This is a genomic window from Aquamicrobium lusatiense (genome assembly GCF_014201615.1).
In the GTDB taxonomy this organism is placed as follows: Bacteria; Pseudomonadota; Alphaproteobacteria; order Rhizobiales; family Rhizobiaceae; genus Mesorhizobium; species Mesorhizobium lusatiense.
Map to the genome: position 1 here is coordinate 288,358 of NZ_JACHEU010000003.1, position 50,861 is coordinate 339,218.

General features: G+C 64.9%; 38 protein-coding genes and 2 pseudogenes (1 of these 40 running past the window's edge). 26 read left to right on the forward strand and 14 right to left on the reverse strand.

All coding sequences use genetic code 11. From position 1 onward, the window contains the following. From HNR59_RS16930 to ahpC, 3 genes are all read right to left on the reverse strand, one after another. Window positions 1–916 carry the 5' portion of a LysR substrate-binding domain-containing protein gene (locus HNR59_RS16930; RefSeq protein ID WP_183832209.1) on the reverse strand. The gene continues 2 nt to the left of window position 1, outside the view, so the window shows 916 of its 918 coding nt (coding positions 1–916); the start codon lies at window positions 914–916; its stop codon straddles the left edge of the window (only 1 of its three bases is visible, at window position 1). A gap of 28 nt (window positions 917–944) precedes the next feature. Next, entirely contained in the window at window positions 945–2,513 is a 1,569-nt protein-coding gene (gene ahpF / locus HNR59_RS16935) for an alkyl hydroperoxide reductase subunit F (RefSeq protein ID WP_183832210.1), read from the reverse strand. Window positions 2,514–2,633: 120 nt separating this feature from the next. Further along, on the reverse strand, window positions 2,634–3,197 hold the full coding sequence (gene ahpC, locus HNR59_RS16940) for an alkyl hydroperoxide reductase subunit C (RefSeq protein WP_239801606.1): 564 nt from the start codon (window positions 3,195–3,197) through the stop codon (window positions 2,634–2,636). A gap of 473 nt (window positions 3,198–3,670) precedes the next feature. Between ahpC and fghA the strand changes: the two genes are divergently transcribed. After that, window positions 3,671–4,504: an S-formylglutathione hydrolase gene (gene fghA / locus HNR59_RS16945; RefSeq protein ID WP_183832259.1), complete on the forward strand. Its 834-nt coding sequence runs from the start codon at window positions 3,671–3,673 to the stop codon at window positions 4,502–4,504. 168 nt (window positions 4,505–4,672) lie between these two features. Here the strand turns inward: fghA and HNR59_RS16950 are convergent, their stop codons facing one another. After that, window positions 4,673–5,047 carry an ArsR/SmtB family transcription factor gene (locus tag HNR59_RS16950; protein ID WP_183832211.1) on the reverse strand — a complete coding sequence of 125 codons (375 nt, stop codon included), beginning with the start codon at window positions 5,045–5,047 and terminating at the stop codon, window positions 4,673–4,675. An 87-nt stretch (window positions 5,048–5,134) separates the two neighbouring features. Then, window positions 5,135–5,719 carry a rhodanese-like domain-containing protein gene (locus tag HNR59_RS16955; protein ID WP_343060851.1) on the reverse strand — a complete coding sequence of 195 codons (585 nt, stop codon included), beginning with the start codon at window positions 5,717–5,719 and terminating at the stop codon, window positions 5,135–5,137. A gap of 266 nt (window positions 5,720–5,985) precedes the next feature. Here HNR59_RS16955 and HNR59_RS16960 point away from each other — a divergent pair, with 266 nt between their 5' ends. After that, complete coding sequence (locus HNR59_RS16960; RefSeq protein ID WP_183832213.1) at window positions 5,986–7,362, forward strand: esterase-like activity of phytase family protein; 1,377 nt, start codon at window positions 5,986–5,988, stop codon at window positions 7,360–7,362. 54 nt (window positions 7,363–7,416) lie between these two features. On the opposite strand, the gene pdxR is transcribed toward HNR59_RS16960, so the two are convergent. Further along, on the reverse strand, window positions 7,417–8,910 hold the full coding sequence (gene pdxR / locus HNR59_RS16965; protein WP_183832214.1) for a MocR-like pyridoxine biosynthesis transcription factor PdxR: 1,494 nt from the start codon (window positions 8,908–8,910) through the stop codon (window positions 7,417–7,419). 237 nt (window positions 8,911–9,147) lie between these two features. Between pdxR and HNR59_RS16970 the strand changes: the two genes are divergently transcribed. The 5 genes from HNR59_RS16970 to pta all read left to right on the forward strand — a co-directional run bounded on the left by HNR59_RS16970 (window position 9,148) and on the right by pta (window position 14,955). Then, window positions 9,148–9,537 carry a nuclear transport factor 2 family protein gene (locus tag HNR59_RS16970; RefSeq protein WP_183832215.1) on the forward strand — a complete coding sequence of 130 codons (390 nt, stop codon included), beginning with the start codon at window positions 9,148–9,150 and terminating at the stop codon, window positions 9,535–9,537. 35 nt (window positions 9,538–9,572) lie between these two features. Then, window positions 9,573–10,973 (forward strand): NAD(P)/FAD-dependent oxidoreductase, encoded by a 1,401-nt coding sequence (locus tag HNR59_RS16975; RefSeq protein WP_183832216.1) that lies wholly within the window; start codon window positions 9,573–9,575, stop codon window positions 10,971–10,973. Between the two features lie 60 nt (window positions 10,974–11,033). After that, window positions 11,034–12,809, forward strand: coding sequence for a sulfoacetaldehyde acetyltransferase (gene xsc / locus HNR59_RS16980; protein ID WP_183832217.1), 1,776 nt, complete (start codon window positions 11,034–11,036; stop codon window positions 12,807–12,809). 80 nt (window positions 12,810–12,889) lie between these two features. Further along, the gene (locus tag HNR59_RS16985) at window positions 12,890–13,945 is read left to right on the forward strand and encodes a YeiH family protein (RefSeq protein ID WP_183832218.1); all 1,056 of its coding nucleotides are present in this window, start codon (window positions 12,890–12,892) and stop codon (window positions 13,943–13,945) included. After that, window positions 13,945–14,955, forward strand: coding sequence for a phosphate acetyltransferase (pta, locus tag HNR59_RS16990; RefSeq protein WP_183832219.1), 1,011 nt, complete (start codon window positions 13,945–13,947; stop codon window positions 14,953–14,955). Before HNR59_RS16985 ends, pta begins: the two co-directional genes overlap by 1 nt. 163 nt (window positions 14,956–15,118) lie before the next feature. Here pta and HNR59_RS16995 read toward each other — a convergent pair whose 3' ends face one another. After that, the gene (locus tag HNR59_RS16995; protein WP_183832220.1) at window positions 15,119–16,111 is read right to left on the reverse strand and encodes a glucokinase; all 993 of its coding nucleotides are present in this window, start codon (window positions 16,109–16,111) and stop codon (window positions 15,119–15,121) included. 256 nt (window positions 16,112–16,367) lie between these two features. On the opposite strand from HNR59_RS16995, the gene HNR59_RS17000 reads away from it, so the two are divergent. Beyond that, window positions 16,368–17,480, forward strand: coding sequence for a GntR family transcriptional regulator (locus HNR59_RS17000; protein ID WP_183832221.1), 1,113 nt, complete (start codon window positions 16,368–16,370; stop codon window positions 17,478–17,480). Between the two features lie 265 nt (window positions 17,481–17,745). On the opposite strand, the gene HNR59_RS17005 is transcribed toward HNR59_RS17000, so the two are convergent. Beyond that, the gene (locus HNR59_RS17005; RefSeq protein ID WP_183832222.1) at window positions 17,746–18,642 is read right to left on the reverse strand and encodes a LysR family transcriptional regulator; all 897 of its coding nucleotides are present in this window, start codon (window positions 18,640–18,642) and stop codon (window positions 17,746–17,748) included. Between the two features lie 124 nt (window positions 18,643–18,766). On the opposite strand from HNR59_RS17005, the gene HNR59_RS17010 reads away from it, so the two are divergent. The 14 genes and pseudogenes from HNR59_RS17010 (at window position 18,767) to repC (ending at window position 36,990) form a co-directional block, all read left to right on the forward strand. After that, on the forward strand, window positions 18,767–19,123 hold the full coding sequence (locus tag HNR59_RS17010; RefSeq protein WP_183832223.1) for an antibiotic biosynthesis monooxygenase: 357 nt from the start codon (window positions 18,767–18,769) through the stop codon (window positions 19,121–19,123). Between the two features lie 5 nt (window positions 19,124–19,128). After that, window positions 19,129–20,340 carry an MFS transporter gene (locus tag HNR59_RS17015; protein WP_246374781.1) on the forward strand — a complete coding sequence of 404 codons (1,212 nt, stop codon included), beginning with the start codon at window positions 19,129–19,131 and terminating at the stop codon, window positions 20,338–20,340. A 358-nt stretch (window positions 20,341–20,698) separates the two neighbouring features. Next, window positions 20,699–22,249 carry a CehA/McbA family metallohydrolase domain-containing protein gene (locus tag HNR59_RS17020; RefSeq protein WP_210307394.1) on the forward strand — a complete coding sequence of 517 codons (1,551 nt, stop codon included), beginning with the start codon at window positions 20,699–20,701 and terminating at the stop codon, window positions 22,247–22,249. Between the two features lie 109 nt (window positions 22,250–22,358). Further along, window positions 22,359–23,714, forward strand: coding sequence for an extracellular solute-binding protein (locus tag HNR59_RS17025; RefSeq protein WP_183832224.1), 1,356 nt, complete (start codon window positions 22,359–22,361; stop codon window positions 23,712–23,714). Between the two features lie 114 nt (window positions 23,715–23,828). After that, window positions 23,829–24,785, forward strand: a complete 957-nt coding sequence (locus HNR59_RS20815) for an ABC transporter permease subunit (protein ID WP_210307396.1) — start codon at window positions 23,829–23,831, stop codon at window positions 24,783–24,785. Then, window positions 24,782–25,609: a carbohydrate ABC transporter permease gene (locus HNR59_RS17035; protein ID WP_183832225.1), complete on the forward strand. Its 828-nt coding sequence runs from the start codon at window positions 24,782–24,784 to the stop codon at window positions 25,607–25,609. Before HNR59_RS20815 ends, HNR59_RS17035 begins: the two co-directional genes overlap by 4 nt. 10 nt (window positions 25,610–25,619) lie before the next feature. Continuing rightward, window positions 25,620–27,149, forward strand: a complete 1,530-nt coding sequence (locus tag HNR59_RS17040) for a sulfatase (RefSeq protein ID WP_183832226.1) — start codon at window positions 25,620–25,622, stop codon at window positions 27,147–27,149. Further along, complete coding sequence (locus HNR59_RS17045; protein ID WP_183832227.1) at window positions 27,146–28,114, forward strand: DUF4432 family protein; 969 nt, start codon at window positions 27,146–27,148, stop codon at window positions 28,112–28,114. The genes HNR59_RS17040 and HNR59_RS17045 overlap by 4 nt, the downstream gene beginning before the upstream one ends. A 15-nt stretch (window positions 28,115–28,129) precedes the next feature. Then, a pseudogene (locus HNR59_RS17050) lies at window positions 28,130–29,179 on the forward strand (ABC transporter ATP-binding protein); the annotation flags it as partial. A gap of 318 nt (window positions 29,180–29,497) precedes the next feature. Beyond that, a complete protein-coding gene (locus tag HNR59_RS17055) occupies window positions 29,498–31,048 on the forward strand; it encodes a sulfatase family protein (RefSeq protein ID WP_183832229.1) in 1,551 nt (516 codons plus the stop codon). 6 nt (window positions 31,049–31,054) lie between these two features. Continuing rightward, a complete protein-coding gene (locus tag HNR59_RS17060; protein ID WP_183832230.1) occupies window positions 31,055–32,026 on the forward strand; it encodes a formylglycine-generating enzyme family protein in 972 nt (323 codons plus the stop codon). A gap of 884 nt (window positions 32,027–32,910) precedes the next feature. Beyond that, window positions 32,911–34,152, forward strand: a complete 1,242-nt coding sequence (gene repA, locus HNR59_RS17065; protein ID WP_183832231.1) for a plasmid partitioning protein RepA — start codon at window positions 32,911–32,913, stop codon at window positions 34,150–34,152. 127 nt (window positions 34,153–34,279) lie between these two features. Beyond that, window positions 34,280–35,368, forward strand: a complete 1,089-nt coding sequence (gene repB, locus HNR59_RS17070) for a plasmid partitioning protein RepB (protein WP_183832232.1) — start codon at window positions 34,280–34,282, stop codon at window positions 35,366–35,368. 317 nt (window positions 35,369–35,685) lie between these two features. Beyond that, a complete protein-coding gene (repC, locus tag HNR59_RS17075; protein WP_183832233.1) occupies window positions 35,686–36,990 on the forward strand; it encodes a plasmid replication protein RepC in 1,305 nt (434 codons plus the stop codon). A 312-nt stretch (window positions 36,991–37,302) separates the two neighbouring features. Here repC and HNR59_RS17080 read toward each other — a convergent pair whose 3' ends face one another. Genes HNR59_RS17080 through hglS form a run of 4 tightly spaced genes read right to left on the reverse strand, consistent with a single transcriptional unit; the run spans window position 37,303 to window position 42,922 of the window. Further along, window positions 37,303–38,538, reverse strand: a complete 1,236-nt coding sequence (locus HNR59_RS17080) for a pyridoxal phosphate-dependent aminotransferase (RefSeq protein WP_183832234.1) — start codon at window positions 38,536–38,538, stop codon at window positions 37,303–37,305. A gap of 6 nt (window positions 38,539–38,544) precedes the next feature. Next, window positions 38,545–40,065 carry an L-piperidine-6-carboxylate dehydrogenase gene (gene amaB / locus HNR59_RS17085; RefSeq protein WP_183832235.1) on the reverse strand — a complete coding sequence of 507 codons (1,521 nt, stop codon included), beginning with the start codon at window positions 40,063–40,065 and terminating at the stop codon, window positions 38,545–38,547. A gap of 26 nt (window positions 40,066–40,091) precedes the next feature. Next, the gene (locus HNR59_RS17090) at window positions 40,092–41,510 is read right to left on the reverse strand and encodes an FAD-binding oxidoreductase (protein ID WP_183832236.1); all 1,419 of its coding nucleotides are present in this window, start codon (window positions 41,508–41,510) and stop codon (window positions 40,092–40,094) included. Window positions 41,511–41,518: 8 nt separating this feature from the next. Beyond that, complete coding sequence (gene hglS, locus HNR59_RS17095) at window positions 41,519–42,922, reverse strand: 2-oxoadipate dioxygenase/decarboxylase HglS (protein ID WP_183832237.1); 1,404 nt, start codon at window positions 42,920–42,922, stop codon at window positions 41,519–41,521. Between the two features lie 109 nt (window positions 42,923–43,031). Here hglS and HNR59_RS17100 point away from each other — a divergent pair, with 109 nt between their 5' ends. Next, window positions 43,032–43,934: a LysR family transcriptional regulator gene (locus tag HNR59_RS17100; protein ID WP_183832238.1), complete on the forward strand. Its 903-nt coding sequence runs from the start codon at window positions 43,032–43,034 to the stop codon at window positions 43,932–43,934. A 581-nt stretch (window positions 43,935–44,515) separates the two neighbouring features. On the opposite strand, the gene HNR59_RS17105 is transcribed toward HNR59_RS17100, so the two are convergent. Then, window positions 44,516–45,649 (reverse strand): site-specific integrase, encoded by a 1,134-nt coding sequence (locus HNR59_RS17105; RefSeq protein ID WP_425488671.1) that lies wholly within the window; start codon window positions 45,647–45,649, stop codon window positions 44,516–44,518. Window positions 45,650–46,782: 1,133 nt separating this feature from the next. Here HNR59_RS17105 and otsB point away from each other — a divergent pair. The 3 genes from otsB to otsA are packed head-to-tail and all read left to right on the forward strand — an operon-like array spanning window position 46,783 to window position 50,707. Continuing rightward, window positions 46,783–47,535 (forward strand): trehalose-phosphatase, encoded by a 753-nt coding sequence (otsB, locus tag HNR59_RS17110; protein ID WP_246374783.1) that lies wholly within the window; start codon window positions 46,783–46,785, stop codon window positions 47,533–47,535. After that, entirely contained in the window at window positions 47,532–49,343 is a 1,812-nt protein-coding gene (locus tag HNR59_RS17115) for a glycoside hydrolase family 15 protein (RefSeq protein WP_183832239.1), read from the forward strand. The genes otsB and HNR59_RS17115 overlap by 4 nt, the downstream gene beginning before the upstream one ends. Then, window positions 49,340–50,707: an alpha,alpha-trehalose-phosphate synthase (UDP-forming) gene (otsA, locus tag HNR59_RS17120; protein ID WP_183832240.1), complete on the forward strand. Its 1,368-nt coding sequence runs from the start codon at window positions 49,340–49,342 to the stop codon at window positions 50,705–50,707. The genes HNR59_RS17115 and otsA overlap by 4 nt, the downstream gene beginning before the upstream one ends. A 61-nt stretch (window positions 50,708–50,768) precedes the next feature. Here the strand turns inward: otsA and HNR59_RS20820 are convergent. Then, window positions 50,769–50,861, reverse strand: a pseudogene (locus HNR59_RS20820) (RES family NAD+ phosphorylase); the annotation flags it as partial.

Genomic DNA, 50,861 nt, shown 5'->3' on the forward strand with positions numbered 1-50,861 from the left:
ATGCGGCTTCTGCGCCGCCCTGACCGATCAGCTGGCCGGCGACCGTGGTGATGGTGGCCGCCAGCTGTTCCATCAGGTCGGTGGCGCCGCTGGTCTTGCGCCAGAACAGGCCGATGTCGCGCCGGAAGTCGCCCGATTCCAGAGGCAGCAGCGCCATGTCCTTCGACGTGGCATGGCCGGTGCAGGCAAGCTGCGGCAGCAGCGTCACGCCCATGCCGGCGATCACCATCTGGCGCAGGGTTTCGAGGCTGGTGCCGCGGAAATCGTCATATTCGCGCGCGCCGTAGCGGCGGCACAGGCTCAGCGCCTGGTCGCGCAGGCAATGGCCCTCTTCCAGCAGCATCAGGTTCTGGCTGGCAAGTGCATCGACGGGCGCGGGGCTGCGCCCTGCAAGGGCATGGGAGGCCGGAACGGCCAGCCTGAACGGTTCGCTGAACAGCTTGCGCCCGGTCACATGCGCATCCTCGACCGGCATCGCCAGCAGCACCGCGTCGATCTGGCCGTCGATCAGGCGGCGCAGCAGAATGCTGCTCTTTTCCTCGGTCAGCAGGATTTCGGTGGCGGGAAAGGCGCGCATGAAGCGCGGCACCACATGCGGCAGAAGATAAGGCCCGAGTGTGGGAAATACGCCCAGATGCAGGCGCCGCGTGGCGCCCGCGGAATGGCGCGCCGCCTCGTCGCGCAACTGCGCCACCTCGTCGAGCACGGTGCGGGCGCGGCGCACGGCGGCTTCGCCGGCCTGCGTGAGGATCAGCCGGCGTGGCGCGCGCTCGAACAGCGCCACGCCCAGTTCCTGCTCCAGCTTGCGGATTTGCGCCGACAGCGTCGGCTGGCTGACGCCGCAGGCTGCGGCGGCGCGGTGGAAGTTGCGCTGGTCGGCCAGCGCAACGAGATATTCCAGCTCGCGCAGGTTCATCGCATGTCGGACCCCGAGTCGTAAGCCCTCAGGCAGCCTGTTCTTCGGCCGGCAGGCGGATCAGGTAGTCGAAGGCGGCGAGCGATGCCCGCGCCCCCTCGCCCATGGCGATGACGATCTGCTTGTAGGGCGCGGTCGTGCAGTCGCCGGCAGCGAACACGCCGGGGATCGAGGTCTGGCCGTGCCTGTCGACGACGATCTCGCCGCGCGCGTCGAGCGCGAGCGTGCCCTTCAGCCATTCGGTGTTGGGCACGAGGCCGATCTGCACGAACACGCCTTCCAGCGCGATGTCGCGGATTTCGCCACTGGTGCGGTCCTCGTAGGCAATGGCGGTGACGCGCTTGCCGTCGCCCTTCACTTCCGTCGTGCGGGCGGAGGTGATGATGGTGACGTTGGGCAGGCTTTTGAGCTTGCGCTGCAACACCTCGTCGGCGCGCAGCATCTTGTCGAACTCGACCAGCGTGACATGGCCGACCAGACCGGCAAGGTCGATCGCGGCCTCGACGCCGGAGTTGCCGCCGCCGATCACCGCCACGCGCTTGCCCTTGAACAGCGGACCGTCGCAATGCGGGCAGAAAGCCACGCCCTTGTTGACGTAATCCTGCTCGCCCGGAACCCCCATGCGCCGCCAGCGCGCGCCGGTGGACAGCACCACCGAAGCGCCGGTCAGCGAAGCGCCCGAGGCCAGCGTGACCCTGAAGCCGTCCGCCACCTGCTCCAGCTTGGTCGCCTGCTGGCCGTTGATGATCTCGGCATCATATTCGCGCACATGGGTTTCCAGCGCGCGGGCAAGCTTCGGCCCTTCGGTGTGGGGCACGGAAATGAGGTTCTCGATCGACATGGTGTCCAGCACCTGCCCGCCGAAGCGCTCGGCCACCACGCCGGTGCGGATGCCCTTGCGCGCGGCATAGACGGCTGCCGCCGCACCCGCCGGGCCGCCGCCGACGATCAGGACCTCGAAGGGTTCCTGCGCGTTGATGGTCTCGACGGCGCGGTCGGCCGCCCCGGTGTCGATCTTCGCCAGGATCTCCTCGGCGCCCATGCGGCCCGCGCCGAAGGTCTCGCCATTGAGGAACACGGTCGGAACCGACATCACCTGCCGCTCGGACACTTCCGACTGGAACAGCGCGCCATCGATGGCGACATGCTCGATGCCCGGATTGAGAACGGCCATGAGGTTGAGCGCCTGCACCACGTCGGGGCAGTTCTGGCACGACAGCGAGAAATAGGTCTCGAAGCGGAAATTGCCCTTCAGCGCGCGGATCTGGTCGATCAGCGCCTGCTCGACCTTGGGCGGATAGCCGCCGACCTGCAACAGCGCCAGCACCAGCGAGGTGAATTCATGGCCGAGCGGAATGCCGGCGAAGGTGAGGTGAATGTCTTCGCCCGGCGTGGTGAGTGCGAAGGAGGGCACGCGCTGGCCGGCCACGTCGCCGCGCCGCACGGTGATCCTGTCCGACTGCTCGCGGATCTGTTCCAGAAGCTGCAGCAGGTCGCGCGACTTCGCATCCTCACCCGCATAGGCGACGATTTCGACCGGGCGCACCAGACGTTCGAGATAGCCCTTGAGCTGGGTTTTCAGGTTTGCGTCGAGCATGGCTGCACTCCTTGGAACTTGGGAGGAATTTGGGGCCGGGGTAGCGGGCCGGCCTTCCCTGTATGATCGCCGGGCCGCTTCATGAGACGGGCAGCCCGGCTTTTCATCATCGCGAAGCGGTCAGATCTTGCCGACGAGGTCGAGCGAAGGAGCGAGAGTCGCCTCGCCTTCCTGCCACTTGGCGGGGCAGACCTCGCCCGGATGGGCGCGCACATACTGGGCGGCCTTGATCTTGCGCACGAGGTCGGACGCATCGCGGCCAATGCCCTCGGCGGTGATTTCCATGGCCTGGATCACGCCATCGGGATCGACGATGAAGGTGGCGCGGTCGGCGAGGCCCTGGCCTTCACGCATCACGCCGAAATTGTTGGTCACGACGCCGCTCGGGTCGCCGATCATGGTGTAGTTGATCTTGCCGATGGTGTCGGAAGAATCGTGCCATGCCTTGTGCGTGAAGTGGGTGTCGGTCGACACCGAGTAGACCTCGACGCCCATCTTCTGCAGCTCGTCATAGTGGTCGGCCACGTCGCCAAGCTCGGTCGGGCACACGAAGGTGAAATCGGCGGGGTAGAAGAAGAAGACCGCCCACTTGCCCAGCACATCCTCTTCGCTGACGGAAATGAACTTACCCTGACGGTAGGCCTGCGCCATGAAGGGTTTGATCTTCGAATTGATGATAGCCACTGTGCACTCCTTTGGAACGGTTCGGAACCGGTATAGATGTTGCACCGCAGCACGTAAAATCGATTGATCCCGCAAGATTGATAGATTTCGTCTATCGGAAAGGGGAAAGCCGCCGCAATCCATTGAAAAGCCATGGAATCGGTCGGATTTTGCACGAATTTCAGAGGCTTGCGATTTTGCATAGCTGCCATGCCGCGACATTCTGGCTCGTGTTTTCAACAGAATGGCAGGCCCCGGCGTGGGTTTGCAGGTCGGACATGACACGAGCCCGCAAGAATCGGAATTCTCGCAGTTGCGAGATTGTCTGCCGGAAAATTTCTTTCCTTCTTCGCTGCCCCCGGCGGCTTGACCTTTGCGGGCCGGTAGGGTCAGTTGCCGCGCAAGCCCATCACCCCAAAGCCTGATGGCGCGACAGGCGAACGCACGGGTTCGCGCCGCGCCATGGCCGTCAACGCGGAGGAGTTCCGGCCATGATGAAGACTGTTTCCACCTCGAAGTCGCACGGCGGCGTTCAGGGGGTCTATTCGCACGCTTCCGAGGTGTGCGCCTGCGACATGACCTTTGCCGTGTTCGTGCCGCCGCAGGCCGCAAAGGGGCCGGTTCCGGTCCTGTGGTATCTGTCGGGGCTGACCTGCACCCATGCCAATGTGATGGACAAGGGCGAGTACCGCCGGCTTGCCGCGGAGCTTGGGCTGATCGTGGTGTGCCCCGACACCAGCCCGCGCGGCGAGAGCGTTCCGGACGAAAAGGACAACTGGCAGTTCGGCTCGGGCGCCGGCTTCTATCTGGACGCCACCGAAGCGCCCTACGCGAAGAACTACCGCATGTATTCCTATATCACGGAAGAGCTGCCGGCGCTGATCGCCGCCAATTTCCCCGCAGACATGGAAAGGCAGGGCATTTTCGGCCATTCGATGGGCGGGCATGGCGCGATCACCATCGCGCTGAAAAATCCCGGCCGCTATCGCAGTTGCACCGCTTTCGCCCCGATCGCGCAGCCCTCGACGGCGGGCTGGTCACGGCCGGCGCTGGAGAAGTATCTTGGCGCCGACGAGGCCGCATGGCGCACTTACGACGCCACGCTGCTGATCGCCGACGGCCGCCGGTTCCCCGAATTGCTGGTCGATCAGGGCACGGCCGACTCCTTCCTTGAGGAAGGCCTGCGCCCGCAGCTTCTGGAAAAGGCCTGCCGGGATGCCGGAATGGAGCTGACGCTGCGCATGCAGGACGGCTACGACCATTCCTACAATTTCATCTCCACCTTCATGGACGATCATCTGCGCTGGCACGCCGACCGGCTTCGCTGAGTTTCAGCCCCGGAGACAGGACCCGGAGACAGGCAAGTCGCCCGCAACCGGAAGCAGTGGCGGGCAACATGTGCGACGCAACAGCTGAAGCGGTTGCGCCGGCGCTCAGGGGAGCGCGATCCGTTGCGTTCATCTGTATGGATGCGTCACGGATCAGGCCCGCGCAGTTCAGGCCCGCAGGGCAGCAGTGCTCCACATGGAGAGCGGGGCGGTGAACGTTTTGGCTTTCGGCTGCTGCCGCTGGGGCTCGCACAGCGAACTGTAGAGCGATTCCAGAACCCCGCGCGCCGGGCTGCTTTCGACGCGATACCAGATCATCTGGCCATCGCGGCGGCCGCTGATCAGCCCGCAGCGGCGCAGCGTGGCAAGGTTCTGCGAGACGGTCGAATCGCGCACGCCGAGCAACTCCACCAGCTGGCCGACGGATTTTTCGCCCTCCATCAGCATGCACAGGATCATCAGGCGATGCCGGTTGGCGAGCACCTTCAGCAACTCGCTGGCATAGTCTGCCGCCGCCTGCATGGAATCGAGATCAATCTTCATGGTCCGGTCCTGCGCGAAAGCGTTCCGTCGAGGTAACATGCAACCATCCTTATATCTGAATGAATATAAGGATGGAAGCGACAAGGCCTATTGCAGGCCGTACATCTTTTCGCGGTCGAGCTTGTAGGACCATGGCAGGCCGGCATTCTTCCAGCCGTTCACGCTGCGGGTGCCGGCAGTGGGGCCTTCCTTGGCCATGTCGCCCTCGAAGCCTTCGACGATGCTGTAGACATTGGTGAAGCCGGCCTCGGCCAAAAGGTTGGCGGAAGCTGCGCTGCGGTCGCCGGAGCGGCACATGACGATGACCTTCGCGTTCTGGTCGAGCCCCTTCTTTTCCAGGCGCTCACGGACGGCGGGCACGAAATCAGGGTTCAGTTCCAGCTTGAAGCTGGACTTTTCCGCGTCCCAGACCGGGAAATCGGGCATCAGCATGTAAGGAACATTGGCGTCGGCATCGGTCGGCATGCCGATGAAATTCATCTCTGCGGGCGTGCGCACATCGATGAACAGCACCTTTGCCGGGTCCTGCCCGATCATCTCATGGGCTTCGGAAGGGGTGAGGTAGAGACCAAGCTTCGTGTGCTTGGACTTCGGAAGATCGGCCTCCGTCACGGCAAGCGCCTGCGTGGAGAAAAAGGCGAATATGGACAGAGCGAAGGCAAGCAGGCGCACGGAGGGTCTCCCTTGATAGATAGAATTATCTATATTCATACATATATAACGCTTCTTGCCAAGGAAGATTTGCGCGCAGGCCGCGAAAGCCGGGGAATGTGCCGGGCCCGATGAGGCTGCGCCCCGGATCGCCCCCCGGATCGCCCCCGGGTCGCCCACGCATTGCGAACGGGATCGTCATCGGATCGTCGCGATTGTGAAACGTGACCGTCACAGCCGCGCGCTAGGCGCAAGGGGCATCTTCCTGCAATTCGAGGACCCCTTCCATGCTCAAGAAGACCCTTCTGGCCACGGCCGCGCTTCTGGCTTTTCACCTGCCGGCCTCCGCCGCCGAAACCTTCCCCGCCAAACTTGCCGGCCATGCCTATCTGCCGGCGTTCACGCTCATTCCCCCGCCTGCCGATGCGCCCGAGGACGCGTGGATCTCGGGCAAGTTCACGGGCAGGACGCGCAACCATGACGTGATGTCGGTGCCGGGCGATGTCGGCCCCGCCTATGGCAGCCACCCGACCGGCATTTCGCTGCCCTTCATCGGCCAGCCCGTGCAGGGCCTGTCCGGTTTCGCCATGAACCGCGCCGAAGACGGCAGCATCTACACGCTGACCGACAACGGCTTCGGCACCAAGGCCAACAGCCCCGATGCGCTCCTGTTCTTCCACCGCGTGAAACCCGATTTCGAGACCGGCAAGGTGGAGCGCATCGAATCGGTGTTCCTGCGCGATCCCGACCGCAAGGTGCCGTTCCGCATCGCCTATGAAGGCACGGACAGCCGCTATCTCACCGGCGCGGATTTCGATCCGGAAAGCATTCAGGTCCTCGACGGCGAGGTCTGGATCGGCGACGAGTTCGGCCCCTATATCATCCATGCCACGGCCGACGGCCGGGTGCTGAACGTTCACCAGACCATGCTGGACGGCAAGGCGCTGACCGGTCCCGACACGCCCGGCACCGTGGTTCCTGCCCAGCCCGGCAAGGATTTTCAGGTGCAGCGCTCCGGCGGCTATGAGGGCATGGCGCTCCAGCCGAAGACCAATCTCTTGTGGGCCATGCTGGAAAAGCCGATCCTCGGTGAAGACGGCAAGCCGGAAGGCGATTTCCTGCGCGTTCTGACCTTCGATACGGGCAAGGGCGACACGGGCAAGAGCGGCTGGACCGGCGACAGCTACAAGTTCCGCCTCGCCGAGGGCGCTACGGCGATCGGTGATTTCAACTTCATCGACGACAGCCGCGCGTTGGTCATCGAGCGCGACAATGGCGAGGGCGATCCGAGCCTTGCCTGCGCCGAGGGTGCCGGGGACAAGTCCGCCTGCTATCCGGTTCCGGCAAAGGTGAAGAACATCGTGCTGGTCGACACCGCCCGCACCGATGCCGACGGCTTCATCCACCGCATCGGCCACATCGACCTGATGGACATTCAGGACCCGGACGGCAAGGCCATTCTGGAAACCGATGCCGCGCGCGACCTGAAGGGCAAGTTCACCTTCCCCTTCTTCACCATCGAGGATGTGATGCTCTACGACGACACCCACATTCTGGTCGCCAACGACAACAACCTGCCCTTCTCGGCAGGCCGCCGCATCGGTCAGGCCGCCAACAACGAGTTCATCCTGCTCGACGTTGCGGATTTCCTCGCGGCGAAATAGCTGAAACCGGGCGGCGGGGCTTTGTCCCGTCGCCCGCCTTCTTCCCGGCTTTGCCTATGCCGCAGCCTGATCCTGCATGATCGCCGCGATGCGGGCGGCGGTGCGGGCCACGCCTTCCTCGATGCGGCCGGCGGGGATCGAGGAATAGCCCATGCGGAAGAAGCGGCACGGGCCGTCCATGTCGGGGAAGAAGGGCGAGCCGGTTTCGATCAGCACGCCGTCCTGCCGCAACTCGTTCATCAGCCGGTCGGCGTCCAGCCCCTGCGGTCCCTCGACCCAGAAGGAGGTGCCGCCGAAATCGGAAGCGCCGGCGATCTTCAGCCGGTGCCGCTCCAGCGCCGCCGCCATCACCTCATGGCGCTTGCGGTATTCGAGCCGCATCCGGCGGATCACCGCATCATAATGGCCGAGCGCCAGGAAGTAGGACACCGTGCGCTGAAGATGACCGGGCGGATGGCGCAGCATCAGTGCGCGCAAAGCCCGCGCCTCGCGGATCACCGGCGCGGGCGCGGCCAGATAGCCGAGCCTCAGCCCCGGAAACAGCGACTTCGAGAAGGAGCCGACATAGAGCACGCGCCCGTTGCGGTCGAGCGACTTGAGCGCCGGCGACGGCGGTTTCAAAAAGCTCATCTCGAATTCGTAATCGTCTTCCACGATGATGAAGTCGCGCTTTTCCGCTTCGGCCAGAAGGTCGAGCCGGCGCTCCATCGGCATGGTGGCGGCGGTCGGCGAATGGTGGCTCGGCGTGACGAACACCACGTCCGGCTTTGCCGGCAAAAGATCCAGCCGCAGCCCGCCCTCGTCGACGTCGACAGCGGTGACGTCGGCGCCGCTCAGATGCAGCGCCGCACTCAGATCGGGATGGCAGGGATTTTCGCACACCGCCACCGATCCCGGCTTGAGCATGAGCTGGATGGTCAGCCACAGCGCATTCTGGGCGCCCACCGTCACCAGTATCTCGTCGGGGCTGGCCTTGATGCCGCGGTTCGGCAGCGAGCGGCTGCATATGTAGTTGACGAGCTGCACATCGTCGGCGGCGGCGAAATCGCCGGCCATCAGCTCGAAATCCTCGCGCGCCAGCGCGCGCCGCGCGCAATCGCGCCATGCCGAGAGGTCGAACAGCGTCGGGTCCATCTGGCCATAGAGGAAGGGGAAGGGAAAGCGGTGCCAGTCCAGCGGCTTGCGGATGGGCTTGGCGATCGAGAAGCTGGCCTTGATCTTGGCCGGCCAGTTCACGGAGCTTTCGGCGGCCGCGCTCTCGCCGGAACCGGGGCCTGCCTGCGGCGAGGTGTCGGCAACGAAATAGGCGCTGCGGCCCCTCGCCTCCAGATAGCCCTGCGAGGCCAGCTCCTGATAGGCCAGCGTCACCGTGATGCGCGATATGTTGAGGTAGTCGGCCAGCTTGCGCGTCGAGGGCAGGCGCGCGCCCGGCACCAGCCGGCCTGACAGCACGGCCGAAACCAGCGTCTCGCGGATCTGGTTCTGCAACCCGGACCGCGACTTGCGGTCGATGAAGAAAATCGTCTCGGATACGATCTGCTGGCTCAATGCTTGTCTCCCCCAATTGGACTCATTGAAGTTCCCATTTGGATATAAGGCAAGGGCCATTCCTCCCGTAGCATCACCTCATTCGCAAAAGTGAACACGGGAAGCGGCTGCGATCATTTCCGTCCCGGACGGATGGTTCCGGCAGCTTCCGCCAACAGCAATGACGGGCGTTCCGCGCCCGCACGATGACGCATGGGCTCAGGCAGGAAAAGCACTGCCCGGCCGGGAGGAACCGACATGACCACCCCGCAACTCACCGCAGCCGATCTCGCGGCGCTGTTCGATGCCTTCAACCGGCACGACATCGACGGGATCATGGCCTGGTTCGCGCCCGACTGCGTGTTCGACACCATCGGCGGCGCCGAGGCCTGGGGCACGCGCATCGAGGGCGCGCCGGCCATCGCGGCGGCGTTTTCGGGCGTATGGGCGGCGATGAAGGATGCGCGCTGGGACCATCACAGCCACTTCGTCCATGGCGACCGCGCCGTTTCGGAATGGACCTTCACCGGCACCAATGAAGACGGCAGCCGCGTCGAGGCCGAAGGCTGCGACCTGTTCACGCTGCGCGACGGCAGGATCGTGAGGAAGCAGGCCTTCCGCAAGCAGCGGCCGCTCATCGCCGCGTGAACGCAAGGGTCCGTACGGGCGCAGGATTTTCAGCCATGCAGCATCAGGCAATCGAAGGCGGGCAAGCCCGCAGGCCCTATGATCCCACCTACGATCCGGTGGTGGCGCCCGATCCCGGCCACGGCCGAGACTATGCGCCGACCTACTGGATCGGCACGGCGGGCGCGCCGCCGGCCGATGACGGGCCGGTGCGGGCCGACATGGACGTCGATGTCGTGGTGGTGGGCTCGGGCTATACGGGGCTTTCCTGCGCCATTCATCTGGCCCGCGAGCACGGCATAAAGGCAGCCGTTCTGGAAGCGAACGGGGTGGCGTGGGGCTGCTCCACCCGCAATGGCGGACAGGCGCAGATTTCGGCCGGCCGCCTCAAGCGCTCGCAGTGGATCGAGCGCTGGGGCGTGGATGTCGCGAAGAAGCTGCATCGGGAGATCGCCGAGGGCTTCGACCTGTTCCGCGCCCTGATTGCCGAGCCGGAGATCGACTGCCTGCCGCAGGATGGCGGCCATCTCTACATCGCCCATCGCGACAAGATGATGCCGGGGCTGGAGAAGGAATCGAGCCTGCTCAACGAGGTGTTCGGCTATCCCACCCGCATTCTCGGCCGCGACGAGGTCCACCGCGATTTCGTGCGCGACGCGGAAGCGCGGGGCGCGATGTACGAGCCGGACGGCATGGGCGTTCATGCCGGCAAGCTCGCCTTCGGCTACCTGAAGCTGGCGCGCAGGCTGGGCGCGAAGGTTCACACCGACAGCCCGGTCATCGGCTACAGCCGCCGAAACGGCTTTCATTATCTGGCAACGCCCGGCGGCACGGTGCGCGCCCGCGCGGTGGCCTTCGCCACCGCCGGCTACACCTCGCCCGGCCTCCACCCGCTGACGAAGCACCGGCTGATGCCCGTGCTGTCCAACTCCATCGTCACAAGGCCGCTCAGCGAGCAGGAAGTCGCCGCGCTGAATTTCCGCACGAAGATCCCGCTCACCGACACGCGCACGCTGCGCCACTATTACCGGCTGATGCCCGACAACCGCTTCCAGATCGGCTCGCGCAGCGCCATCACCGGGGCGGATGCGACGAATGCCAAGCACCTCGACCTGCTTTTGGTGGGCATGGCGCGGAAATTCCCGTCGCTGAAGGGAATCGAGGTCGACTATTCATGGTGGGGCTGGGTCGATGTCAGCCACGACATGATGCCGCGCATCGCGCAGCCCGATCCGGCGCAAAGCGTCTTCTACGCCATGGGCTATGGCGGCAACGGGGTGATGTATTCGGCGCAGGCCGGCCGCCGGCTGGCGCAGATGGTTGCCGGCAGGGGGGAAGGGCTCGACCTGCCGATCTTCACCTCGGCCCTGCCCCATCACGGGTTGCTGACGCCGTTCCGGCGCATGGGCCAGCGCGCCCTCTACCACTGGTATCACCTGCGCGACGAATTGCTGTGAGCGTTGCTTCAGCCAGCGGCGCCTTCCGCGCCCAACAATGACATGAAAGGGAACACGACAATGAAGATGACGACCGAAGAAGCCTTCGTGAAGGTTTTGCAGATGCATGGGATCGAACATGCGTTCGGCATCATCGGCTCCGCCATGATGCCGGTTTCGGACCTGTTTCCGAAGGCCGGCATCAGCTTCTGGGATTGCGCGCACGAGACCAATGCGGGCCTGATCGCGGACGGCTATGCGCGCGCCACGGGCAAGATGGCGATGGCGATCGCCCAGAACGGGCCGGGCGTCACCGGCTTCGTCACGGCGGTAAAGACCGCCTACTGGAACCACACGCCGATGGTTCTGGTCACGCCGCAGGCGGCCAACCGCACCATGGGTCAGGGCGGCTTTCAGGAAGTGCCGCAGATGGCGCTGTTCGAGGACATGGTGTGCTATCAGGAAGAGGTGCGTGATCCATCCCGCATTCCCGAAGTGCTCAACCGGGTGATCGAGAAGGCATGGCGCGGCTCCGCGCCCGCCCAGATCAACATTCCGCGCGATTACTGGACCCATGTCATCGACGTGGACCTGCCGCAGATCGTGCGGCTGGAACGGCCGGCGGGCGGCCGGGAGGCGATCGCCGAGGCGGCGAAGCTTCTGTCTGAGGCGAAATTCCCGGTCATCCTCAACGGGGCTGGCGTGGTCATCGGCGGGGCGATCGCGGATTCGGCGGCCCTTGCCGAGCGCCTCGACGCGCCGGTGTGCTGCGGCTACCAGCACAACGACGCCTTCCCGGGCGACCACCGCCTTGCCGTCGGCCCGCTTGGCTACAACGGCTCGAAGGCGGCGATGGAGCTGATCTCGAAGGCCGACGTGGTGCTGGCGCTCGGCACCCGCCTCAACCCGTTCTCGACCCTGCCCGGCTACGGCATCGACTACTGGCCCAAGGACGCGAAGATCATTCAGGTCGACATCAACCCCGACCGCATCGGCCTGACCAAGAAGATCAGCGTCGGCATCTGCGGCGATGCGAAACAGGTGGCGCGCCAGATCCTCGACCAGCTTTCCTCCACGGCCGGCGACGAGGGCCGCGAGGCGCGCAAGGCGGCCATCCACCAGACCCGCTCGGCATGGCTCCAGCTCCTGTCCTCCATGGACCATGAGGACGACGATCCGGGCACCAGCTGGAACGAGGAGGCGCGGCTTCGCGATGCGGGGCTGATGTCGCCGCGTCAGGCATGGCGGGCCATTCAGGCGGGCATGCCGGCAAATGCGATCATGTCCACCGACATCGGCAACAACTGCGCCATCGGCAATGCCTATCCCTCCTTCGGCGAGGGGCGCAAATATCTGGCGCCGGGCATGTTCGGCCCCTGCGGCTATGCCTTCCCGTCGATCATCGGCGCCAAGATCGGCTGCCCGGACGTGCCGGTGGTGGGCTTTGCCGGCGACGGCGCCTTCGGCATCTCCATGAACGAGATGACCTCGATCGGGCGCGACGAGTGGCCGGCGATCACCATGGTGGTGTTCCGCAACTACCAGTGGGGTGCTGAAAAGCGCAACACCACGCTGTGGTACGACAACAACTTCGTCGGCACCGAGCTGAACCGCAACTTCAGCTACGCCAAGGTGGCGGAGGCCTGCGGCTTCAAAGGCGTGATGGCCGATACGCCGCAGAAGGTGACGGAAGCCATACGCGCTGCCTGCGAGGCGCAGGCAAAAGGCGTCACCACCTTCATCGAGGTGGTGCTCAATCAGGAGCTGGGCGAGCCCTTCCGCCGCGACGCCATGAAGAAGCCTGTGCCGGTGGCCGGCATCGACAAGGCCGACATGCAGGCCCAGCAGCCCGTCTGAGGCAATGCGGCCAGCGCCTCCGCCCGCACGGGCGGAGGCCGGCCATGATCGGTGATGCGGATCGGGGAGGAGGCAGGAGCATGAGCATCGCGCCGGCGCAAGGACGCCTACGAAGCCTGCCTTCGGCGTTCGGCAGAGTGTGGCCCGGCGTGGCCGTGGTCGTGGCCGTCGCCATCGCCGCCCAGTTCCTGTCGGACCACTACGGCGCGCCGGCCATGCTGATGGCGCTGCTTCTCGGCATCGCCTTCCACTTCTTGTCGGAAGAGGGGCGCTGCGGACCGGGCATCGAGCTGTGCGCGCGCACCGTGCTGCGGCTCGGCGTGGCGCTGCTCGGCATGCGCATCAGCGTCGAGCTTCTGCTGGGGCTCGGAGCCGGCACCATCCTGCTTCTGGTGCTGGCGATCGCGGCGACGGTCGGCTTCGGGCTCGCCACGGCCCGGCTTCTCGGCCGCGGCTGGCGGCTGGCGCTGCTGACCAGCGGCGCGGTGGCGATCTGCGGCGCGTCCGCCGCCATGGCCATTGCCGCCGTGCTGCCGAAGAACGAGTTCTCCGAGCGCAACCTGATCTTCACCGTGCTGTCGGTGACGGTGCTGTCCACGGTCGCCATGATCTTCTATCCGATCCTGGCCCAGTCGCTCGGCCTCGACGCGCGCGCCACCGGCATCTTCTTCGGCGGCACCATCCACGATGTGGCGCAGGTGGTGGGCGCGGGCTTCTCCGTATCGCCGGAAGCCGGCGAGACGGCGACGCTGGTCAAGCTCATCCGCGTCACCATGCTGGCCCCGGTGGTGATCGTGTTCGCGCTTGCCACCCGCAATGTCGGGCAAGGGGTGGACATGGCCACGGGAGCCGCTGCCGGCAAGCCCGCCCGCCCGCCGCTGCTGCCCGGCTTCGTGCTGGCCTTTCTGGCGCTGGCGGCGCTCAACTCTTTCGGCTTCGTTCCCGAAGCCGTTTCCGGGCCCGCTTCCGATCTGTCGCGCTGGGCCCTGCTGGCCGGAATCGTCGCTGTGGGCATGAAGACCTCGCTCGGCCGCGTGCTTGAGGTGGGCGGCGACGCGGTGGTGCTGATCGTCGCCGAGACCCTGTTCATCGGCCTCTTCATCCTCACCGGCATCTATTATCTGGGACATGTGTGATGAAGCCGCTTGAACGCATCGTCGAGGCCGCGAAACGGGCGCGAAAGCGCATCGTGCTCTCCGAGGGCGAGGACCCGCGCATCGCCGCGGCCGCCGTTCGCGCCGTGAATGACGGCATCGCCGACATCGTGCTCGTCGGCGGACGGGCGCAGGTCGAGGCGCAGCTTGCCGCCTGCGGGGCCGACCCTGCCCGCTTCCGCATCGAGGACCCCGAAACCTCCGCGCTGACACAGCCCCTCGCCGCAGCCTGGCACGAATTGCGCAAAGACAAGGGCGTTGATGCGCAGGCGGCCCTGCAGGCGCTGCGCTCGCCGCTGCTCTTCGCCGCCATGATGGTGCGCGAGGGCGAGGCCGACGGCACGGTGGGCGGGGCCGTTGCCACCACGGCCGATACGGTGCGCGCCGCCTTGCAGGCCATCGGCCGCGCGCCGGGCGTCGCCATCGTCTCCTCCTTCTTCCTGATGATGCTGTGCCAGCCGCACCATCAGAAGAAGGGCGCCTTCGTGTTTGCCGATTGCGGGCTGGTCGTCGACCCGGACGCCGCAGCACTCGCCGACATCGCGCTTGCCTCCGCCCGCTCCTGCGCAGCGCTGACCGGCGAGACGGCGCGCGTCGCCATGCTGTCCTTCTCGACCGGCGGCAGTGCCGCGCATGAGCGGGTGTCGAAGGTGGTGGAGGCGACGCGGCTTGCCCGCGCTGCCGCACCCGATCTTCTCATCGACGGCGAATTGCAGTTCGACGCTGCCTTCGTGGAAGCGGTCAGCGCCGCCAAGGCCCCAAACTCCGCCCTGCACGGGCAGGCCAACGTCTTCGTGTTTCCCAATCTGGACGCCGCCAATATCGGCTACAAGATCGCCCAGCGCATCGGCGGGGCCGAAGCCATCGGTCCCGTTCTTCAGGGGCTGGCCAAACCCGCCAACGACCTCTCAAGGGGATGCAGCGCCGACGACGCCTACAACATGATCGCCGTCACCGGCGTGCAGGCTTCGCAGGCGGAAATGAGGACGTAGCGCTACCTCTGACAGACCCCCACCCTTACCCTCCCAACGAGGGCCACAAGGGGGGAGTGGACCGCCGGCCTCCCGCAATCCCCCTCTCCCATGTGGAGAGGGGTGCGGGTGCTTCAGGCGCAGACGTGAACGATCCGATCCCGGCGGGAAATGTGCTGACCGCTCAGGCGGCGGAAGACAGCCGCACCCATTCGGCGCAGCCATGCAGGGCGCTGGCGTCGTCGCTGAGCAGATGGATGGAAAACTGCTCCATCAGCTCGGCCATGCGGCCCTTGGCGGTGAAGGCGCGCAAAAATGCCGGCTCGCTTTCGAGCAGGGGGCCGAGCGCTCGCGTCACGCCGCCGGAAAGATAGATGCCGTCATAGGGCAGATAGGCCAGCGCCAGATCGCCGGCGACGCGGCCAAGCAGATGCATGAACATCTCCGCCGCTTCCCCGCAGAGCGCATCGCTGCGCTCCACGGCGCGGCTGGAAATCTCGGCACCATGGCTGAAGCGCGCCTCGGCGCCGTGGCGCGCGCACACCCAGTTGTAGATCGCCACCAGCCCGTTGCCGGAAAGGGCGCGCTCCACCGAGGCGCGGCCATTGATGCGCGACAGGGCCTGTTGCAGCGAGAACTCGTCTTCGCCGGCCAGCGCCAGCGTCATGTGCCCGCATTCGGCCGCCACCACATGCGGCGCGCCGCCGAAGCGCGACGGGCACCATGCGGCGGCGTTGAAGCCGGTGCCGGCCCCCATCACCAGACGCGGCGCGCCCTCGTTCGCGCCTGCCCCTTTCGTCAGGCCCCCGGTCAGGCCCCCGGTCAGGCAGGTCGTCTCCAGTCGTGCTGCCTGACCGAGTGAAAAGCCGAGCGCCTCGAAATCGTTGATGAAGCCCACACGCGCCGCGCCGCAGGTGGCGAGTACCTGGCTGCGGGAAATGGTCCAGTCGCGATTGGTCAGTGTCGCGCCTTCGGCTGTCGCCACCGAGGCCAGCGCGATGCACACCGTGTCCACCGCAGCAAGGCCGGTGCGCGCCAGATAGGCCGTCGCGACCGCATAGAAATCGGGAAAATCGTCGTTCCGGTAGATGGCCACGCTGTCGGCCAGAAGCAGGCCGTCGCGCACCAGTCCCATGCGCGTGTTGGTGCCGCCGACGTCACAGGCAAGTGCGTTCATGATGCGTCGGTTACCCTGTTTTTGTGAAAATGGACCGGATGAAGCTGATTTTGGCGGGAAGATAACTTCCGCGTATAAATTGTAAAGTTCAATTTGTATTTTTATATGCTAAGGCTCGCTCAGCTGGAATGTTCGTGGTGGCGCGGTCTTTGGTGAAATCTGGCCGGATTGCACAGCGCGAATTCAAATTGTATTCCGCCTTGAGCCGCCCTTATCGGCGAATCGACGGCGCAATCGACAGGTCGAGGCACGAGCATTGCGAGCCGCATCCGGAAATGTAGTCCTGAATGAACTGCGCGAGCTGATCGCGCGCCTCGATGACGGCGCGCGGCTGCCGACGGTGCGCGAGCTGATGCGCACCCACCGCGTCAGCCAGGCCACGGTGCAGGAAGCGCTCGGGCAGTTGCGCGAGGCGGGCCTGCTCACCTCGCAGGTCGGCCGCGGCACCTATGTGGTGAAGAACGGCGCCCATGCGGTCGGGGACGACGGCCCGCGTGGCGACCGGCTGGAAAGCCTGCTGATCCTGTCCAACGCCAGCCTCAACGAGCGCTGCATGCTGGTGCAGAACCATATCGTGGAAGAGCTGTCGCGCTCCGGCAGCAAGGTGGTGCAGATCTCCTACCACAATACGGGGCATCTGCTGGAGATCCTCACCTCGATCCCCAATTTCGACGCGGCCATCCTGCAATCGCATTATGAAAGCATTCCGATCCGGCTGCTGAGCCTTCTGCAGGGCAAGGCGCGCGCGCTGGTGGTCGACGGCCACACCGTCTCAGGCGTCGACATCGATCGTGTCGGCACCGACTGGGAGGATGCGCTGGACATGGCGATGGCGCATCTGGCCGGCCTCGGGCATCGCTCGGTGGCGCTGGTGTCGCTGGATTCGATGGCCCAGCCGATCCTCACCGTGCGCCGCGCCTTCGACCGCGCGGGGCGCGAGAACGGCCAGTGGCGGGATATGCGCACGATCATGCTGGGCGGCGTCCACAATCCAACCCATTCGGTGGGCGAGGCGCTGCGCCGGGCGCTGTCGGAGCTGATGGATGGCGAAGGCCGCCTGCCCTTCAGCGCCATGATCACGCTCGGCCTCTCCGATTCCTTCGGTATCCGGCATTGTCTGGATGGTCTGGGCATCGACTGGCCGCGCGATCTGGCCGTCTTCATCCTCGGCCACCATGATGTGCCGACCGAGCATTTCGGCACCATGAGCATCGCCGGCAGCTCCTATCTCGAAGGCGCCCGCCGCCTCGTGGAAGTCATCCGCCGCCGCCTCGAAACCCCCGAAACGCCCCCGCAGATCGTCTATCTCGAATGCGCCCAGACGATCCGCGAGAGCACGGGAGAGCGGGTGGCCGAGCGGGTTTCGTGAAAGGCGCTATGCATGTAGTGAGTTGCGTACGGTGCCGATCACTTTCCATGACGCCACACCGCTGCTACTCAGCACAGGTCCCGATTATTCTATATTGTTGAAAATCCGCCACGGCTTCTGTCCACCCTCGTAACAGTCGAAACGACGGCGCTGCAGCTTGATCGAAAGCGGACGCCCGAACCGCCACGGATGATGGCGGCATCGCAACCAGCAGGAGATGTTGCGGCATTGGAAGTTCAGTCAGATTTCGCGCCCTTTGGATGACCTACTCCCTCTCCGCCGTGAACAAATTTTCAGCCATGAAGTCCACAAACACGCGAATTTTTGGCGATAGATAACGGCTCGTAGGCCAAAGAACACGGAAGACACCCGCTTCTGCCGTGAAGCCTTCGAGTATCGAGACCAGTTTGCCCTCTGCCATTTGTTGAGCCACCGCAAAATGCGGCAAGCATGTTATGCCAAAACCGTTTTCGGCAAGGTGGATGAGCGGTTCGAGCGTGCTGGCCACCGTCGTCGTTGGTAGCGTGATACGCAGGTCTTTGCCGTCTCTTGCCAGCGGCCACGGCTCCAGTTTGCCCGAGTTGGCATATCGGTGATGCATGCAGCGATGACTCGGCAGGTCTTCTGGCACCAGCGGCATACCCTCTACCTTCAGATAATCAGGCGAGGCAACTATCCGGTGCCTGAAGGAGCCAAGTTTGCGGCTCATTAGCCGGGTGTCACGCAAGTCACCGGTGCGGACAACGGCATCGAAACCTTCTTCGATCACGTCAACAAGGCGGTCGGTAAAATCAAGGTCCAGCGTGATTTCGGGATAAGCTTTCATGAACGCCGATATCGCTGGCATCAGCAGCATTCCCGTCAGCGGAAAACTCACGCGCAACAGGCCATGAGGCTTGCTGTGGGATCTTGAAAGCTGTGCCTGTGCTGCATCCAGTTCAGCCAGAATGCGCCGACACGTATCGAGAAAGAAGCTGCCTTCCTCCGTCAGCGTCATACTGCGAGTCGAGCGATGGAAAAGACGTACTCCCATCTCCTGCTCAAGACGCGCAATTGCCTTACCAACCGCCGAGCTGGAGAGGCCCAATCGTTGAGAGGCTGCGACAAAGCTGCCGCCTTCTGCAGCCTGAACGAAAATACCCAGCGTACCAAGCTTGTCCATGTCGATCTCTATTAAGGAATAAAATTCCGTACTTATTGGAATACAAGACTATTTATCGCTTATCTCGCAGTCCATATCCAGTCTGACACGGCAGCCAATGCCGATTTTGATCAGAGGAAGAAACATGGATACGAAGTTCTCCGCCGGATTTGCCGCTTCTCCGGAGCCGACCATTTTTATTGTGAACGTCATTCATGCCCATCCGGGCAAGCAGGACGAAGCGTTTCAAATCATTCAGGACGTGGTCCATTACGTGGCGGAGAGAAAGCCGGGGTTTCTCTGGAGCAATCTCGCCAAGAGCACCGACGGGCTGACCGTGGTCAACATTGAAGCAATTCAGGATGCGGGCAACGTAGACGAATTCTTCTCCGACCCGGTTTTTGTTGAAAAATTCCGCAAGCTGGACAGTGTCTCAACCAGCGAATTCCATACATATGGCGTCGGCGATCTGATTCTGCCCAAACTCGGACAGACGGGTTGAACACTATGTCCTGTTCGATCCCGGACAACTGCAAAGCGGGCGAAAAGCCGGACGATGCCCGACTGCCGATGTCGGCCCTGCTTGCCCTTGCCATGGCTGGTTTCATCACCATCCTGACAGAAGCCCTGCCGGCAGGGCTTCTCCCGCAAATGAGCACGGAGCTGGGCGTCAGCCCCTCCGTTATCGGCCAGCTCGTTACGGTTTACGCCATCGGCTCACTGGTGGCGGCCATTCCGCTGACCGCTGCTACTCAGCATTTTCCCCGCAAGCCGCTTCTCCTTTGCGCCATCGCGGGTTTCGCGGTGGTCAACACGATAACGGCGATCACTGAGAGCTTCGGTATCATGCTTTTGGCACGTTTCTTTGCCGGGGTTTGCGCGGGGCTTCTGTGGGCGATGATCGCCGGATATGCAGCTCGAATGGTCCCGGATCAGCAAAGAGGGCGCGCCATCGCGGTTGCGATGGTAGGTACACCGCTGGCGCTGTCGCTGGGTATTCCCGCAGGAACGCTGACAGGGTCCATCATCGGGTGGCGAAGTACATTTTTGATGATGACCGCGCTCACTATGGTCCTGATAGTTTGGGTAAGGGCAGAGGTGCCCGGCTATCCGGGCACGACGATCAGGGGTCGGTCTTCCATCAGGGGCACTTTGGCAATCCGTGGAATCAAATCGGTGCTGATGGTTACCCTGCTATTCGTGCTGGCCCACAACATCCTTTATACCTATATCGCTCCACTTGTGGTTCCTGCGGGGTTAGACCGAAAACTCGACTTCGTTTTGCTGATGTTCGGCCTGACGGCAATCGCAGGGATCGGTGTCGTCGGTTATCTGGTCGGCCGAAGGCTGCGAGCGCTGGTGCTCACAAATATCATGCTGTTCGCAGCGGCCGCGTTCATTCTTGGCATCGGGGGCAAGGTGCCGGAGCTGTTCTGGCTGGCAACAGGCATGTGGGGAATGGCATTCGGAGGCGCTGCCACCCTGTTTCAGACAGCAGCCGCGAACACCTCTGGGCAAGCTTCGGATGTAGCGCAGTCCATGATCGTTACAGTCTGGAACTTGGCGATTGCAGGTGGGGGCATCGTCGGTGGCCTGTTGCTCGAACACGCCGGTATCGGCTGGCTCCCCTGGTCTGTTCTGGTACTGTTGTTGCTCGCCTATGGGATCGCTTTCTCGGCAAAAGACAGTGCGTTCCCGCCAAACCACCAAGCTTCGTGATATCTGCTTCGGGCCGGAGTCAGCTACAGCCATCGGCCAGTTGAGGCCCGCTCTGGAAGGCTGCTCTCCAAAAGCAGCCTTTTGGCTTCCCACCGATTGTCGACATCGGTTTCGCCACGGCGTGGCAGACATTGAGCGGTAAGCTCAGCCCGGATGCCTTTTGGGCATCCGAAATACCCTCTCCGATACAACTTCTTCCCTTCCCCTCTGTGCACAAACGCCGCTCCCTGCGATTCCATGCTTGCGCTCGTCAATATGTATGATACGCTACAATACATATTGAACTTCATCCGGTCGGGCATTGCCCGGGCCGGGCCTGACAGCCGGGGGAGGCTTCGGGGTGAAGGCGGAGGAATGCATGATCGGTGAACGCCTGCCGGAAAGACTGTCGCCGCTGGCCACGCGGTTCGGCTTGCGGCCGTGGTATGGCGACATCCATAATCATTGCGGCATTTCCTATGGTCACGGCTCGCTGGATGAGGCGCTGCGCCGGGCGCGCCGGCAGCTCGATTTCGTTTCCGTCACCGGCCACGCCTACTGGCCCGACATGCCGGTCGATGATCCGCGCGTCGCCCATATCGTCGATTTCCACGTCAAAGGGTTCGCGCGGTTGCAAACCTTGTGGGCCGGTCACTTCGACCAGCTCGCGGCGGCTGACGAGCCGGGCGTATTCACTGTATTTCCCGGCTACGAGATACATTCCTTCGCCCATGGCGATTACACCATCGTCTATCGCGACATTGCCGGCCAGCCGCTGATCGAGGCCGAGACGCCGGCCGAGCTGCACGCAAAGCTGCGCGCCGAGGTGGGCGACGGGGCTTTCGCCTTCCCCCATCACATCGGCTATCGGCTCGGCGCACGCGGCGTGAACTGGGATACGGTTGTGGCGGAGCTGTCGCCGGTCATGGAGATCGTCTCCATGCATGGCTGCTCCGAAACCTCGATGATGGACCGTCCCTTCCTGCACTCCATGGGCCCGAGCGACGGGTTCTCGACCGCGCGCCACGGCCTGTCGCTTGGCCATCGCTTCGGTTTCCTCGGCAATACCGATCATCACAGCGGCTATCCTGGTTCCTACGGCCATGGCCGCTCGGCCGTCTATGCAGCCGAAAACACCCATGCAAGCCTGTGGGAAGGCATTCACCAGCGGCGCACCAATGCGCTGACCGGCGATTGCAGTCATCTGTTCTTCGCCATCGGCGACACGGTGCAGGGCGGGCAGATCGCCGCCGGCGGGCCGGCGGAACTGGAGCTGGAAGCCGTCGGCGGCAGTTTTATCGACAGCATCGATATTATCCGCAATGGCGATCTGGTCTCGCGCATCACGCCCGAGCTTTCTCCCTCCCCTATCGAGGCGGAGGGTGACGACATGGAAACGCTGCTGGTTCTGGAGCTTGGCTGGGGCGCGCGCGGCTCCTTCCATGACTGGACCGGCACGCTGGAGCTGAGCGGCGGCGAGATCCTGTCGGTCGAGCCGCGGCTGCGCGGTTCGGAAGTGGTGTCGCCGCTGGAAGGCGATGGCGACGAAGAGGACCGCACCCACATCGGGCTGGAGGGCAACCGCATCGCGTTTTCGCTGCGCTCCATGGGCAATCCCAACAATTTCACCTCCGCCACGCAGGCGATCGCCGCGCGCATCCGCATCCGGCCGGAGGCGAAGGTGCGGCTCACGCTTGACGGGCAGGTTTTTGAAGCGAGCGCGGAGCGTCTTTTGCAGGGCGCGCTGTCGAGAAATCTGGGGCCGATCGACAGCCCCGCCTTCCGGCTGCACCCGCTTCCGCGCCCGCATCAGTGGCAGTGGCGCGGCACGGTCGCCATCGAGCCGCTCAGGCGCGGCGAATGGATTTATGCCCGCATGCGGCAGGCAAACGGACAGTGGAACTGGGCAAGCCCTATTTTCTGCGAATGAGGGCGATAGAGGCAAAGACATCCAATAAAGAGAGGTCAGCCAGATCGCCCTTTGCATGACGACCCGGAAACCGGGTCATAAATTGGTGGCGCAAACCGGGAGTATTAAAGTGACCACGAACATCCGCATTCCAAGACGCACATTGCTCAAGGGAATAGGCGCGGCCGGCCTCGGCAGCGTTCTGGCCCCGCTGTCGTCACGCCCGCTCTATGCCGCGAGCGTGGCGCCGATCACCATCGTCATCAACCAGTCGCCGTGGTTCGATTCATTCCGCAGGACGGTCGAGGCCTATGAGGCCGAAACCGGCAACAAGGTGGAGCTGGACGTCAATCCCTTCGCCGGTTCGCTGGAGAAGCAGCGCAATTCCGTGCGCGCCAGCCAGGGCCAGTACGACATTCTGATCATGAATTCGGGCTGGTTCACGGAAATGTATGGCGGCGGCTTTGTCGATTCCATCACCGACATCGATCCGGGTTTCCAGCTCGATCCCGATCTCTACACGCTCAACGACACCATCTATTACAACGCCGAGAAGAAATCGCTGACCAGCGACGGCAAGCTGATGTCGATCCCGGTGTCGCCGCTGATCCCGATGCTCTATTATCGCGGCGACCTCTACAAGGAGGCCGGCCTCGAAGTGCCGAAGACCTTCGACGCGCTGGAAGCCAACGCGAAGAAGCTGCACAATCCGCCGTCCATGTATGGCATCGTCCAGCGCGGCGCGCGCGGCCCGGCAACCGTGTCCTACGATTTCTATCCCTATCTCTACGGCTTCGGCGGCAACATCTTCCGCAACCAGTCGGAAGGCGACTTCACCGTCACGCTGAACTCGGAGGAAGGCCGCACGGCGCTGGATTACTATATCCGCCTCGCCAAGGAAGCCGGCCATCCCAAGACCGCCGCCAACGATCAGGCCAACGTCATCCAGGCGATGGTCACCGGCACGGCGGGCCATGTGATGATGGTCATTTCGGCCGCCTCGCAGATGGACGATCCCGACAAGTCGGCCGTGGTCGACAAGGTCGAATATGCGGTGCCGCCCTCGGCGCCCGGCCTGCCCACCGCACCCGCGCTCGGCCACTGGCTGGCCGGCATTTCGCGCAACGTTCCCGACGACCGCAAGCGCGCCGCCGTCGAGTTCCTGCGCTGGTTCCAGACCAAGGCAGCCCAGCTTGAGACCGCAAAGGCCGGTGGCATTCCCGTCAACGCGGCCGTCTACAAGGAGCCGATCGCCGAGGAGCGGCAGTATCGCTGGATGAAGCCGCTTGCCGAGGCCCTGCCGCATGCGGTCAACTCCTACCAGTTCCCGCAGGCCAGCGAGGTGATCGCGGTTCTGGAGCTTGGCCTCAACCGCGCGGTCGCGGGCGAGATCGGCAGCGTCGAGGCGCTCAACGGCATGGCGGGCGAGATCGAGAAGATCATGGCCGGCTACAATTACCGCACCGGGCAGATCAGCCCGCTGTAAGATCATTGCGGAGGCGGCGGGCCCGATACCGGCCCGTCGTCTGCGTATCCAGACGATGAGCAGGATCGCGACCCGCCGCGGCGGGGAAGCGACCCAAACCCGGAGGTACCACCGGTGACGACGAGCCAAGCGACCGCGCAGCGGCCGAGCCCGGCCAACGCCGCCCCCGCTCCTGCAGGCACCGGCGCCGTTGCGCAGGGCGATCAGCACCTGTGGCGCTGGATTTCGTTCACGCCTGCCCTGGCCATGATGCTGGCGCTCAGCGTTTTGCCCATCGTCAACCTGGTGATCACGTCCTTTCAGGACATTTCATGGGCTGACGGGCAGGCGACGCGCAGCTTTGCCGGCCTTGCCCATTACAAGGCGCTGTTCTCCGACAATCTGTTCGCGGCGGGTCTGCGCAACACCGTCATCTTCGCGCTGGCCGCCGTGGCCGGGCAGATGGTGCTGGCCTTCGCCATGGCGCTGATGGTCTCGCGCATCGTGCGCGGCCGGGTGCTCTACCGGGCGATCTTCATCCTGCCGCTGCTCATTCCCGGCATCGTCATCGGCGCCATCTGGAAGCTGATGCTGAATTTCGATTTCGGCCTCGTCAACAAGCTGCTTGGCCTGTTCGGCTTCATGCCGCATGACTGGCTGGGCAGCCCCGAGACGGCGCTGTTCTCCGTCATCGTGGTCGACATCTGGCACTGGACCCCGTTCTGCTTCCTGCTGTTCCTCGCGGGACTTGAATCCCTGCCGCAGGACGTGTTCGAGGCCTCCAAAATGGATGGTGCCAGCGCCTGGCAGGAACTGGTCCACATCACCCTGCCGCTGATGGTGCCGACCATCATCGTCACCTTCGCCTTCCGCCTGATCGTCGCCTTCAAGGTGTTCGACGAGGTCTATCTGCTCACCGGCGGCGGCCCCGGCACGTCCACCGAGGTGCTGAGCTTCACGCTCTACCAGCGCTTCTTCACCGAGGACAAGGCCGGCTACGGCTCGGCCATGTCGGTGGCCATCATCTTCATCGTCTCGATCCTGCTGGTGATCGCGATTTCGGCTCGTCGCGGCGCGGGAAGACAGTCATGAGGCGCCCTTTCTCTTCCTCGCTCATGCTGCATCTGGCGCTTGTGCTGTGCGCGCTGGTCGTCATCGCGCCCATCGTGTGGACGGTGGGTGCCGGCTTCCGCACCCAGATCTCGCTGCTCATGGGCCACATGACGTTCACGCCGATCTGGAACAATTTCAACGAGGTGCTGTGGTCGAAGACCTCGGATTTCCTGCTCAACTACCGCAACTCCATCATCGTGGGCGTGCTCAGCACCCTGTTGTGCGTGGTGGTGGCGACGCTCGCCGCCTTCTCGCTGAACCGGCTGAAATGGCCGGGCTGGGTGGTTCACATCTTCCTTGCCTGGACGATGATCTTCCACATGATCCCGCCGGTGGCGCTGGCCAGCGCCTGGTTCACCATGGCGCGCGCCGTGGGGTTGGAAAACACCTTCACCGGCCTCATCCTCGCCCATGCCACGCTCAACCTGCCGATCGCCATCTGGCTGATGGCGGTGTTCATCCGCGAGGTGCCGAAGGAGCTTGAGGAAGCGGCGGTGATGGACGGGGCTTCCACGCCGCGCGTCCTGTGGCATGTGGTGCTGCCGCTGATCACGCCCGGCCTTGCCGCCACCTCGATCCTCACCTTCATCTCGTCGTGGAACGAGTTCGCCGTGGCGCTCACCATGACCATGAAGCAGACGGCGACGGTGCCGGTCGCCATCGCCAAGTTCGCCCAGGATTATGAAATCCAGTACACGCAGATGGCGGCAAGCGCTGCCCTTGCCATGCTGCCTGCCCTTGTCGTGCTGCTGATCGCCCAGCGCTATATCGTGCGTGGCCTGACGCAGGGCGCGGTGAAATAGGAAAGCTGCCATGAAGGCCGTCTTCGTCCTGCTCGATTCGCTGAACCGCCACATGCTGGGCGCCTATGGCGGCACGCGCATTCCGACGCCGAATTTCGACCGGCTGGCGGCGCGCTCCACAACCTTCGACCGGCATTATGTCGGCTCCCTGCCCTGCATGCCGGCACGGCGGGACATGCTGACCGGGCGCCTGACCTTCCTGCACCGCAGCTGGGGGCCGCTGGAGCCGTTCGACAACGCCTTTCCCGAGATACTGAGCCGGCAGAAGAAAACCTACAGCCACCTGATCACCGACCATTTCCACTACTGGGAAGATGGCGGCGCGACCTATCACAACCGCTACGATTCCTACGAATTCGTGCGCGGGCAGGAAGGCGACCGCTGGAAGGCGATGGTCCAGCCGCACTGGGAGCGGCTGCGCGAGACCTATCACGCGCGCCAGTTCAGCGAGGAGCCGCGCTCCTATTTTCGCCAGAACATGGTCAACCGCGAGTTCATCCGCGAGGAAAAGGATTTCCCCTCGGTGCGCTGCTTCGCGGAAGGCTTCGAGTTCCTCGACCGCAACCGCGATGCCGACAACTGGTTCCTCCAGATCGAGACCTTCGACCCGCACGAGCCCTTCACCGCGCCGGAACGCTTCAAGGCCCCGTTCGACACCGGCTGGAAAGGCCCGGTCCGCGACTGGCCGCGCTATGGCCGCGTCGACGAGCTGCCGGAGGAGTGCGAGGAACTGCGCGCCAATTATTACGCCGTGGTTTCCATGTGCGATCATCTGCTCGGTCAGCTGCTCGACTATTTCGACGAGCACGATCTGTGGAAGGATACAGCACTCGTCGTCACCTCCGACCACGGCTTCCTGCTTGGCGAGCATGATTTCTGGGCCAAGAACCGCATGAACCTCTATGAGGAGGTCGCGCATATCCCGCTGTTCCTGCACGACCCGCGCCACCCCGAGCGCGCCGGCACGCGCTCAGGCGCGCTCACCCAGTCGATCGACATCGCCGCCACCTTCCTCGACCTGTTCGGGGCCGAGCCGCCGCCGGAAAACGAAGGCTTTTCGCTGTCCGGCATGGCCGATGGCACCGAGCGGCGCAAGGGCGCGCTGTTCGGCTATTTCGGCGGCGCGGTGAACGTCACGGACGGCCAGCACACCTATCACCGCTTTCCCGAGGACCTGTCGAAGCAGGCGCTCTACCAGTACACGCTGGTGCCGACGCACATCTTCTCGCCGTTCACGCCGGCCGAGCTGGCCGACATCGAGCTGTCGCCGCCGCTGTCCTTCACCAAGGGCGCATCGCTGCTGAAAGTGCCGGTCATCGACCGCTCGCCCATGTACAACAATTACGGGCCGGGCAGCCTGCTGGAATCGGAAACGCGGCTCTACGATCTCGCCACCGATCCGGGGCAGGATGCGCCGCTGGACGATCCGAAGCTGGAAACGGCGATGACCGAGCTGATGAGCGGGCTGATGCAGGCCAATGGCGCGCCGCCCGAAGCCTTCACCCGGCTCGGCCTCGACATACCGGCGGGTGTGACATGACCGGCCGGGACGGCAAATTCGGCGATGCGGCCTCCCTGCGCAGCCTGACTGCGGATCTGTCGCAGATCGCCTCCGTGCGCCGCATCGTGCTCGACGACGGGCCGGGGCGCGGCGGGCGCATGCTGGCCTTCTCCACCGGCGGCGGGCTCGATTTCTGGGTGGCGGCGGACCGCTCGCTCGACATCGCCACGCTGTCCTTCCGTGGCGTTCAGCTCGGCTGGCAGAGCCCGGCCGGTTTCGGCCCGCCATCCGGACCGGAAGCCGATGGCGGCCGTGGTTTCGACCGCGCCTTTGGCGGTTTTCTCGTCACCTGCGGGCTGGAGCATATCCGTCAGCCGGCCAACGGAAACCCGCTGCATGGGCGCCTGCCCTATTCGCCCGCGCGCCTCACCGCCTATGGCGAGGACTGGGAGGCGGATGAGCCGGTGCTGTTCTGCGAGGGCGAGGTGGTGCAGTGGCGCAATGGCGCGTACGCCTATCGCCTGAAGCGCCGCATCGAAGCGCCGATCGGCGGCGCAAAGCTGCGCATCATCGACCGCATCGAAAATATCGGCCCCGGGCCGCTGCCGCTTTATCTGCTCTATCATTTCAATCTGGGCTATCCGGCCGTCGCGCCGGGAACCGTGGTCGAACTGGATGGCGAGCGCCTGATCGGGCCGCTGGCCATGCCGGAGGAAGGCCCGGTTCCGGCCAGCCTGCACCCTCTTCGCGGCGCGGGGCATGCCGTGTGCAGCGTCGATGCCGGCGCGGGCAGCCCGCAACTGCGCTTTGGCTGGGATGCCGCGCGCCTGCCCCACCTGCAATTGTGGCGCAACCTGATGCCGCGCAGCGGCGTGCTGTCGGTGGAGCCCTGCAATGTGGGGCGCAACGAGGATGGCTCGAATGCCGATGCGCCGCTGCTGGCGCCCGGTGAAACGTCTGCTTTTTCCGTGTCGGTCGAAGTTGGAACGGCTGGCGCGACATGAACAGGGAAAACGATCATGGCTGAGGTCAATCTGCGCGACGTGCGCAAAGCCTACGGTACGGTGCAGGTGCTGCGCGGCATCGATGTCGATGTCGCCGATGGCGAGTTCGTGGCGCTTGTCGGCCCGTCCGGCTGCGGCAAGTCCACGCTTCTGCGGATGATCGCCGGGCTGGAGGACATCGCGCAGGGCGAGATCCGCATCGATGACCGGCTGGTCAACAACGTGCCGCCCAAGCAGCGGGACGTGGCCATGGTGTTCCAGAACTATGCGCTCTATCCGCACATGACGGTGGCCCGCAACATGGGCTTTTCGCTGAAGCTGGCCGGCAGGCCGCAGAAGGAGATCGACGAGCGCGTGGCGGCGGCAGCCGCGATCCTCGACCTGTCGGCCCTGCTCGACCGCTATCCGCGCCAGCTCTCCGGCGGCCAGCGCCAGCGCGTGGCCATGGGCCGCGCCATCGTGCGCGACCCGCAGGTTTTCCTGTTCGACGAGCCGCTTTCCAACCTCGACGCCAAGCTCCGGGTGCAGATGCGCGCCGAGATCAAGGCGCTGCACCAGCGCCTGCGCACCACCACGGTCTATGTGACGCACGATCAGGTCGAGGCCATGACCATGGCCGACAAGATCGTCGTGATGCGCGACGGGCATGTCGAGCAGATCGGCGCCCCGCTCGATCTCTACGACCATCCGCAGAACATGTTCGTCGCCGGTTTCATCGGCTCGCCGGCCATGAACTTCATCAAGGGCTGGATCGAGGACGGCCAGTTTCACGGCCCCGGCAACATCATTGCGCCGGCTAAGGATGCCGGTGTCGACAGCATGCTGGATGGCGTGGTGCTGGGCATCCGCCCCGAGCATCTGCTGCTCGATCCGGCCGGTGTCGAGGCCACCGTCACCGTGGTCGAGCAGACCGGATCGGAAACCTATCTGCTCCTCGATATAGACGGCCAGCGCATCAACTATCTCGGCCGCGAGCGCGTCGCCATCGGGCCCGGGGACAAGGTGCGCATCATGCCCGATCCCGCGCGGCTGCATTTCTTCGACGAGAAGACGGGCCAGCGGCTCGGCGCGCCGGCTTCCTCCGGCCTGCCCTCCGCTTCCCTCCCCTCCCCCGGCCTCCCCTCCCCCGAAAAACCGGGCACCGGGCGCGGCAGTTCTCCGCATGGGCGCAAAGCCGGACAGGAACCCGGCGCGCGCGCCCGCGCGGGGCTCGGCAGTGCGGCGGCGCGCGTGCTTTCGCTGGTCGGCATCCGCGCCGATGGCTACCGCCCCGAACTGCACTACATGCGCGGCAGCGGCCCGGCTTCCACCCGGACCCGCGGCGGCGGCGAACCGCGCTGACCGCCTTCCGCACCTGCATCGCCGCCCGCATATGAGAGTGACATGACCACGCGACCCAATATCCTTTTCATCATGTCGGACGATCACGCCGCGCGCGCGATCTCCTGCTATGGGTCCGGGCTCAACAGCACGCCCAATATCGACCGCATCGCCCGCGACGGCATGCGGCTCGACCGCTGCTATGTCACCAATTCGATCTGCACGCCGAGCCGCGCCTCGATCCTCACCGGCACCTACAATCACGTGAACCGCGTCACCACGCTCGACACCCATATCGACAACCGCCTGCCGCATGTCGCGAAGCATCTGCGCCAGGCGGGCTACCAGACCGGGATGTTCGGCAAGTGGCATCTCGGCGAAGGCAGGGCGCACCAGCCGACCGGCTTCGACGAATGGTCGGTGTTTCCGGGACAAGGCGAATATTTCGATCCGGTGATGATCGGCCCCGATGGCGCGGAAACGGTGCCGGGCTACGCCAGCGATGTGCTGACCGACAAGTGCCTCGATTTTCTGGAGCGGCGCGATCCTGAGCGGCCGTTCTTCATGATGTGCCATCACAAGGCCCCTCACCGCCCCTTCGAGCCGCATCCGCGCCATCGTCATCTCCATGCCGACGGCGATCTGCCGGTGCCGGAAACCTTCGACGACGATTACGCCAACCGGGCCGCCGCTGCCGCCGCCGCCAAAATGCGCATCCGCGCCGACATGACCTACAAGGACCTTGGCCTGGTGCAGCCCGAAGCGGGCGCCGAGGCCGGCGAGCTGCTGATTGCCGGCCGCAAGGACCGCAAGGTTCCGGACATCGCTCCTGGTCAGGAAATCCGCCTCATCGACGCCGCGACGGGGAAAAACTTTGTCTTCACCGATCCCCGGCAACTCGCCCTGTTCAAATACCAGCGCTACATGATGCGCTATCTGCAGACGGTGGCGGCGATCGACGAGAATGTCGGCCGGCTTCTCGACTATCTCGACGCGGAAGGGCTGACCGACGACACCATCGTCATCTACACCTCCGATCAGGGATTTTTCCTTGGCGAGCATGGCTGGTTCGACAAGCGCTTCATGTATGAGGAATCGTTGCAGATGCCGTTCCTCATCCGCTATCCGCTGGGCATCGCGCCGGGTGCGGTGTCACGGCAGATCGCCATGAATGTCGATTTCGCCCCCACCTTCCTCGACTATGCGGGCGTGCGAACCCCTTCCTACATGCAGGGCACCAGCCTGCGGCCTGTTCTGGAGCAGCGCGCGGATGCGGACTGGCAGGACGTCGCCTATCACCGCTACTGGATGCACAAGGACGATTTCCACAATGCCTTCGCCCATTACGGCGTGCGCGATGCCCGCTACAAGCTGATCTACTGGTACAATGATCCGCTGGGCGAGACCGGCGCCAATCCCGGCGACGAGCCGCCCGAATGGGAGCTGTTCGATTGCGAGGCCGATCCGTTCGAGCTGCACAACCGCGCGGGCGACCCGGCGTTCCGTGATGTCTTCCTGACGATGCTGGAAAAGCTCGATGCGAAAATGGCGGAGATCGGCGATAGCCCCGAGCATGACAACGCCGTCGTGCGGGCGCAGCTCGGGCGCGGCTGAACCGGCATGAGCTGCTGCGCGAACTCCCGCACCCCGCAGCAGCGGCCGCATGAGAAGCCCGCTGCGGCCGGCTCTCCGATAAATGCTTCCTCCCCTGCTCCGGGGAACGATGCGGAGGCCCCTCCCCGCGCCCGCTTCGAGGCCGCCCGCTCCTTCATCGGCACCGACAGGCCGCTGATCGCCGCAGATGGCGAGGGCCCGGCCCGCCCGGTGCGGCTCGATGCCTTCGAGATGGAGACCGAGACCGTCACCAACGACCGCTTCGCCGCCTTCGTGGCTGCGACCGGCTACGTTACCGAGGCCGAGCGCTTCGGCTGGTCGCCGGTGTTCATCGGCCTGCTGCCGGACGGGGCCGGCTATTACGCCAATGAGGGCGAAACGCCCTGGTGGGTGCGTGTGGAAGGCGCCTCGTGGAAGACGCCGGAAGGCCCCGCCAGCGATCTGGCCGGACGCGGCGACCATCCGGTCGTGCAGGTGTCGTGGAACGACGCGAGCGCCTTCGCGGCATGGAGCGGCGGGCGGCTGCCGACGGAGGCCGAGTGGGAACATGCGGCCCGCGCCGGTCTCGGCGACGTGCGCTATCCATGGGGCGACGACGAGCCCGACGACACCACCATCTTCTGCAACATCTGGCAGGGCGTCTTTCCGCACCGGAACACGTTGGCCGACGGCTATCTCGGCACCAGCCCCGTCCGCGCCTTCCAGCCCAACCGTGCCGGGCTTTACGGCATGGCCGGCAATGTGTGGGAATGGACGCAGGATGCCTATCGCGTCCGTTCACTCTCCAAAGCGGCGAAGGCCCGCAACCGGCATGCGGCGCTTGGGCAGGAGAAGGTGATGAAGGGCGGCTCCTTCCTCTGCCACGTCTCCTACTGCCACCGCTACCGCATCGCCGCGCGCTCGGCGCTGACCATCGACTCCTCCACCAGCAATGCCGGCTTCCGGCTTGTCTACGATGTGGCGGCTTCCGCAGATTAGAGCGTGCCGCGATTCTTTCGGTTTTACCCCGCGCTTTGACTTTCTATTATTGCATATCGCTCGAAACCGGTTCCCACCTGCGAGCGATATGCTTTGGTTCCCCGCGGCCATCCATCGTGTCAACTCGACCTGTCACCGGTATGGGAACACATCCGCGTGGTCCGCCCCCTTTCGCGGGCCGGTGCCTCCGCCCTCGTCGAAGTGACCACAACACTATCGATGGCCGCCGCCCGTGGGCTTTCCTCTCGGGGAATGCCGCGATGAGCTGCCGGTGCAGTTCATGGATCGTGGGGCATTATCCTGAGTCTGATCCGGGGCCGTCGGCAGGCTGACCCGGCATGACAAGCGGAACACCATCCCCTCCGCCTGGCCAGAAGCTGAAACCATCTGGCGCCGCCTTGGAGATTCGCACGCAAGTTTGGTGTGCGAGCCGTCCAACACTATCGTGCGAGGGCGCGCCCCGCGATTCGGATGAGCGCGATGTTTGTGGCTGATCGGCAGTGCCTGATGTCATCAGGAACCTTGCAGAACCCACTTCATGGGTATTCTTATCTCCCGCTCGGCCCGTCTCCGAGGCCAAAGAATCCGCAACCATCAGGAAACATGCGTTTTATCGAGTTGACAGCTGGCAACTCTTGCCGATTCGGAATGCGGAATTGGTTGCAGAAAGGTTAATTTCCGTTAACCCTCTTTTGCTTGACAGGAATCGGTATTTCACCCAGCCTCATCTACGGCAATTGCAGGTAAATATCGGTATTATCCGTAACTTGCGGCGGCCACTGTAAACTCAAGCGTAATCGCGTAGACTTGTGTCCATCCGGTGAGTCGGAGAAGGCCGTTTCCCGACAGGGGAAGGGTGTGTTTTTGTGCAGGCAGGTTCAGATATGACACTCGAGGGGCAGACCGCGCAGCACGCTGTCGTGCAGGGGCCGGCCGATCGCCAGATCGCCGCCGATGCCGAGCGGCTGTCGGCCGAGCTTGCCAAGCTGCGCGGCAGGCTGTTTCCGCCGAGCGCCATGAAGACGCTGCGCCCCTTCACCAGCGGCGAGGCGGCGCGGCTGATCGGCGTGACCGACGGCTATCTGCGGCAATTGTCGATTTCAGGCGAGGGCCCCTCCCCCGAGGTCGGCGCGGGCGGGCGCAGGCTCTATTCGCTGGCCGATGTGAACGCGCTGCGCGCTCATCTCGCCGGACAGGGCGGCGCCAAGGCGCGCCATTATCTGCGCCGCCGCCAGCCGGGCGAGCATTTGCAGGTGGTGGCGATCACCAACTTCAAGGGCGGCTCGGGCAAGACAACCACCTCGGCCCATCTGGCGCAGTATCTGGCCTTGCAGGGCTATCGCACGCTGGCCATCGATCTGGATCCTCAAGCTTCGCTCTCGGCTCTGTTCGGCTATCAGCCCGAACTCGATCTCAGCGGGAACGACACGCTCTATGGCGCGATCCGCTATGACGAGGAGCGGGTGGAGCTGTCCAGCATCATCCGCCCCACCTATTTCGACGGGCTCGATCTGGTGCCCGGCAATCTCGAGCTGCAGGAGTTCGAGCACACGACGCCGCAGCATCTGGCGGCGCGCGGGCAGGGCCGAGCCGGGGAGGCTGGACACGACCTGTTCTTCGCCCGCGTCCAGCAGGCGATCTCGACCGTCGAGGCCAATTACGACGTGGTGGTCATCGACTGCCCGCCGCAGCTTGGCTATCTGACGCTGAGCGCGCTGTGCGCGGCCACTTCCGTCATCGTCACCGTGCATCCGCAGATGCTCGACGTGGCCTCGATGAGCCAGTTCCTGTTCATGACCTCCGATCTGCTGGCTGTGGTGCGTGAGGCGGGCGGCGAGCTGAATTTCGATTTCCTGCGCTATCTCATCACCCGCTATGAGCCGAACGATGGCCCGCAGACGCAGATTTCCGGATTCCTGCGCACCCAGTTCGGGGACAGGGTGCTGACCGCGCCGATGCTGAAATCGACGGCGGTGTCGGATGCGGGGCTTTCCAAGCAGACGCTCTACGAAGTGGGCCGCGAGAATTTCAACCGCGCCACCTATGACCGCGCCTATGAGGCGCTGACGGCGGTGAATGCCGAGATCGAGGCGCTGCTCATCCAATCATGGGGACGCAAGCCATGAGCCGGTTGACAGCTGTCAACTTGTCCTGTGCGTCGCGAATCGGAGTCTCGCGACCGTTAAATTCGGCCGCCATCTATCCACACCTCGCGAATCTCCGCGATGATGCGCGGCAGGGAGGTGACGGCTCATGAATACACGCAAGAACAGACTGCGCTCGCTGCTGTCCGGGGAGGCGCCCGCCGCTTCGGTCGATGCTACCAATGCAGCCATTCCGCCGATGCCGGTGCCCGAGCCGGCTGCCGCACCGAAGCGGGCGACGTCGGCCGCCGTCAAGGCCATGGGGCTGACGCTCGGCTCGCTGTCGCAGGAAGCGCAGGAGGCGGGACGGCTGCGCGAAATGCTGGCCGCCGGCGAACGCGTGGTCGAGATCGATCCGCAATTGCTGGAGCGCTCGCCCTTCCTCGACCGCCTGAGCGACGGCGCGCGCAATGACGAGGATTTCGCGGCACTCAAGGCCAGCATGGCCGAGCACGGCCAGCAGGTGCCGGTTCTGGTGCGTCCTCATCCCGATCCGGAGAAAGCGGCACGTGGCCTCTATCAGATCGCCTATGGCCATCGCCGTGCGCAGGCGGCCCGCGAGCTTGGGCTGCCGGTGCGCGCCGTGGTGCGCACGCTGGACGATGCCGGTCTGGCGCTGGCGCAGGGCAAGGAAAATGCCGAGCGCCGGGCACTGTCCTTCATCGAGCGGGCGTTCTTCGCCAAGGCGCTGCTCGACCATGGCTTTGACCGGGCGACGGCGCAGGTGGCGCTTTCCGTCCACAAATCGGAAATGACGCGCCTGCTTCAGGTCACCGAAAACGTGCCGCTGGACATCGTCCAGGCGATCGGCCCCGCGCCGAAGGCCGGGCGTCCGCGCTGGATGGAACTCGGCGAATTGCTGGCGGCCGACCGGGGCGGGCTGGCGCATGACGAGATCGCCCTGCACGCCTTCCGTGAGGCCGACAGCGACACGCGCTTCCAGCGGCTGTTCGACCGCCTTCAGGCGTCCGCAAAGCGGCGCGCCGCGGGTGGTGCGCCGGGTGGTGCTACGGGCGGAGCCCGCCGGATCGCGGATGCGCAGGGCAGGGTGCTGGGCGAGGTCGCGGTGGCTGGCAAGGCCGCGCGCCTGACCATTCCGGCCAGCGCCGGCAGCGGCTTTGCCGATTTCGTCGCCGACGAGCTGCCACGCCTGCATGCCGCGTTTCTGGCGGCGCAGAGCGAAGGCAAGGCGGACTAGGGCATGTTGTCCGGAAACGGGATCCGGTTTCGGGCGGCACATGCAGGACAGGAATTGCACGCGCAGGAAGCGACCCGAACGGTCGCAAGGCGCTTAGAAAAAGGGATTTGCCGGCAGGGTTGCATCCTTCCCGGCATATGAGCCGAAAACGGAAACCAGAAGCGGAGAAGCAGGCAAGAAAAAAGGCCCCCAGAACGTCACCATCCCGGAAGCCCCTTTCGATGTAGCAATCTGAAAGAATCACTTCCGCACATTATTGTCAAGCCGTGGTGCGTCCTGGCCGGGTGTTTTTATGCCTCGGAGATGAGGTGATTCTCATGACGGAGCGTTTTGCGACGACGCCTTTCGGCGGCGCTCGGATAAGTGCGGCCCAATTCCGGCATCGCGAGGCGGTGGACCGGCGCAGGGCTGAGTTGAATGAAGGCGGCAACGATACCGGCCGTACCGAAAAGTGGCAGCTCATCCGGGCGCTGACCGAGGCGCGCGCCGCGTTCGGCCTGTCCGATCGCACCATCGTGGTGCTGGATGCGCTGCTGAGCTTCCATCCCGAGCGCGAGCTGGACGGTTCGCAGCCGGTCATCGTCTTTCCCTCCAATGCGGAGCTTTCGCTGCGCAGCCGGGGAATGGCCGATGCGACGCTGCGCCGTCATCTGGCGGCGCTTGTCGAGGCGGGGCTGATCCTGCGCCGCGACAGTCCCAATGGAAAGCGCTATTGCCGCCGTGACGGCTATGGCGAGGTGGAAAGCGCCTTCGGCTTCGATCTGTCGCCGCTGGCGCTGGCTGCCCCCGCCATCCACGAGGCCGCGGAAGCGGCACGGGCCCATGAGCGGCTGTGCAGGCGCCTGCGCGGCGAGATCACCATTCACCAGCGCGATGTTGCCAAGATCATCGAGGCGGGCCGGGAAGAAGGCGCGGGTGGCCAGTTGGGCAGCCAGTGGGAGCGCTTTGCCATGGATCTGATGCCTTTGTGCCGTCGCCTTGGCCGCAACGTCTCCAGCCATGTCCTGGAGGAACGACGCGATGCTCTGGTCAGGCTTCGGGCCGAGGTGGAAACGGCCTATCTGAATGCTCTCGACAATCAAAATATGAGCGGCACTGACGCCGGTTTTGAGCGGCAATATCAGAATTCAAATATAGATCATCCATTTGAATATCGCTCAGAAAAAGAGCTGAAGCCGAAAACTGAGCCAGACCACGAGCATCTGCCTGACGGCGAGGTCTGGCGGGAAGAGGGAGCAGGAGGGCTATCGGAGGCGGGCTGGGCGCCTGAAACCAAGAGCCAGCCGGTCCCGCTCGATTATCTGCTGAAAACCTGCCCGACGCTGGCCAGCTATGCCCGTGACGGCATCGGAGACTGGGGGGATGTGCTGGCGACGGCGCAACTGGTGCGCTCCATGCTTGGCATTTCGCCCGATGCCTGGAACAAGGCGTGCGCGGCCATGGGCAAACTGACCGCTGCCGTGGTCATTGCGGCCATTCTGGAGCGATCCGAAGCGATCCGCTCGCCGGGAGGCTACCTGCGGGCGCTGACCGAACGCGCCGAAAGCGGACGCTTCTCGCTGCTGCCGATGCTCACAGCTCTGGAAAGGGCAGGGGAGAAGGCCGCCGTTGGGCCGGATTGACAGCTGGCAACTGCCCGAAAGGCCGATCCGGGTGCGGTTGGGCAGGCAGGATAGCTATCATGCGGAGGTTTGCCCGGATTTTGTCCTCCGGGAGAGCCCTCGGGCCGATGCAGGAGCAGGTTCATGCGGGAAAGGGCGAAAAGGAACTGTTGGAACGTGGCTCACGTCTGTTTCCCGTGCAGGTTCTCCGGCAAGGCGGGCGTTTTCAGGGCCATCGTCTGTCGCAGACCGAAAAAAAGGGCCGCACGTCATGCACGGCCCCTTTTGGGAAGGTTGGTCGGGGGGAGAGCCCTTGCAGGCTCCGCTGTCGCGTTAGGCGGTCAGCTTTGCGCAGGCTTCCGCGATGCGCTGCAGGGCAGTGATCAATTCCTGTTCGCCAGTGGCGTAGGAAATGCGGAAATAGGGCGAAAGGCCGAAGGCCGAGCCCGGCACCACCGCCACATGCGCCTGTTCCAGCAGGTAGTCGGTGAAGTCGGCGTCGGTTTCGATCGCTTTCCCGGCCGGCGTGCGCTTGCCGAGGACGCCGGCGCAGCTGGCGAAGGTGTAGAATGCGCCTTCGGGCGTGCGGCAGGTGAGCCCGTCGATGGCGTTCAGCCTGGCGACGACCATGTCGCGACGCTTGCGGAAGCTTTCCTGCCGGCCGGTCAGAAAATCCTGCGGCCCGTTCAGCGCCTCGACCGCCGCAGCCTGCCCGATGGAAGAGGGGCAGGAGGTCGCCTGGCTCTGGATCACGGCCATGGCCTTGATCAGGGTTTTGGGGCCGCCGGCATAGCCGATGCGCCAGCCGGTCATGGCATAGGCCTTGGACACGCCGTTGATGGTGAGCGTGCGGTCCTTCAGGCGCGGTTCAAGTGCCGCCGGCGTGACGAAACGAAAACCGTCATAGACGATGTGCTCATACATGTCGTCGACCATCAGCCAGACATGGCGGTGCTTCAGCAGCACATCGAGCAGCGGGCGATAGTCCGCTTCGCTGTATGCCGCGCCCGAGGGGTTCGACGGTGAATTGAGCAGCACCCAGCGGGTTTTGGCGGTAATGGCCTGTTCGAGCTGGTCAGCCCGCAGCCGGAACCCGTTTTCCTCGTCGCAGGGGATCAGCACCGGCACGCCGCCGCAGATCTCCACGATGTCGGAATAGGAGGTCCAGTACGGTGTCGGGATGATCACCTCGTCGCCGGCATCGATGGTGGCCATGAAGGCGTTGAACAGGATCTGCTTGGCGCCGGTGGCGACAGTCACCTCGTCGAGCGCGTAATCGACGCCGTTTTCGCGGCGGAATTTCTCCGCCACGGCCTTTTTCAGCTCCGGCGTGCCGTCGAGGCCGGTATATTTCGTGTCGCCGCGGTCTATGGCCGCTTTCGCGGCCTGCTTGACGTTATCTGGCGTGTCGAAATCGGGCTCGCCGGCGCCGAGGATGATGACGGGCAGGCCTTCTCGCTTCATGGCAGCGGCGCGGGCGCCGATCTGCAGGATTTTGGAAACGCCGACCGAGGCGATCCGCGAGGCGGGCCGGAAGCCCGCCTCCCCAATGTCAGACCTTGCGTTCATGGTGGCTTACTCGATGTCGAAGGACACGCCCTGCGCCAGCGGCAGGGCCTTGGAGTAGTTCACCGTGTTGGTGGCGCGGCGCATGTAGGCCTTCCAGGCGTCGGAACCGCTTTCGCGTCCGCCGCCGGTTTCCTTCTCGCCGCCGAACGCGCCGCCGATTTCAGCGCCGGAGGTGCCGATATTGACGTTGGCGATGCCGCAGTCGGAGCCATCGGCACCAAGGAAGCGCTCGGCTTCCTGCACGTTGAGCGTGAAGATCGACGAGGACAGGCCGGCAGCAACCGCGTTGTGATCAGCCAGAACGGCGTCGAAGTCGGAATATTTCATGACGTAGAGGATCGGCACGAAGGTTTCTTCCAGAACCGGGCCGGCCTGCTTCGGCATTTCGACGATTGCGGGCTTCACGTAATAGGCGGTGTCCTTGCCGGCTTCGCGAACGCGTTCGCCGCCGGTCACGGTGCCGCCCTCGGCCTTGGCCGCCGCCAGCGCCTTTTCCATGGCCTCAAAGGCCTGCTTGTCGACCAGCGGGCCGACGAGGGCCGAGGTTTCCAGCGGATTGCCGACGGAAACGCTGGTGTAGGCCTTCTTCAGGCGCGGAACGAGCTGGTCATAGACGCTTTCATGGACGAACAGGCGGCGCAGCGTGGTGCAGCGCTGGCCGGCGGTGCCCATGGCGCCGAAGGCAATGGCGCGCAGCGCCATGTCGAGATCGGCCGAGGGGCAGACGATGCCGGCATTGTTGCCGCCGAGTTCGAGGATCGAGCGGGCGAAACGCTTGGCAAGGCGCGGACCCACTTCACGGCCCATGCGGGTCGAGCCGGTGGCCGAAACAAGCGCCACTTTTGCATTGTCGACCAGCGCTTCGCCGATGGTGCGGTCGCCGATCAGCACGGTGCTGAGATTGGCGGGGGCATCGCCGAAGCGGGCCATCGCGCGCTCAAGGATCGCCTGACAGGCAAGTGCGGTCAGCGGTGTCTTTTCGGAAGGCTTCCAGACGATGGAGTCGCCGGCGACCAGCGCAAGGGCCGCATTCCACGACCACACGGCAACGGGGAAGTTGAAGGCCGAGATGATGCCGACGACGCCCAGCGGGTGCCATGTTTCCATCATGCGGTGGCCGGGACGCTCGGTGGCGATGGTCAGGCCGTAGAGCTGGCGCGACAGACCAACGGCGAAATCGCAGATGTCGATCATTTCCTGCACTTCGCCGAGGCCTTCGGAGGTGATCTTGCCGGCCTCGATGGAGACGAGACGGCCGAGATCGGCCTTGGCGGCGCGCAGTTCTTCACCCAGAAGACGCACCAGCTCGCCGCGGCGCGGAGCCGGCACCAGACGCCATGCCCTGAAGGCTTCATGCGCGGCATCGATGGCGGTTGCGGCCTCTGCTGCCGAAACGGTTTTCAGCGCGCCGATCTGCTCGCCGCTGACCGGGCTGAAGGAAACCATGTTGCCGCCTTCCCATGCCGCGCGGGCAACGCCCAGCTTGTCGAGAATGGTTGCGGTTTCCTGTTTGACGTCGACTGTCATGATGCGATCTCCGTTGTCGTGACTGGTCAGAAAATTGCGGCCCCGAGGGGACCCGGCGAAATGTTGGCCTTGAGCGCGGCGGCAAGCCTGCGCACCCCGGCCGGCGTATAGCGGTCGTAAACCGCCTGGTTCTTGCGGCCAACAGCGTGTTCGGCGCTGAAACTGCCGTCAAACTCCTCCACGGCGACGCGGAACACGAATTCCCGCAGCGCCGGCTCGAAAGCGGGGTCGGCAAGGCGCGGATCGTCCTTTGCCACCACCAGATTGAAATGCACGCCGCCATCGCCGATATGGCCGAAATCGCAGATGGTGATGCCGGTATAGTGCTGCGGCAGTTCCTGCTTCATATAGGCGAGGAAGCGCATCACGTCACCGCGCCGGAACGACAGATCGAAGGCTATCAACCGCCCCGCGTGGCGCACGCCTTCGGAAAGCGCGTGGCGAAGCGCCCACATTTCATGAGTGGGGCCGACGAAAGCGTCTTCCAGCAAGCCGTCTTCGCCTTCCCAGATCAGGCCCAGCACATCCTCAAGCACCGATTGCAGTCCCTGTTCGCCCTCGCGCGGCGCATTGGTGCGCGAGATTTCGGCCAAGATGACGAAATCGGGCACGACGCCGGCCTGAAACGGATTGCGCAGCGACGGCACATGGTCGAGCGCGGCAGCGACCGCATGGCCCGACATGCCCTCGAAAGCGGAAAGGCCGTCGCCCAGCGCATCCTCCATGGCCAGCAGCAGGGCCGGAACATGGGCGGGCGATGAGGGAACCAGCAGCGCGGTCGCCGACTGGCGCGGCAGGGGCTCCACATTCAGCACGCATTCGGTGATCACGCCGAAGCTGCCGGAGGTGCCGATGAAAAGCTGCTTCCAGTCGATGCCGGTGTTGTTCTTGCGCAGGCCGCTGCACAGATCGAGCACCGTGCCCCGTTCATCGGCCAGCACCACCTTGAGGCCCAGCGTGTTGCGGCGCACATCGCCGTAGCGCAGGAAGCGAGAGCCGCCGGTGTTGGTGGCGATCATGCCACCGAGACGCGGATCGGCGCCCAGATCAATGGGAAAGAACAGGCCTTCGTCTTCCAGCCTGCCGTTGAGATCGGAGAGACGAAGGCCCGCGCCGGCATGAACGGTGCGGTTCACCCGGTCCAGCTCGCAGATGCCGGTCAGCCGGTCGAGGCTGAGAATGCCCTGCGTGCCGGTGCCGTCCGGCGTCGAGCCGGAAACGAGGCCGGTATTGCCCGATTGCGCAACCAGCGGCAGACCATGGCGCACGCAATGGGAAACGACCGCCGAAACCTCCTGCGTGGTGGCGGGGCGGGCAACGAAAGCGGCGCGCCCGTGATCGTAGCGCGCCCCGGTCTCATAAGCCGACATGTCATCGCAACCGCTCAGAAGCCCCTTTGGCCCAAGAATCTTCCGCAGTGCGCCGATATGATCTTCACTGATCATGAAAAGCCTTATTCCGCCGCCTGCGCCAGAGTGACCACGGCAAGGCAGTTCTCGATGGAAGCCCGCTCGATTTCAGCATAATGGGCGAATTCGTCCAGCACGGAAGCGCCGAGATCGCGCTCGAACATGATCTGGTTGGGGCTGGCGGTAAACTCCTGCGCGGCATCGTCACCCAGATTGGACTGGAAAATGCCGGCCGCGCTGACGGGCAGGAAATCCTCGTAGACGATGGGGTCGAACTGCATCAGGCCTTGCGCGATCGCCGTTTCCAGATCGACCCCCATGGTGGCGCCCGCGGCGGCGGCCTTGCCGCTTTCGGTCAGGCTGTAGCGGAAATAGCCGAGCCCCGCCGCGCGGATGCCGTTCCAGTCGTCGGGGAAAGCCGTGAACACATCGGCGAGCGCTGCCTCATACTCGGCCGCGTTGGAGCCATCGGCGGCCGGACGAACCCGGGCGCGGGTGTCGTTCAGCAGCTTGTCGTAGAGCGCGCGGCCCTTTGGCGTCAGCGCCACGCCGCGCTGCTCGATCTCGCCGAAACGGGCGGTGTGGGAACCGGCCTGCCATGTCCCATCCGCGCCCCTGAAGGAAACCGCCTCTTCGAGCGCCTTGAACGAGGTCTGGCGCAGCAGGATCGGGCAGGCGCGGGTAGGGGGGCCTTCCACCACGGCTTTCGGCGCGATGCCATGCTCGGGCATCAGCTTCTGAACCCGGTCGATGTCGAGCGTGCGCGGGGTGAGGTGGTTGATGTGCGGGCCACGGAACGAGACCACGTCGGCGATCAGCCGATGGGCGTCATGCAGGCGCCTGTACATGCCGGCATCGACGATGGCCTTGTCGTGCCAGCGGAAGGTTTCCAGCACTTCCGCGACGAAACGCGCAGCGTCCTCGCGGCCGAGCCCGCCATTGCGCTCGGCCTTTTCGATCAGCGCCACCGCGCCTTCGGTGAAGATGTTGCGGCCGGACAGAACCTTCGCCGCTTCAGTGCGCAGCGTCTCGTCGGCGATGAGATCGAGCCGCAGCAGCGAGGTGAAAACGCGGAAGGGATTGCGCTTCAGGCTGGCGTCCCCGACCGGACGAAAGGCGGTGGAGTGCACCGGAACGCCGGCCGTCGACAGATCGTAATAGCCGACCGGAACCATGCCCATGACCGCGAAGGCGCGGCGCATCATGGCAAGCTCATGGCGAGTGCCGAGACGGATCGCACCATGGCGCTCCTCGGAAATGCGCTCCAGAGAATCCGTCGCCGTCAGCCGCTGTTTCAGCTGCGGATCGTTGCCGAGCGTCTCCTCATTGACCTTTCCCACCAGCGTCATCAGCGTGCCATAGGCGGGCACCTCGTCGCGATACATGGCCGACATGGCTGCGGAGAAGGCGGAGCGGATGTCGTCGGGGGAGACCAGATGCGCGTTCATGGCGGTGCAAAATCCAGGCTGAGACTATCAATCATGCAGTTTTCAGATCATATTGCAGCCGAACCAACCGTTCCAATGACTGTTCGAACTGTTTTGATGCGATAGCGGAATGAACGCCAGCCGTACACTGATGCCGGACCTGATCGTGCTGCAGTCGTTCGAGGCCGCCGCCCGCCATGGAAATTTCACCAAGGCGGCGGCGGAGCTGAGCCTGACGCAGAGCGCCGTGAGCCGGCAGATCAAGCTGCTGGAAGACCAGCTCGGCGTTGCCCTGTTCGAGCGGATCCGCAAGCGGGTGGTGCTGACGGCGGCGGGCCACCAGTTGCAGCCGGAAGTGCGCCAGCTGCTGCAGCAGGCCGAGCACATGATGCTGCGCGCCAGAGCAGCATCGGCCGGAAAGGTGCTGACGGTCGCCACCCTGCCGACCTTCGGAAGCCGCTGGCTGATGCCGCGCCTGCCCGATTTCATGGACAGGAACCCCGGCGTGATCGTGGACGTGGCCTCGCGCTCGCAGCCCTTCGACCTCACCGCGGAAAGTTTCGATCTGGCGATCCATTACGGCCAGCCGATCTGGGCGCATGCGAGCTGCACCTATCTGTGCAGCGAAATGATCTATCCGGTGGCGAGCCCGGCGCTGATCGGCAGGGCCGGCCTTGCCGAGGTCGGCGATATCATCGGCCAGCCGCTCCTGCACCTCGCCACACGCCCGAAACTGTGGTCGGAATGGTGCCAGCGCAACGGGCTCAGCGACGAGGTGGCCTACAGGGGCAGCCGCTTCGACCAGTTCAGCATGATCATCGAAGGCGCGCTGGCCGGCATGGGGGTTGCGCTGCTGCCGAAATATCTGATCGAAGGCGAGCTTGCGAGCGGCACGCTGCGGCTTTTGGACGACGCCCCGATGCCGACCGACAACAGCTATTATGTCGTTCTGCCCGACGGCAAGCGCAACAGCACATGGGGCCAGCTGTTTCAGGAATGGCTGCTGACGCAGGTCGCCGGCGGGCTGAGCTGAAGTGTTTTTTCCGGTTCCGACATGGAGCAGCAGGCGCTCTGACGTGCGTTGCCGCAGCTATGGAGTTGTTTTCCGGACCGCCTTCATGCGCGTCAGACGATTCCGCCTGACTGCAGAACGTGCCCAAATGGGCGGCGATTGTCGCGGCCATCGTTGCATGGGCCACCCCAGGAACGGGCCGCTCCATGGCCCGCAGTTCGCCCGCCATATCGGGTGCCGGCTTGTTTCCGAACAAGGGTGCCTGCGGCTGGCCGCGAGAATTTTCCGCGTGGTTTCCGGGAACGGCATTTGTATCCGGGAAGCCGGATATCTGTCGCGACGCGACAAGAGGGCGTTTTCTCCTTCGGCTGGGGGAGGGGCCTGCGGGAAACCCGTTGATTGCAGGACCGGGCTTTCAGGCAGGTGGTTTCGTCTGCGCCTGCGTTGACGTCAGCGGCATCCCCGTGCGGGATGCGAACCATCAGTCTGCAAATCCCTCCACACCATCCGCGCCTGTGCGGGGATTGCGAAATGGCGGCCGGTGCTTCCAATTCCGGTGCAACTGCCGATGCACACGGCGAGGAAGTTCTGCCGAAACCGCCTTAAAGCCCCGCCGCCTTGGTGAGGTTGATGCGGAAACGGTCGCGGCGGCGCTGATATTTGCGGGTCATCTCGGCGGAGGCGTGGCCAAGCTGCTTTTGCAGATGCCGCTCTTCGGCCTCGGCCGACGAGGCGAGGCCTGCTCTGAGGGAGTGTCCGGCGAACAGGGCAGGGCGGTCCTTTTCGGAGAGATCGCCGCGAACCCCGGCGGCAAGTGCGGCGCGCTTGACCAGACGGGCCACCTCCTGATCGTTGAGACGGCCGGGGCCGACCTTCCTGCCCTGTCCGGTGACCCGGCGAAACAGGGGGCCGTGGGCGATGCGGGCGAGGTTCAGCCAGGTCTGCAGGGCAACGACGGGACAGGTGGCATCGGCGGAACCGCGTCCGATCTCGACCTCGCGCCAGCCGGTCTTGCCGCGCAGGGTAATGAGCAGTCCGCCGTCCAGCACCTCGATCCAGCCGCGCCCGTCCTCGGTCTGGTCGCGGCCGCAGTCGAGCCCGACGATCTCGGAACGGCGCAGGGCGCCCGCGAAGCCAAGCAGCAGCATGGCCCGGTCGCGCAGGCCGCGCAGCGTGCCGCGATCGAGCGTTTCCAGCATGGCGATCAGATCCTCCGGCAGGATCGCTTCCTTCTGGCGGGGAGGGGCGGCGTGGCGGTTGCGGATGCCGGCCATGACTGTGGCGATGTGGCGGTCCTTGCGGTCGAGGATCAGGCCGCGCTGCGAATAGTTCCATGCCAGAGCCGACAGGCGCCGCTCGATGGTGGAAACGGCATGCGGCTTTTTGGCCGCCGCGCGTCTGGCCGGCCGGCCGGGCGCGTCATCTGCGGTTCCCGCGGCCAGGGCGGTGACGTAGAGGCCGACGATCTGCGGATCGGGCGGCATGGAGGCAAGTCCCTGACGCCGGCACCAGCTGGTAAAATGCGCCCAGTCGGCGGCGTACGCCCGGCGCGTATTGGGCGAGGCGGCGGCATCGACATAATGACGCGCCCGCTCGGCAAGGTTTTGCAGATGCGCGGGCAGCGCGGCCCCGGCACCCTGCGTTTCCGGCACGGAAGCTGTGCCGGCCTGCTGCTGCCCGGCTTGATCGGGGCTATCATGTTCCAAATCGGCATGACCCGGACCGGTCTCACCCAGTCCGGCCCCACCCAGACCGGCGCGCCCCGGACTCGCCCCACCAAGACTGTTCCCACTCGGGCTGTCCCCACCCAGACGGGCCCGATCCTGCCCTGAATGGTCGACCGCCTGCTCCTGCTGCCGGTTTTCTGCTGCCGTGCTCGCCTGCTGCCCGGAAACGCCGTCTGCCGCGTCGTCGTCGTGCATTGCGGCAGCATTCCGCGCCCTATCCTGCTCCTGTTCGGCGGCCGCGCCCTCTTCAGCCGCGTTTTCCGCGCCGGACCCCATGGTGCGGACCAGATCGACGATGTCGGGCAGATCGGTGTCAGGCATTGCGATTTGAACTCCATGACGTGGCGAAAAGGCGAATCCGTCCCGCCAACACTGTTTCCTGCGTCGCGCTGAGGCTGGCAAGCCCGCATTGTCGTGCTTTTGCCCGCCGGGAATGCCGGTTTGGGCATTGTGCAGCACAACGAACGATAAGGCAACATTATCGGGCTTCATAGGGAAAATACGTGTTGTGCGTTTATAGTGGTATAAACTCATGAAACCGTTTGCACGACGGCCGGTGTCTGCCTGAAACCTTGCTGATGGAGAAAGGCCGGCCTGCCGGATTCGCGCCCGCCATCAGAACCTCGCCATCGCGAGATGGGTGGCAATTTGCGTCTGTCGCCTCGAAATCCGGTGCGGCCATGAAAGCGAGCATTTCCCTCCGTGCTGACGGCGGTCTGCATGCCGGAAAGGCACGATGCGGGCCGGAACGGCCAAGGTGGCGCACCGGGCGTTTTGGATCGGCACCCCGGCGCGGCAAATGAGCTGACGGTTCTTGCCGCGCCGGCAGGCGTGGAAATGGATTGGTCAAACTGCCCTTCCGGCCGGTCTTCGGGATGCTTGTCGCGCTGGCGGGCGTGGAGAATAGGGCTGGCGCTATGTGAGGTGCCTCACGCCGGCCGCTGGCGACGCAGCCACGCCGCCTTCGCGGATCCCCGACAGGCCGGTGCCGCCTGCTGGCCGAAAGTGGTGCCGCTGGTGCAAGGTGGAACCGCCGCCAATGACGGTCGCGGCGCTTGGCTTCGGCGTATCAATCCGGCTCGGGGGTTGCCGATCGCGTCGCGGGGCCTATCCTTGAAGCCATGCATGATGAGACCTTATCGTTGCACGGGCATGGCCGGTCGTCCTGCTCCCTTCCGGAAGATGCCTTTGGCCTCGCGCTCTTTCTGGACATAGACGGCACGCTTCTCGACATCGCGCAGACGCCCGAAGCGGTCGTGGTGCCTCCCGGCCTGCCCGAAAGCCTGAAGCGGCTGGCGGAGCGGCTGGAGGGGGCGCTGGCGCTGATCACCGGCAGGTCGATCGGCACCGTCGACGCGCTTTTTAGGCTTCCCGCAACGGCGGTCAGCGGGCTGCATGGCGCCGAATGGCGCGGCGCGGACGGGCGCACCGCGACCATCGCGACAACCGAAGCTTTCGAGCTTGCACGCCGGCATCTGCGTCGGCAGACGGCCGACATGCCCGGCGTCGTCTTCGAGGACAAGGGCGCTGCGATCGCCGCCCATTATCGCCTTGCCCCGGAGCGGGAAGCGCAGGTGCGCGAGCTGATGGAAGCCATCGCCGGTCCCGTCGTGGATGGATGGGAGCTTCAGGAGGGAAAGCAGGTCGTCGAGCTGCGCCCCCGCGGGCGCGACAAGGGCGATGCGCTGGTTTTCTTCATGAGTGAAACTCCCTTTCGCGGCCGCCGGCCCGTGGCCGTCGGCGACGACGTGACCGACGAGGCGATGTTCGCCGCCGCCAACCGGCTGGACGGCCTGTCCGTGCGGGTGGGCCTCGACGGCAGGCAAAGTCTCGCGCGGGGTCGCGTGCGCGCACCCTCGGACGTCCGCGACTGGCTTGCGAGGATATCGGCATGAACCAGCCTCTGTTTGCGCCCTCCCTCGATCTCGGGGTGATCGGCAATTCGAGCAGCGCCGCGCTCATCGACCGCAACGGTTCCATCGTATGGATGTGCGCGCCGCGCATGGATGGCGATCCCGTCTTCTGCAGCCTGCTGGGGGAGGGGCCGGACAAGCCCCCCGGCGATGGCGGGCGCTGGTCGATAAGCCTGAGGAACGTGGCCACAAGCGAGCAGCGCTATCTGCGCAACACGGCCATTCTGGAAACGGTGCTGACCGACCATGACGGCAACCGGCTGCGCATCACCGATTTCGCGCCGCGCTTCAAGGCGAACGGCCGCATCTTCCGCCCGCAGACGATCGTGCGGCTGGTCGAGCCGGTGGAGGGCGCGCCGCGCATTCAGGTGGACCTGCGCCCGCGCCACGGCTACGGCGCGCAGGAGCCGGAAACGACGCGCGGCACCAATCATATCCGCTTCCTGCTCGGCGGGCAGGTGCTGCGGATGACCACCGACGCGCCGGTGGAGTTCGTCGAGCGCCGAACGCCGTTTCTGCTCGACCGGCCCTGCGCCTTCATCCTCGGCCCGGACGAGCGGCTGACGCAGGCGCCCCTGCATACCGCCCGCGCCTTTCTGGAGGAAACGGAGAACTACTGGCGCGAATGGGTGCGCTATCTGTCGCTGCCGATCGACTTTCAGGACGTGGTGATCCGCTCCGCCATCACCCTCAAGCTGTGCTCGCATGAGGAGACTGGCGGCATCGTCGCCGCGCTGACCACCTCCATCCCCGAGTACGGCCAGAGCGGGCGCACATGGGACTACCGCTTCTGCTGGCTGCGCGACTCCTACTTCACCGTCAAGGCACTCAACCTTCTGGGGGCAACGAAGACGATGGAGGACTATCTCGGCTATGTGTCGAACATCGCCGCCGACTCGCCCGACGGCTATCTGCAGCCGCTTTTCGGCCTCGGTCTGGAGCGTCTTCTCGACGAGAGGATCGTGGGCGACCTGCCCGGCTATCGCGGCTACGGCCCGGTGCGCAGCGGCAATGCGGCCTATACGCAGGTGCAGAACGACGGTTACGGCTCGGTGATCCTGTCGATCATGCAGTGCTTCTTCGACGAGCGCCTGCCGGTGATGGGCGGCGAGGCGCTGTTCGGCCGGCTGGAGCCGCTCGGCGATCAGGCCTTCGCGCGCTGGGACCAGTCGGACGCCGGCATCTGGGAGTTCCGCACCCGCAACGGCGTCCACACTCATTCCGCCATGATGTGCTGGGCGGCCTGCGACCGCCTGGCGCGCATCGCCGTGAAGCTTGGCCTCGACAGCCGCGCTGCGCACTGGTGCCAGCGCGCCGACATCATCCGCGCCGGCATACTGGAGCGCGCCTGGAACGAGGGCATGAAGAGCTTCGTCTCCTCCTTCGGCGGCGCCGACCTCGACGCCAGCCTGCTGCTGATGCCGGAGATCGGTTTCCTGCCGGCGCAGGACCCGCGCTTTCTGTCCACGCTCGCCGCCTGCGAGGCGCATCTGCGCTTCGGCAACCATCTCTACCGCTATCGCGCCCCGGACGATTTCGGCGAGCCGGAAACGGCATTCACCGCCTGCACCTTCTGGCTGATCGATGCGCTGACGCGCGTCGGCCGCAAGGAGGACGCGCGCGCCATCTTCGCCGACGTGCTGAAGCACAGGAACCATCTCGGCCTTCTCTCGGAAGGGCTGCATGTCGAGAGCGGTGAACTGTGGGGCAACTTCCCGCAGACCTATTCCATGGTGGGCCTGATCAATGCGGCGATGCACCTGTCGCGCCGCTGGGAGGATGTATTGTGAGCCGGCTGATCGTCGTATCGAACCGCGTGCCCGACATCGGCAAGGGCCCGCCTCCGGGCGGGCTGGCCGTCGCGCTCAAGGCCGCGCTCGAAAAGCGCGGCGGCATCTGGATGGGCTGGTCGGGCAAGTCGAGCGGATCGAAGGAGCCCGGCCCGCTGCATGTGGAGGATCGGGGCGGCATCACCTTCGCGCTTTCGGACCTGTCGCGGCGCGACCTGTCCGAATATTATGCGGGCTTCGCCAACAGCGTGCTGTGGCCGCTGTGCCATTACAGGCTCGACCTCACCGACTATGCCCGCAAGGATATGGCCGGCTATTTCCGCGTCAACCGCTTCTTCGCGGAACGGCTGCGGCCGCTGATCCGGCCGGACGACATCATCTGGGTGCATGACTACCACCTGATCCCGCTGGCCTCGGAGCTGCGCCGGCTCGGCGTGGAAAACCGCATGGGCTTTTTCATGCACATTCCATGGCCGTCGCCCGACGTGTTCCTCACGCTGCCCGTTCACGAGGCGATCATCGGAGGGCTGACCGCCTATGACGTGGTGGGCTTCCAGACGAAGCACGACGCGACAAATTTCGCGTCCGGGCTGGAGCGCGAGGGCATCGGCGGCGATGCCGGCGATGGCTGGATGGAGGCCTATGGCCGCCGCTTCCGCGCCGGCACCTTTCCGATCAGCATCGCCACGCGCGAATTCGCCGAACTGGCGCGCCGGGCCGTGCGCACGGCCGCCGTGCGCCGCTTCGCCGACAGCCTCGAAGGGCGCGACCTGATCATCGGCGTCGACCGCCTCGACTATTCGAAGGGCCTGACCCACCGCATCGACGGCTACGAAAAATTCCTCGCCGCCAATCCGGCTTGGCACGGCCGCACCACCATGCTGCAGGTGACGCCGAAATCGCGCACTGAGGTACCGGGCTATGCCGCCATGCAGCGCGAGGTCGCCGAAAGCGCGGGGCGGGTGAACGGCGCGATCGGGCGGCTCGACTGGGTGCCGATCCGCTACGTCAACCGCGCCATCGACCAGAAGGTGCTTGCCGGGCTCTACCGGGTGGCGCGCGTGGGCATGGTCACGCCGCTGAGGGACGGCATGAACCTCGTGGCCAAGGAATTCGTCGCCGCGCAGGACCCGGAAGATCCCGGCGTGCTGGTGCTGTCGCGCTTCGCCGGCGCCGCGCAGGAACTTGATGGCGCAATCCTCGTCAATCCCTACGACATCGAGGCGGTCGGCAATGCTCTGGCCAAGGCACTCTCGATGCCGCTGGAGGAGCGGCGCGCGCGCTTCACGCCGATGATGCAGCAGCTGAGCGAACACGACATTTCCCGCTGGTGCTCGGACTTCCTCGACGTCTTGCGGGGCTGAGCCGGCTGATGTTTGCGCAATCGCGGACGCTGAACCGCTTCGCATTTTGCCGGAAATGCCCCTACCGCGACAGCCGGCCTTCGTCGTCGATCAGGGTGAGCCGGCAGGGTGCGGCGTCGCCCCAGCGCCAGAGGACCAGATTGAGGTCGTCATC

Coding starts and splice junctions, on each gene's coding strand:
- repC (WP_183832233.1), top strand. CDS start 35,686: ATGACGGAGCGTTTTGCGACGACGCCTTTCGGCGGCGCTCGGATAAGT.
- HNR59_RS16970 (WP_183832215.1), top strand. CDS start 9,148: ATGACCACCCCGCAACTCACCGCAGCCGATCTCGCGGCGCTGTTCGAT.
- xsc (WP_183832217.1), top strand. CDS start 11,034: ATGAAGATGACGACCGAAGAAGCCTTCGTGAAGGTTTTGCAGATGCAT.
- ahpF (WP_183832210.1), bottom strand. CDS start 2,513: ATGCTCGACGCAAACCTGAAAACCCAGCTCAAGGGCTATCTCGAACGT.
- HNR59_RS16960 (WP_183832213.1), top strand. CDS start 5,986: ATGCTCAAGAAGACCCTTCTGGCCACGGCCGCGCTTCTGGCTTTTCAC.
- HNR59_RS17090 (WP_183832236.1), bottom strand. CDS start 41,510: ATGATCAGTGAAGATCATATCGGCGCACTGCGGAAGATTCTTGGGCCA.
- repB (WP_183832232.1), top strand. CDS start 34,280: ATGAATACACGCAAGAACAGACTGCGCTCGCTGCTGTCCGGGGAGGCG.
- HNR59_RS16950 (WP_183832211.1), bottom strand. CDS start 5,047: ATGAAGATTGATCTCGATTCCATGCAGGCGGCGGCAGACTATGCCAGC.
- pta (WP_183832219.1), top strand. CDS start 13,945: ATGAAGCCGCTTGAACGCATCGTCGAGGCCGCGAAACGGGCGCGAAAG.
- HNR59_RS17020 (WP_210307394.1), top strand. CDS start 20,699: ATGATCGGTGAACGCCTGCCGGAAAGACTGTCGCCGCTGGCCACGCGG.
- HNR59_RS17015 (WP_246374781.1), top strand. CDS start 19,129: ATGTCCTGTTCGATCCCGGACAACTGCAAAGCGGGCGAAAAGCCGGAC.
- HNR59_RS17045 (WP_183832227.1), top strand. CDS start 27,146: ATGACCGGCCGGGACGGCAAATTCGGCGATGCGGCCTCCCTGCGCAGC.
- HNR59_RS17115 (WP_183832239.1), top strand. CDS start 47,532: ATGAACCAGCCTCTGTTTGCGCCCTCCCTCGATCTCGGGGTGATCGGC.
- HNR59_RS16975 (WP_183832216.1), top strand. CDS start 9,573: ATGCAGCATCAGGCAATCGAAGGCGGGCAAGCCCGCAGGCCCTATGAT.
- HNR59_RS17010 (WP_183832223.1), top strand. CDS start 18,767: ATGGATACGAAGTTCTCCGCCGGATTTGCCGCTTCTCCGGAGCCGACC.
- HNR59_RS16995 (WP_183832220.1), bottom strand. CDS start 16,111: ATGAACGCACTTGCCTGTGACGTCGGCGGCACCAACACGCGCATGGGA.
- HNR59_RS17035 (WP_183832225.1), top strand. CDS start 24,782: ATGAGGCGCCCTTTCTCTTCCTCGCTCATGCTGCATCTGGCGCTTGTG.
- HNR59_RS17040 (WP_183832226.1), top strand. CDS start 25,620: ATGAAGGCCGTCTTCGTCCTGCTCGATTCGCTGAACCGCCACATGCTG.
- HNR59_RS17100 (WP_183832238.1), top strand. CDS start 43,032: ATGAACGCCAGCCGTACACTGATGCCGGACCTGATCGTGCTGCAGTCG.
- HNR59_RS17055 (WP_183832229.1), top strand. CDS start 29,498: ATGACCACGCGACCCAATATCCTTTTCATCATGTCGGACGATCACGCC.
- HNR59_RS17060 (WP_183832230.1), top strand. CDS start 31,055: ATGAGCTGCTGCGCGAACTCCCGCACCCCGCAGCAGCGGCCGCATGAG.
- HNR59_RS16985 (WP_183832218.1), top strand. CDS start 12,890: ATGAGCATCGCGCCGGCGCAAGGACGCCTACGAAGCCTGCCTTCGGCG.
- fghA (WP_183832259.1), top strand. CDS start 3,671: ATGAAGACTGTTTCCACCTCGAAGTCGCACGGCGGCGTTCAGGGGGTC.
- amaB (WP_183832235.1), bottom strand. CDS start 40,065: ATGACAGTCGACGTCAAACAGGAAACCGCAACCATTCTCGACAAGCTG.
- hglS (WP_183832237.1), bottom strand. CDS start 42,922: ATGAACGCGCATCTGGTCTCCCCCGACGACATCCGCTCCGCCTTCTCC.
- HNR59_RS17080 (WP_183832234.1), bottom strand. CDS start 38,538: ATGAACGCAAGGTCTGACATTGGGGAGGCGGGCTTCCGGCCCGCCTCG.
- HNR59_RS17005 (WP_183832222.1), bottom strand. CDS start 18,642: ATGGACAAGCTTGGTACGCTGGGTATTTTCGTTCAGGCTGCAGAAGGC.
- repA (WP_183832231.1), top strand. CDS start 32,911: ATGACACTCGAGGGGCAGACCGCGCAGCACGCTGTCGTGCAGGGGCCG.